This is a genomic window from Oceanivirga miroungae, assembly GCF_902505095.1.
GTDB lineage: Bacteria > Fusobacteriota > Fusobacteriia > Fusobacteriales > Leptotrichiaceae > Oceanivirga > Oceanivirga miroungae.
Genome location: NZ_CABWIB010000001.1, coordinates 1,268,771 through 1,326,441 on the forward strand (window position 1 = coordinate 1,268,771; position 57,671 = coordinate 1,326,441).

The 57,671-nt window shown below is 27.9% G+C and carries 48 protein-coding genes, 7 tRNA genes, 3 rRNA genes, 1 other RNA gene, 1 pseudogene and 1 CRISPR repeat array (2 of these 61 running past the window's edge); of the genes and pseudogenes, 4 read left to right on the top strand and 56 right to left on the bottom strand.

Going from position 1 to position 57,671, the window contains the following annotated elements; genetic code table 11:
- The 3 genes from OMES3154_RS05975 to OMES3154_RS05985 form a co-directional block, all read left to right on the top strand.
- Positions 1-1,137, top strand: the 3' portion of a protein-coding gene (locus OMES3154_RS05975; RefSeq protein WP_156683870.1) for an elongation factor G. It extends 834 nt beyond the left edge of the window; the window shows 1,137 of its 1,971 coding nt (coding positions 835-1,971); its start codon lies beyond the left edge, outside the window; its stop codon occupies positions 1,135-1,137.
- Between the two features lie 87 nt (positions 1,138-1,224).
- Positions 1,225-2,166: a DHH family phosphoesterase gene (locus tag OMES3154_RS05980; RefSeq protein ID WP_156683871.1), complete on the top strand. Its 942-nt coding sequence runs from the start codon at positions 1,225-1,227 to the stop codon at positions 2,164-2,166.
- The gene (locus OMES3154_RS05985) at positions 2,163-2,441 is read left to right on the top strand and encodes a hypothetical protein (RefSeq protein WP_156683872.1); all 279 of its coding nucleotides are present in this window, start codon (positions 2,163-2,165) and stop codon (positions 2,439-2,441) included. The genes OMES3154_RS05980 and OMES3154_RS05985 overlap by 4 nt, the downstream gene beginning before the upstream one ends.
- Positions 2,442-2,461: 20 nt before the next feature.
- Here OMES3154_RS05985 and OMES3154_RS05990 read toward each other — a convergent pair whose 3' ends face one another.
- The 52 genes from OMES3154_RS05990 to ffs form a co-directional block, all read right to left on the bottom strand.
- A complete protein-coding gene (locus OMES3154_RS05990; RefSeq protein WP_156683873.1) occupies positions 2,462-2,911 on the bottom strand; it encodes a thioredoxin family protein in 450 nt (149 codons plus the stop codon).
- 1 nt (position 2,912) lies between these two features.
- Complete coding sequence (locus OMES3154_RS05995) at positions 2,913-4,361, bottom strand: bifunctional metallophosphatase/5'-nucleotidase (protein WP_156683874.1); 1,449 nt, start codon at positions 4,359-4,361, stop codon at positions 2,913-2,915.
- A 1-nt stretch (position 4,362) separates the two neighbouring features.
- On the bottom strand, positions 4,363-5,178 hold the full coding sequence (phnE, locus tag OMES3154_RS06000; protein ID WP_156683875.1) for a phosphonate ABC transporter, permease protein PhnE: 816 nt from the start codon (positions 5,176-5,178) through the stop codon (positions 4,363-4,365).
- A gap of 9 nt (positions 5,179-5,187) precedes the next feature.
- A complete protein-coding gene (phnE, locus tag OMES3154_RS06005; RefSeq protein ID WP_156683876.1) occupies positions 5,188-6,009 on the bottom strand; it encodes a phosphonate ABC transporter, permease protein PhnE in 822 nt (273 codons plus the stop codon).
- The gene (gene phnC, locus OMES3154_RS06010; protein ID WP_156683877.1) at positions 6,009-6,761 is read right to left on the bottom strand and encodes a phosphonate ABC transporter ATP-binding protein; all 753 of its coding nucleotides are present in this window, start codon (positions 6,759-6,761) and stop codon (positions 6,009-6,011) included. The genes phnE (OMES3154_RS06005) and phnC overlap by 1 nt, the downstream gene beginning before the upstream one ends.
- 46 nt (positions 6,762-6,807) lie before the next feature.
- A complete protein-coding gene (locus OMES3154_RS06015; protein WP_156683878.1) occupies positions 6,808-7,851 on the bottom strand; it encodes a PhnD/SsuA/transferrin family substrate-binding protein in 1,044 nt (347 codons plus the stop codon).
- 193 nt (positions 7,852-8,044) lie between these two features.
- Positions 8,045-8,121 (bottom strand) — tRNA-Arg (locus OMES3154_RS06020).
- Between the two features lie 17 nt (positions 8,122-8,138).
- Positions 8,139-8,230: transfer RNA gene (locus OMES3154_RS06025), tRNA-Ser, on the bottom strand.
- Between the two features lie 3 nt (positions 8,231-8,233).
- Positions 8,234-8,323: transfer RNA gene (locus tag OMES3154_RS06030), tRNA-Ser, on the bottom strand.
- Between the two features lie 51 nt (positions 8,324-8,374).
- Positions 8,375-9,439 carry a D-alanyl-D-alanine carboxypeptidase family protein gene (locus OMES3154_RS06035; protein WP_197271531.1) on the bottom strand — a complete coding sequence of 355 codons (1,065 nt, stop codon included), beginning with the start codon at positions 9,437-9,439 and terminating at the stop codon, positions 8,375-8,377.
- Positions 9,436-10,056 carry an endonuclease III gene (nth, locus tag OMES3154_RS06040; protein WP_156683880.1) on the bottom strand — a complete coding sequence of 207 codons (621 nt, stop codon included), beginning with the start codon at positions 10,054-10,056 and terminating at the stop codon, positions 9,436-9,438. Before nth ends, OMES3154_RS06035 begins: the two co-directional genes overlap by 4 nt.
- Positions 10,057-10,098: 42 nt before the next feature.
- Positions 10,099-10,383 (bottom strand): 50S ribosomal protein L27, encoded by a 285-nt coding sequence (gene rpmA / locus OMES3154_RS06045; RefSeq protein ID WP_156683881.1) that lies wholly within the window; start codon positions 10,381-10,383, stop codon positions 10,099-10,101.
- Between the two features lie 4 nt (positions 10,384-10,387).
- A complete protein-coding gene (locus tag OMES3154_RS06050) occupies positions 10,388-10,705 on the bottom strand; it encodes a ribosomal-processing cysteine protease Prp (RefSeq protein ID WP_156683882.1) in 318 nt (105 codons plus the stop codon).
- Positions 10,706-10,707: 2 nt separating this feature from the next.
- On the bottom strand, positions 10,708-11,004 hold the full coding sequence (gene rplU, locus OMES3154_RS06055) for a 50S ribosomal protein L21 (protein ID WP_156683883.1): 297 nt from the start codon (positions 11,002-11,004) through the stop codon (positions 10,708-10,710).
- A 108-nt stretch (positions 11,005-11,112) separates the two neighbouring features.
- Complete coding sequence (gene map / locus OMES3154_RS06060; RefSeq protein ID WP_156683884.1) at positions 11,113-11,880, bottom strand: type I methionyl aminopeptidase; 768 nt, start codon at positions 11,878-11,880, stop codon at positions 11,113-11,115.
- A gap of 1 nt (position 11,881) precedes the next feature.
- Complete coding sequence (locus OMES3154_RS06065) at positions 11,882-12,496, bottom strand: adenylate kinase (protein ID WP_156683885.1); 615 nt, start codon at positions 12,494-12,496, stop codon at positions 11,882-11,884.
- A 15-nt stretch (positions 12,497-12,511) separates the two neighbouring features.
- Entirely contained in the window at positions 12,512-13,534 is a 1,023-nt protein-coding gene (gene ftsZ, locus OMES3154_RS06070) for a cell division protein FtsZ (protein ID WP_156683886.1), read from the bottom strand.
- Positions 13,535-13,611: 77 nt separating this feature from the next.
- A complete protein-coding gene (locus OMES3154_RS06075) occupies positions 13,612-14,277 on the bottom strand; it encodes a cell division protein FtsQ/DivIB (protein WP_156683887.1) in 666 nt (221 codons plus the stop codon).
- 14 nt (positions 14,278-14,291) lie between these two features.
- Positions 14,292-14,789, bottom strand: coding sequence for a DnaJ domain-containing protein (locus tag OMES3154_RS06080; protein WP_156683888.1), 498 nt, complete (start codon positions 14,787-14,789; stop codon positions 14,292-14,294).
- Positions 14,774-15,637 carry a UDP-N-acetylmuramate dehydrogenase gene (murB, locus tag OMES3154_RS06085; RefSeq protein WP_156683889.1) on the bottom strand — a complete coding sequence of 288 codons (864 nt, stop codon included), beginning with the start codon at positions 15,635-15,637 and terminating at the stop codon, positions 14,774-14,776. The genes OMES3154_RS06080 and murB overlap by 16 nt, the downstream gene beginning before the upstream one ends.
- Positions 15,638-15,639: 2 nt before the next feature.
- Positions 15,640-17,001 (bottom strand): UDP-N-acetylmuramate--L-alanine ligase, encoded by a 1,362-nt coding sequence (gene murC, locus OMES3154_RS06090; protein ID WP_156683890.1) that lies wholly within the window; start codon positions 16,999-17,001, stop codon positions 15,640-15,642.
- Positions 16,991-18,055 (bottom strand): undecaprenyldiphospho-muramoylpentapeptide beta-N-acetylglucosaminyltransferase, encoded by a 1,065-nt coding sequence (gene murG / locus OMES3154_RS06095; protein WP_156683891.1) that lies wholly within the window; start codon positions 18,053-18,055, stop codon positions 16,991-16,993. Before murG ends, murC begins: the two co-directional genes overlap by 11 nt.
- 81 nt (positions 18,056-18,136) lie before the next feature.
- Positions 18,137-18,220: transfer RNA gene (locus OMES3154_RS06100), tRNA-Leu, on the bottom strand.
- A 5-nt stretch (positions 18,221-18,225) separates the two neighbouring features.
- Positions 18,226-18,301, bottom strand: a tRNA-His gene (locus OMES3154_RS06105).
- Positions 18,302-18,304: 3 nt separating this feature from the next.
- Positions 18,305-18,380: transfer RNA gene (locus tag OMES3154_RS06110), tRNA-Gly, on the bottom strand.
- Between the two features lie 25 nt (positions 18,381-18,405).
- Positions 18,406-18,482 (bottom strand) — tRNA-Pro (locus OMES3154_RS06115).
- Positions 18,483-18,490: 8 nt separating this feature from the next.
- Positions 18,491-18,599: ribosomal RNA gene (rrf, locus tag OMES3154_RS06120) — 5S ribosomal RNA — on the bottom strand.
- A gap of 50 nt (positions 18,600-18,649) precedes the next feature.
- Positions 18,650-21,555: ribosomal RNA gene (locus OMES3154_RS06125) — 23S ribosomal RNA — on the bottom strand.
- A gap of 136 nt (positions 21,556-21,691) precedes the next feature.
- Positions 21,692-23,203 (bottom strand): 16S ribosomal RNA (locus OMES3154_RS06130).
- Together the 16S, 23S and 5S rRNA genes with 4 tRNA genes alongside form the textbook arrangement of a ribosomal RNA operon.
- A gap of 283 nt (positions 23,204-23,486) precedes the next feature.
- Positions 23,487-24,671 (bottom strand): elongation factor Tu, encoded by a 1,185-nt coding sequence (tuf, locus tag OMES3154_RS06135; RefSeq protein ID WP_156682907.1) that lies wholly within the window; start codon positions 24,669-24,671, stop codon positions 23,487-23,489.
- A gap of 121 nt (positions 24,672-24,792) precedes the next feature.
- Positions 24,793-24,972 (bottom strand): 50S ribosomal protein L32, encoded by a 180-nt coding sequence (gene rpmF, locus OMES3154_RS06140; protein WP_156683892.1) that lies wholly within the window; start codon positions 24,970-24,972, stop codon positions 24,793-24,795.
- An 89-nt stretch (positions 24,973-25,061) separates the two neighbouring features.
- Complete coding sequence (locus OMES3154_RS06145; RefSeq protein WP_197271532.1) at positions 25,062-26,594, bottom strand: S1 RNA-binding domain-containing protein; 1,533 nt, start codon at positions 26,592-26,594, stop codon at positions 25,062-25,064.
- 19 nt (positions 26,595-26,613) lie between these two features.
- Positions 26,614-26,898, bottom strand: a complete 285-nt coding sequence (locus OMES3154_RS06150) for an HPr family phosphocarrier protein (protein ID WP_156683894.1) — start codon at positions 26,896-26,898, stop codon at positions 26,614-26,616.
- Between the two features lie 95 nt (positions 26,899-26,993).
- On the bottom strand, positions 26,994-28,433 hold the full coding sequence (locus OMES3154_RS06155) for an alpha-amylase family glycosyl hydrolase (RefSeq protein ID WP_156683895.1): 1,440 nt from the start codon (positions 28,431-28,433) through the stop codon (positions 26,994-26,996).
- Positions 28,430-29,245 carry a Cof-type HAD-IIB family hydrolase gene (locus tag OMES3154_RS06160; RefSeq protein WP_156683896.1) on the bottom strand — a complete coding sequence of 272 codons (816 nt, stop codon included), beginning with the start codon at positions 29,243-29,245 and terminating at the stop codon, positions 28,430-28,432. Before OMES3154_RS06160 ends, OMES3154_RS06155 begins: the two co-directional genes overlap by 4 nt.
- A 64-nt stretch (positions 29,246-29,309) precedes the next feature.
- Positions 29,310-30,173 (bottom strand): aldose 1-epimerase family protein, encoded by an 864-nt coding sequence (locus OMES3154_RS06165; protein WP_156683897.1) that lies wholly within the window; start codon positions 30,171-30,173, stop codon positions 29,310-29,312.
- Positions 30,174-30,187: 14 nt separating this feature from the next.
- The gene (locus OMES3154_RS06170) at positions 30,188-30,664 is read right to left on the bottom strand and encodes a PTS transporter subunit EIIB (protein WP_156683898.1); all 477 of its coding nucleotides are present in this window, start codon (positions 30,662-30,664) and stop codon (positions 30,188-30,190) included.
- Positions 30,665-30,811: 147 nt separating this feature from the next.
- Positions 30,812-34,016: direct repeats of the CRISPR family, unit length 36 nt; unit sequence GTTTTAGACATATTAAATTTTACACAACTCTCAAAC.
- 106 nt (positions 34,017-34,122) lie between these two features.
- Positions 34,123-34,788: a type II-A CRISPR-associated protein Csn2 gene (gene csn2, locus OMES3154_RS06175; protein WP_156683899.1), complete on the bottom strand. Its 666-nt coding sequence runs from the start codon at positions 34,786-34,788 to the stop codon at positions 34,123-34,125.
- The gene (cas2, locus tag OMES3154_RS06180) at positions 34,785-35,090 is read right to left on the bottom strand and encodes a CRISPR-associated endonuclease Cas2 (protein ID WP_231679275.1); all 306 of its coding nucleotides are present in this window, start codon (positions 35,088-35,090) and stop codon (positions 34,785-34,787) included. The genes csn2 and cas2 overlap by 4 nt, the downstream gene beginning before the upstream one ends.
- A 4-nt stretch (positions 35,091-35,094) precedes the next feature.
- Positions 35,095-35,970, bottom strand: a complete 876-nt coding sequence (gene cas1 / locus OMES3154_RS06185) for a type II CRISPR-associated endonuclease Cas1 (RefSeq protein ID WP_156683901.1) — start codon at positions 35,968-35,970, stop codon at positions 35,095-35,097.
- Positions 35,971-35,978: 8 nt separating this feature from the next.
- Positions 35,979-40,082: a type II CRISPR RNA-guided endonuclease Cas9 gene (cas9, locus tag OMES3154_RS06190; protein WP_156683902.1), complete on the bottom strand. Its 4,104-nt coding sequence runs from the start codon at positions 40,080-40,082 to the stop codon at positions 35,979-35,981.
- Positions 40,083-40,097: 15 nt separating this feature from the next.
- Positions 40,098-41,783, bottom strand: a complete 1,686-nt coding sequence (locus OMES3154_RS06195; protein ID WP_156683903.1) for a vWA domain-containing protein — start codon at positions 41,781-41,783, stop codon at positions 40,098-40,100.
- A gap of 1 nt (position 41,784) precedes the next feature.
- The gene (locus OMES3154_RS06200; RefSeq protein WP_156683904.1) at positions 41,785-43,305 is read right to left on the bottom strand and encodes an AAA family ATPase; all 1,521 of its coding nucleotides are present in this window, start codon (positions 43,303-43,305) and stop codon (positions 41,785-41,787) included.
- A gap of 84 nt (positions 43,306-43,389) precedes the next feature.
- Positions 43,390-44,445: an HpaII family restriction endonuclease gene (locus OMES3154_RS06205; protein WP_156683905.1), complete on the bottom strand. Its 1,056-nt coding sequence runs from the start codon at positions 44,443-44,445 to the stop codon at positions 43,390-43,392.
- Entirely contained in the window at positions 44,432-45,547 is a 1,116-nt protein-coding gene (dcm, locus tag OMES3154_RS06210; RefSeq protein ID WP_156683906.1) for a DNA (cytosine-5-)-methyltransferase, read from the bottom strand. The genes OMES3154_RS06205 and dcm overlap by 14 nt, the downstream gene beginning before the upstream one ends.
- A gap of 346 nt (positions 45,548-45,893) precedes the next feature.
- Complete coding sequence (locus OMES3154_RS06215) at positions 45,894-46,112, bottom strand: helix-turn-helix domain-containing protein (protein ID WP_197271533.1); 219 nt, start codon at positions 46,110-46,112, stop codon at positions 45,894-45,896.
- Between the two features lie 110 nt (positions 46,113-46,222).
- Positions 46,223-48,109, bottom strand: coding sequence for a glycoside hydrolase family 31 protein (locus OMES3154_RS06220; protein ID WP_156683907.1), 1,887 nt, complete (start codon positions 48,107-48,109; stop codon positions 46,223-46,225).
- Positions 48,110-48,197: 88 nt separating this feature from the next.
- Entirely contained in the window at positions 48,198-48,746 is a 549-nt protein-coding gene (nrdG, locus tag OMES3154_RS06225; RefSeq protein ID WP_156683908.1) for an anaerobic ribonucleoside-triphosphate reductase activating protein, read from the bottom strand.
- The gene (gene nrdD / locus OMES3154_RS06230) at positions 48,746-50,872 is read right to left on the bottom strand and encodes an anaerobic ribonucleoside-triphosphate reductase (RefSeq protein ID WP_156683909.1); all 2,127 of its coding nucleotides are present in this window, start codon (positions 50,870-50,872) and stop codon (positions 48,746-48,748) included. The genes nrdG and nrdD overlap by 1 nt, the downstream gene beginning before the upstream one ends.
- A gap of 230 nt (positions 50,873-51,102) precedes the next feature.
- Positions 51,103-52,260: a class I SAM-dependent methyltransferase gene (locus OMES3154_RS06235; RefSeq protein ID WP_156683910.1), complete on the bottom strand. Its 1,158-nt coding sequence runs from the start codon at positions 52,258-52,260 to the stop codon at positions 51,103-51,105.
- Between the two features lie 3 nt (positions 52,261-52,263).
- Positions 52,264-52,845 carry a hypothetical protein gene (locus tag OMES3154_RS06240; RefSeq protein ID WP_156683911.1) on the bottom strand — a complete coding sequence of 194 codons (582 nt, stop codon included), beginning with the start codon at positions 52,843-52,845 and terminating at the stop codon, positions 52,264-52,266.
- 27 nt (positions 52,846-52,872) lie between these two features.
- Positions 52,873-53,136: signal recognition particle sRNA large type (ffs, locus tag OMES3154_RS06245), an RNA gene on the bottom strand.
- A gap of 100 nt (positions 53,137-53,236) precedes the next feature.
- On the opposite strand from ffs, the pseudogene ptsP reads away from it, so the two are divergent.
- Positions 53,237-54,943: pseudogene (ptsP, locus tag OMES3154_RS06250) on the top strand (phosphoenolpyruvate--protein phosphotransferase).
- A 103-nt stretch (positions 54,944-55,046) separates the two neighbouring features.
- On the opposite strand, the gene rpsT reads toward ptsP, so the two are convergent.
- The 4 genes from rpsT to pheT form a co-directional block, all read right to left on the bottom strand.
- On the bottom strand, positions 55,047-55,310 hold the full coding sequence (gene rpsT, locus OMES3154_RS06255) for a 30S ribosomal protein S20 (protein WP_156683912.1): 264 nt from the start codon (positions 55,308-55,310) through the stop codon (positions 55,047-55,049).
- Between the two features lie 250 nt (positions 55,311-55,560).
- Positions 55,561-55,947, bottom strand: coding sequence for a helix-turn-helix domain-containing protein (locus OMES3154_RS06260; protein ID WP_156683913.1), 387 nt, complete (start codon positions 55,945-55,947; stop codon positions 55,561-55,563).
- Positions 55,948-55,958: 11 nt separating this feature from the next.
- Complete coding sequence (locus OMES3154_RS06265; protein ID WP_156683914.1) at positions 55,959-56,714, bottom strand: HAD family hydrolase; 756 nt, start codon at positions 56,712-56,714, stop codon at positions 55,959-55,961.
- A gap of 6 nt (positions 56,715-56,720) precedes the next feature.
- Positions 56,721-57,671: the 3' portion of a phenylalanine--tRNA ligase subunit beta gene (gene pheT / locus OMES3154_RS06270; RefSeq protein ID WP_156683915.1), read on the bottom strand. The gene runs 1,422 nt beyond the window's last position; the window shows 951 of its 2,373 coding nt (coding positions 1,423-2,373); the start codon falls outside the window, past its right edge — the gene reads right to left on this strand; it ends in the stop codon at positions 56,721-56,723.

Genomic DNA, 57,671 nt, shown 5'->3' on the forward strand with positions numbered 1-57,671 from the left:
CAAGTATTTAAAACTACATTAGATCCATTCTTAGGAAAATTATCATATATAAAAGTAATATCATCGGAAATAACTCCTGATAATACTGTATATAATATAAACAAAGGAGAAAAAGAAAAGATAAATAAAATATATACTTGGGTACATGACAATTTAGTAGAACTTGATAAAGCAGTTGTTGGTGATATCGTTGTATTAAATAAACTTGAATATACTGAAAACTCTGATACTTTATCTGAAAATAAGGAAGCTAGTGCTATAGAAGATATTAACTTCCCTAAAGAACAAATGTTAGTTGCTATAGAAGTAAGTAATAAAGCTGATGAAGATAAATTAAGTTCAGCTTTACACAAATTAAAATTAGAAGATTCTACATTCTACTGGAGAAGAGTTTTAGAAACTAAACAAACTGTACTAGGTGTACAAGGTGAAATTCACGCAGAAGTATTACTTAATAAGTTAGATAAAAAATATAATGTGAAAGTAAATACAACAGAACTAAAAGTTCCTTATAAAGAAACTATAAAAGGTCGTTCAAATGTACAAGGTAAATACAAAAAACAATCTGGTGGTCATGGACAATATGGAGATGTTAGAATCATTTTTGAACCAAGTGATACTGAATTTGAATTTTATGAAACAATAGTAGGTGGAGCTATACCTAAAACATATATCCCTGCTATTGAAAAAGGTTTAATTGAAGGTATGCAAGAAGGTGTTTTAGCTAAATACCCAATAACAAATATTAAAGCCACTTTATATGACGGTACTTATCATGATGTAGACTCATCTGAAATGTCATTTAAAATAGCAGCAAATATGGCTTTAAAAAAAGGTATGCAAGAAGCTAATCCAATATTATTAGAACCTATCATGGAATTAAAAATAACTACACCTGAAGAATTTATGGGGGATATTTTAAGTGATATAAGTAAAAAAAGAGGTAAAATATTAGGAATAGAAGCCAAAAACAAAAAGCAAGTAATAAGTGCTACTGCACCTATGGCAGAAACATTTAAGTATATAAACGACTTAAAATCAATGACACAAGGTCGTGGTAAATTTGAAATGAATATTTCTAAATATGAAGAAGTTCCTAGCGAAATAACAAAAAAAATAATAGAAGAAAATAATTAGAATTTGCGCTTAATAGCGCATTTTCTTTTTTGAAAAAATAAGTACTTTATGATATAATTTACTTAAAATAAAGCTGGGAGATAAAACATGATTGATAAAATAGTAAAACTAATTAAAGAAAGTCAAAATATTGTCTTATCTGGTCATATAATGCCAGATGGGGACGCAATAGGAGCTAGTTTTTCTTTATACTATATGATAAAAAAATATGATGAAAACAAAAATGTAATGATTTGTTTTAATGATGATTTACCTAAGTATATGGAAAAATTTAATTTAGATATACCTGTTTATAGAAAAATAGATGATAATATAGATATAGATCTTTTAATAGCTGTTGATACAGCTAATATAGAAAGACTTGCTGTTAATGAAGAAGATATAAAAAGAGCTAAAAATAAGGCTATTATAGATCATCATATAAGTAATACTAAGTATTTTGATAACTATATTGTCGAGAACATGTCAAGTGCTAGTGAAATGACTTATAGATTTTTAGATAAATTAGGAGTTAGTTTAGATTATGATATTGCAAGATATATTTATCTTGGAATAGTTAATGACACTGGTAATTTTATGCATCCAAATGTAACATCTACAACATTTTATATAGCTTCAAAGTTACTTGAACAAAATATTAGTGCAATAACAGTTACTCGTTTAGTATATGAAAAATCAAGAAACAAAGCTAAGGTCTTTTCAAAAGCAATAATTGATGGAACATTTAATGAAAAAACAGGACTTTACTATTACTATTTATCAAAAAAACAAATATTAGAAAATAATTTTAGTAGAGATGACCTAGAAGGCGTTGCTGATTACATGTTATCAATAAGTGGTGTTGAAGCATCATTATTCATGTATGAATTAGAAGAGGATACTATTAAAGGTAGCTTTAGATCTAAAGGCAAATATGATGTAAATAACATTGCGCAAAACCTAAATGGTGGAGGTCATAGACTTGCTAGTGGGTTTAAAATTAAAATGAATATAGATAATATTATAAAGAAAGTTGAGAGTTTACTATGAAAAAAATAATAAAGCTTATTATTATAACTATATTTATAGCTTCGTGTAGCGCAACTAATATGAATATTTCAAGAGAAGAAGGTTATAAATTAAATAGAAAATATATTTTTGAAAATTATAAAAAATTTGTTAATGATAGTCAAGTAGGCTTTTACTTTACTAAGTCAACATATGAGTTTTTCTCTCTTATAGGAGATGATATTTATCACCTTGTACTAGATGTTGATGGTAATTTAATAAAAAAAGAATCATATGCTGCATATGATCCCAAATAAGTAGATTTTATCTACTTTTTTTATTTCATTATATTTATTAAACTTTCTACTATCATCTTATTGTATTTACCTATTCTATAGTCATGTACAATTTGCATTCTAGTAAATAAAGATTCTTCTAATTTTAACTTAAATGAAACTGGAAATTCCACAAATTTTGCCTTACCATCTATTACTATAGTTGGTATTCTAGCTTCATCACTATATGATTTTAATAAATCGTAATTATGTTCTCTTGTTACATATTTAATATTAATATTCTCATTTAAACTTTCAAATTTTTGTAGAACTGCAACTAATGCACGACAATCTGGGCAAAATGGTTCAGCAAAAACTAATAAATCTATCTTCTTTATATCTTTTATTTTTTTCTCATCACTATGTTCTATTTCTATTTTGTCCATTATTTTTTCTTGGTATGCGCCAAATTCTCCATTATTAAATGCTAAATATTCTTTATAGTTAGTCATACTAATTCTCCATTCTTTTTAAATACTCAATTATTATATCTGTCATCTCTGTATTTATTTCTTTTACTAATTTTAAATTCTTATACATATCAAATCCTGCTATTCCAGTTGCTCTATAGCTATTCATTACAATTTTTAATATTTCACTGTCATCTAATTTTATAGAATTTAAATAAATATTAGATACTTTTTTATCATTTGATTTTAAATCTATATCAAATGTGATTCCACCAAAAAAATCAAAGTTATACAACTCTAGTTTTGGATTTATAAATCTATCATTTATCTTAAATTCTCCATTTTCAAATACTACAAATTCATAATTATGCTCTATTGCTTTTTTTAAAGTTTTAACATCTATCTCAAACACCTTTAAAGTATTTGAAAACTTATATGTATTTAAAACCTCTCTCATTGTAACATCTTTACTAAATCCTGAAATCTCATTAGCAAATGATACTACAGAAACATCTGCTTTTGATGCATCTAGTTGTATTTGATTTATAAAATCAGCTAAACTAGATCCATTTATGGCCATAGATAATCTATCTTCTGGTAAATAGCTTTTATCTAAAGTTGTAATCTTTTTATCTAACTTTTCTTGAGTTTCACTTTCTAATTTTAACTCTTCTTCCCATTTATCTTCATAAATATCACTTGTAAAATCACAAACTTTAACATTAACATCTTTTGTATCTAAATCTATATCTAATTCCAAATATTTGCTAGCATGTGATCCTGGTTGAACCATAACTGTATTTTTATACTTTACATAAGGAATTAGTCTATGTTGGTGTCCTGTTAAAATTAAGTCTAAATCCATAATATCAGCCATTTTACCAGAAACATTTTCATCTGTTTTTTCTACAGTTTCAAATGTATTTATATCAAACTCCATACCCCCGTGATATATACATATTCTATAATCACAGTCCTTTATATTCTCATACGCTTTTTTTACAGATTCTAATACCTTATTTATTCTATAACCTTCTTTATTTTTTTCTTGTTCCCAGACATTAACCCAGTCTGTAACTGCTCCAACTATTCCTATTTTTTTACCTTCTACTTCTGTAATGTAGTATGGATAAACATTTTTAAGTTCACCTCTTAAATCTTCTAGGTTAGAACAAATAACCTTACCTGAAAAATTATTTACATAATTTTTAAGATAATCATATCCATAATTAAAATCATGGTTTCCCAAAGTTATATAATCATATGACAATTTACTTGCAATTATTCCTGCAGTTTTTGAATCATTATCTAGTTGTCTATAATATGCAAAAGGACTTCCTTGTAAGGTATCTCCTGCATCCATTAATAAAGTATTTTCATCTTTTAGTCTACCATGCTCCATAGCTAAAAGTCCTACTGCTTTTTTTTCTTTATCCATATAATCAGTTGGGAAATAATGTCCATGTGTATCTGATGTAAAATATATTTTCATTTTAATATCCTTTAACTAATCTATTTCTAAGTTTTGTTGAGAAGTACTCAATAAGTAATATTAGTACTATTAGACAAAGTAATATAGATCCTGCTTCATTCCATTTAAATCCATTTATTGAGAATATTAAAGGAGCTCCTATACCACCTGCACCAACTAAACCAAGTATTGTTGCATCTCTTAAATTTATATCAAATCTGTATATAACAGTTGATAAAAATATTGCTGATAATTGTGGAAGTATTCCATGCCAAATTTTTTCAAAAGTATTAAGTCCCATAGCATCTAGTGCTTCTAGTATATCTTTATCTATATCCATTATAGATTCAGAAAATAGCTTACTCATCATTCCAACTGATGTTACAGCCATTGTTAGTGCTCCTGCAAATGGACCTGGACCTACAATTCTAATAAATATTAACCCGTATACTATAGTGGGTATTGTTCTTACCATTACTAAAAATACCCTTATTATATACGCAATAAAACTTGGAACTATATTTAAGGAAGTTAAAAACCCAAAAGGCAGTGCTAGTATTGACCCTACAACTGTACCTACAAAAGCTATTGCCATTGTTTCTAATAATAGATAAGGGATTCCTTCTTTAGTTAAATTTATTAAATCCATATTTGGATTTATAAATCCTTTAAATATACCAGATACTATAGTAATTCCTCTTGAATTAAACCCTGTAGTTCTAAGTCCTGTTGTTGACCAAAATATTAATGCTACAACAATAACAAAATTTATTAACATTTTTATCTTATAGCTAGGTTCATTTTCTAATTTTTTTATTATTTTTTCATCTTTATTCATTTTATCCCCCTAACTAAGTTTCTTTCTAAAATATATACTTAAATTTTCTATTATTAAAACTGTAACAAAAACACAAATTAAAATTGTTCCTAAATTTTCATAAGATCTAAATCCTATATTATGTTTAATTAAAACTCCAACTCCTCCTGCTCCAACATATCCTAAAATTGAAGCATATCTAATATTTCCCTCAAAGTTATATAAAGCTGTTGTTAAAAATGTAGGTAGTATTTGTGGTATTATTGTTTTAATAAATGATACAAAGTTAGTTGCTCCCATAGACTGCAGTGCTTCATATGCTCCCATATCTGCATTTTCAATTTGTTCATATGTAAGTTTTCCTACATAAGAAAAAGAAAATATGAAAATCGCAATAATTCCCGCAACTGATCCTATACCAAATATGAAAGTTGCAATCAACGCATTAATTAATGTTGGTATTGTTCTTAAAATTGAAAATATTAGTTTTATAAAGCTACTTATTATTACATTTCTATTCATATTAGTTGCTGCTAGATATGCAAATGGTAATGATACAAATGCTCCTAAAAATGACCCTAATAAACTCATTTTTATTGTTTCAATTATTGGTCCAATTACAGCTGGAATATATTCTAAATTAGGATTAAATATTCTAGATAATATATCCCATAATTTATCTAATCTGTTAAAAAACATTAACCATTTTAAATCTACTACTCTTATAGCTAAAATCCATAGTACTAATATAATAGGTATAATAACTATAGCTTTTGATTTTTTTTCATATACTTTTTTCCCATTTGCCAATGTATATTCTTTTGGAGGGAAAATTTTATCAAAAATATCCATTATTCCCCCTTATTATATGCATCGCCATATATAAGTTCTAATACTTCACTATTAACTTCACTTGATGGACCATCATATACTACAATTCCATCTTTTATACCTATGCAACGCTCTGCATATTCAAGCCCTAAATCTATTTCATGTATATTTAATAAAATTGCTATATTATTTTCCTTATTTATCTTTTTTAAATATTCCATAACTTGTCTTGAAGTAACTGGGTCTAAACTAGCTGTTGGTTCATCAGCTAATATTATCTTAGGATCTTGTGCTATTGTTCTAGCTAATGCTACTCTTTGTTTTTGTCCTCCACTTAACTGATCAGCTCTACTATATGCTTGCTCTAATATATCAACTTCTTGTAATGCTTCTAGTGCTTTTAGTTTATATTTTTTAGGATACAGCCCTAATGTTGATTGGAATATATTTAAATCTGGTACAAATCCAGCTAATACATTATTTATAACGCTCATTCTATTTACTAAATTAAATTGTTGAAATATCATACCTATATTTCTTCTAAATTTTCTTAATTTTTTTCCTGTTAACTTACTCACATCAACACCTTCAACTAAAAGGCTTCCTGAATTAATATCTATCATTTTATTTATTGTTCTAATTAAAGTTGACTTCCCTGCTCCACTTCTTCCTATAATAGCTACAAATTCTCCCTCTTTTATTTCAAGGTTAATATCCGTTAATGCTTTATATCCATTTTTATATACCTTATCTACTTTTTCAAATTTAATCATTCTTACCCCTTAAAAATGGCTAGCATCAAGCTAGCCATCTATTTATTTAATTTCTTGGTTTCAATTCTTTTAAAACGTTTTGTGCTTGTTCTTCTTTATCGTAATCTGACATTTTAGCTTTCTTATATCCCTTATGGCTATATATTTTTATTACCTTTTTACCTTCATCTGTTTTAGCCATTTCTATGAATGAGTCTGCTAATGCTTCTTTTAATCCTTTATGAGAATTTATTGTTTCAGAATTAGTTGATACTGATACTGTATCATTATATATTCTATCTGTAACACCTATTACATTAGTTTCGCTAAAAATATCTTCTTTTCTACCAAATTGGCTTGTCCATAATTTTCCATAATCTTTTCTTGCATCAGCATATATAGTTATAACGTCAACTGTATCTGATGCTAATGCAGCAAATGCTGCCCCATAGTTGGCTTGTTCAACTACTGAATCTAAGTTTGTTATATTTTTTCCATAGTTATCTTGTAACCATATGTATGGATAAATATACCCTGAAGATGATGTTACTCCTCTAACTCCCCATTTTGCTGAGTTTAAATCTTCCCAAGTTAATTTTTCTCCTGCATTAACTTTTTTTGCAAGTTCTCTACCTTTTTTAGATGGTCCTGCTAATATTAATCCTCTATAAAATGTTACTTGTTCTTCTACATCAGTTGTAGGTTTATTTTTATTCCAATCAATTGCTTTTTCAGATTCAACTGAAACTCCATTTCTTGTAGCTGTTAATAATACTTCTGCCCCGTCTTTATATGTAACTAAAGTTCCTCCTGGTATTAGTCCTAAATCAACTGATCCTGCTGATAAAGCTTCTCCTACTGCTTCATATGTAGTTCCAACAGAAACTTCAATTTTATCTACTTCAAAACCTTTTTTAGATAATTCTTGTTTTAATAAGCCTTCTAATGGTTTTGTTGCTGTGATAATTTCACCTGGATCTCTTGATGGCACAAATTGAATTTTAATTGTGTCAACATTTTTATCATTAGTAGCTACTGTTTCATTACCACTACCACAAGACACAAGCATAATTGATGCTAAAAACCCTGTTAATAACATTTTTTTCTTCATAATTTCCTCCAATAAAAATAAATAAAATATTAAAAGTATTTTAAAAATTCCCTTTAAATTTTTCAATTATATTATACCCAAAATTATTATTTTTGTAAATAACAAAAAAAAGAGACAAGCTCTTTTCATCTATCACTTTTGTAGGTTATACTACATTTTATCCTTATTTTTAAAATTGTCAAATAAAAAAAAATGGCGTGCTTCACAAGAGTCGAACTCGTAACCTCCTGATCCGTAGTCAGGCGCTCTAATCCATTGAGCTAGAAGCACATATATAATAAAAAAAATGGCGGAGAAGGAGGGATTTGAACCCTCGGTCCGGTATTACCCGGACACTCCCTTAGCAGGGGAGCATATTCGGCCACTCTAACACTTCTCCAACTGGCGGGCAGACTGGGATTCGAACCCAGACGGCTGTTACACCTTCGCCGGTTTTCAAGACCGGTTCCTTAGCCAGTTCGGACATCTGCCCTTTGACAAATAATATATTAACATATTTTCTTTGTGCTTGTCAAATAATATTTTAGAATAAACCCTTTATTTTATCCCATGGTGATAAATTTGTTGCACCTGTCATTGCTAAAATATTTATAGTAGTTATTAATTTTTTATTCTCATTATATATTTTTAAAACTCCTACTTTATCTCCTTTTTTTATAGCACCTTTTAAGTCTTTCATTTCTACTTCTTCTTTTATATTTGATTTGTGATAATAAAAATCTTTTTCTAATTGCGTATTTATATTTTTTTCCTTTGATTCCTTAACAGGAATAGTACTAAAAATACTTTCTTTATCATGAATTTTTTTCATCATTTTCTTATAATTACCACTTATTTTAAGTTGAGAATCAAATCTTGCTTTTAAACTTAAATCTCCCATAGTAACAACGATTAAATCCATATTATTTATTTTATAAGTTCCTATCATATTAAAACCAGCACTTAAATGAAATCCTGTTTTTAAACCAAAGTTCCCATTTTTACCTAGAATTTGGTTTCTTGATTTATAATATCTACCCTTAATATTAACATATTTTTGGTTTGTAATAGTTATTATTCTCTTATCTTCTAGTGCCTTTTTTGCTAAAATATACTGATCTTTTGCAGTGGATGTATCTAATCTTTTATGGGTATTACTTGTAGGAAGCCCTGTTGGTGTATAATACATGGTATCTTTCATACCAAATTCTTTTGCTTTTTCATTCATTCTTTTAACAAAACTTCTAACATCACCCGATACATAAATAGCAAGCGCTGTTGCTGAATTATTAGCAGAGTATATTAGAGTTGATGCAAGCAAATCATAAACAGATATTCTATCGCCACCATTTAATGGAACAGAACTTTCTCCAACATTTACCGATTCATTTATTCTAACTAAATCATTTAATGTAATTTCTTTTTTATCAACTGCATCTAATACTACTATCGCAGTCATAAGTTTAGCTAAAGAGGCTACTGCTCTTTTTTTATCAGCTCTTTTAGATAAAACAACATCACCATTTTCAAGCCCTGCATAAGCTGTATAATAAGGTAATGTAATTAATGGTAAACTTATAAAAAGTAATATACTTAAAAACTTTCTCATTTTTTCTCCCTTATAAGGTCGCAGACATCGCATTCTAATTTTTTACTAATACAACGAAGCCTTCCATGTAATATCATATAATGTGATATTATACCCCAGTATTTTTTTGGCACTAATTTCATTAAATCTCTTTCTATAATTATTGGATTTGTAGATTTTGAAAACCCTAATAAGTTAGATAGTTTTTTCACATGTGTATCTACAACTATCCCCTCATCTATATTCCATAATTCATGTAATAATACATTGGCTGTTTTTCTACCTACTCCACCTAAAGATGTTAATTTTTCTATATCTTGCGGCAATATGCCATTGTAGTCTTCCACTAATGTCTTTGCTCCTAGTTTTAAATTTTTGGCTTTACTATGGTAAAATCCAGCACTTTTTATATATTCTTCTAACACTTTTATATCCATATTATGTATATCAATTGGATCTTTTACAACTTCAAATAATTTTTTTGTTATAATATTCACTCTTTTATCTGTACATTGAGCAGATAATACTACTGCTACCATTAGTTGATATTCTGTATTATAGTCTAATGATATTTTAGCATCAGGAAACCTTTTTTCAAAATTATTGATAACAAATAACATTTTTTCTTTTTTAGTCATAATACCTCTTTTAAAATAAAAAACGGGACATGGCCCGTATTTTTATTTTTCCTTATATATGCTTACTCTTTTTTTACCTTTACCAAATGATTCGAATTTAACATAACCATCTGTTAATGCAAATAAAGTATAGTCTTTTCCTAAGCCCATATTAGTTCCTGGATGGAATTTAGTTCCTCTTTGTCTAACTATTATATTCCCAGCTTTTACTATTTCACCGTCATATTTCTTTACCCCTAAATATTTAGGATTTGAATCTCTACCATTTCTTGTAGACCCTTGTCCTTTTTTTGAGGCAAATATTTGTAGGTTTAACTTTAATAACATTTTTTCATACCTCCATTACTTTTAATTTTAAATTTTTTGGATATTGTCTACTTAGTTCATCTAAATATAGATACATTGAGTGTAATAAGGTTTGAACTTTTTCATCCCTATTATCTTCCACACTAAATTCTATATATCCGTCATCTTGCTTGTATGGCAAATCATATTTTAAATATTCTAATATGCCATTTATTGTCATAACACTGATAGATGACACTGCCGCACATACAATATCTGTCCCATAAAAAGATAAATTACTATGTCCTTTTATTTCAAAATACAATATATGTTCTTTATTTCTTTTAAAAAGCACATTAATCATTTTTATCCTTTGATTTCTTTAATTTCAATTAAAGTATATTGTTGTCTATGACCTTTTTTTCTATAGTATGTCTTTTTGTTATATTTAAAGTTGATAACCTTTTTTAATTTACCGTGTTCTCTTACTGTTGCTATAACTTTTGCACCTTTTATTGATGGTGTTCCTATTTTACCATCTAACATTAATACTTCATTTATTTCAACATCTGAATTTACTTCAGCAGCTAATTTTTCAACTTTTAATACTGTTCCAACTTCTACTTTATATTGTTTTCCACCAGTTTTTATTACTGCAAACATCTTATGTTCACCTCCATAATACTTCATTTCGCTACTTAAAGGTTTAGCTATACCCTAAATATGCGCTATACCTATAATATCACAATCTTTGTGTCCTTGTCAAACAAATTACAATTCTGATAAAATTATAGGCTTCCCATCTATTATTGCTACACTATGTTCAAAGTGAGCAGATCTTTTTCTGTCTATAGTTTTAACTGTCCAACCATCTTTTGAAATTTTTACTTTGTGTGTACCCATATTTAACATAGGTTCTATTGCTATTACCAATCCATTTTCAATAAGCATTCCTGTATTTTTTTTACCATAATTCATAACATAAGGATCTTCATGTATTTCAAATCCTACTCCATGACCTGTAAAGTCTCTAACCACAGAAAATCCATTTTTTTCTGCATACGATTGAACAGCATAACCAATATCACCTAATCTATTTCCTGCTATAGCTTGTTCTATACCTAAATCTCTTGATTTTCTTGTTACATCAATTAGTTTTTTAGATCTTTCATCTATTCTACCAACTGGGAAAGTATATGCTGCATCTCCATAAAAGCCATCTAATTCTGTGACTATATCAAGACTTACTATATCTCCTTCTTTTAAGATTTTATCTTTTCTAGGTACTCCATGTACAACTTCTTCATTTACAGATATACAAGTTGCATGTTGATAAGGTGGATATGGCCAACCTATATCATAACCTTTAGTAGCACAATTAGCTCCTTGGCTTAAAATATAGTCTTCGCATATCTTATCTAATTCTAAAGTACTTATTCCTTCCTTTATATACTCAGGAATTATATCTCTAAATATTCTAGCTATTATTTTATTTGCTTTTTCAATCTTTTTTATATCGTCTAATGTTTTTAATTTCATCTTACTTTCCTAAAATTTCTATAAGTTCTTTAGTAATTTCTTCAGGTTTTCTTGTTCCATTTACTAAAACTGTTTTATTTTGTTTCTTATAGAATTCTAATACAGGTAATGTTTGTTTTTCATAATTTTCAAGTCTTTTTATTACAGCAACTTCAGTATCGTCATCTCTTTGAATTAAGTCTTCTTCTTTTTCATCTACAGGCGGATTGTATTTTATATGGTATATTTTACCTGTTTTTTTAGAAGTTCTTCTTCCTGTTATTCTTTCAACTATTTCACTCGCTGGAACATCTAATGCAATAACTTTATCTATATTAGTTATCTTATCTAAAAATTCAGCTTGTGCAACTGTTCTTGGGAATCCATCTAAAATATATCCATTTTTACAGTCATCTTTTTTCAATCTTTCATCTACTAATCCAACAACAACTTCATCAGGAACTAAATTTCCTGCATCCATATATTTTTTTGCTTCAAGACCTAATTTTGTTTCATTTGCTATTGCTTCTCTTAAAATATCTCCAGTTGATATTTGAGGTATATTAAATTTATTTATAAGCTCTTTTGCTTGTGTACCTTTTCCTGCTCCTGGAGGTCCAAATAATACTATATTCATCTCTACCTTCTTTCCTTAAAATACTGGGACAATATCGTCTGCACTGTTATCAAAGGCTCTTCCGTCATATGTTTCTGTAGTTAAACCTTGTTTATCATTAAATCCAGTAGCTATAACTGTTAATAAAACATTTGTTCTATCAGGCTCGTCTATCATACCGTATATTAAATTATCTACTCCATCTTCTTTTCCACTTGCTTTTAAGTTTATAATATCTAGAATTTCTTGAATATGATTCATTGTTATATTCTTACCAGCAGTGATATTTACTAATATCTTAGTTGCACCTTTTATATCTCTTTCTAATAAAGGATTTGTTATTGTTCTTTCTACTAATGATTCAACAGTTTCATTTTCTTCAGATTCTCCAAATCCAAATAAAGTAACTCCTGCTTCTTTCATTATTGCTTCAACATCAGCAAAATCTAGATTAATTAATCCTTGTTTAGTAATTAATTCAGTAATACCTCTTATGGCAAAACGAATTATTTCATTAGATTTTTTTAAGTGTTCTGAATAAGGTAAATTACCTGCTTCAGGGAAATCAAGTAATTTTTGATTAGGTATTACAATTAAAACATCCACATATTTTTTTAATTCTAATATACCATTTTCAGCATTTACTTTTCTTTTTTTACCTTCAAAGTCAAATGGTTTTGTAACTATGGCTACAGTCAAAATATTTTCATCTTTTGCAGCTCTAGCTATAATAGGAGAAGCTCCTGTTCCTGTTCCTCCACCCATTCCTGCAGTTATAAAAATCATATCATGGTCTTTGACAACGTCTTCTAATTGTCTTTTTTTCTCTTCAGCTGCATTTCTTGCAACTTCAGGATTAGCTCCTGCTCCTAAATGCCCTATTGAAATTTTTTCTTCTGCAAGTGATTTTTTTAAATCTTGTTCGTCTGTATTAATTGCTGTGTATTCTACATCTTCTATTCCAGAAGAAATTAAATCATTTATTACATTTCCTCCAGCTCCACCTACACCTATTATTTTAATTTTAGTTCCCTTTGTTTTAAACTCTTGACCTTCCATTAATTTCACCTCTTTATTTATACCCTTATTTTATTATTACTTTTCTAAATATTATACCATATTTTTCTTATTCTTGTCTATTTTATAATAATTTTTGAATTAAATCTTAAATCAATGTATTCTATATTTTTATCTTTAGTTTCTTTTTCGTACATTATATATGCATTATTTAATTTTTTTTCACTTATTTTTTGATCTAAATATACTCTAACCCCATCTTTTAATATTATTTGATAATATTTTTCGTATCTTTTTAATTCTGATGATAATTCATATAGTTTACTCTTTTCTAAAACCTTTAGTATTTTAGATAGGTTTTTTCTATCTATATCATCTATTGGGCTATCTACTATTACATAATCTTTACTAATTGTCTCACTAAAATATGCAAAAACATTAAGGTTATTATCGATAAGATAAAGTTTCCCTAGATTTATAAATGCAGATGGCTTTCTTTCATTTATTGTAACTATTAGTGTACTTGGATATTTTTTTCTAACATCTACATCCTGTACCCTTGCATCTTTTAGTATACTTGATTCTAGCATACTGCTATTTACATATGCTATTGGTTCATTTTTAAACTTTTCAATTTTTTCTATAATATCTTCTTTAACTATTTCATTATTTCCGTAAATTTCTATTTTTGTTAAGTAAAAAAGTGATGATTCTGATAAATAGAGAATAAAAAGGACGATAGATAAAATTGAAATGATTAATAAAAACGTTTTTTTTCTATTCATTTTCTCCTCAATTTCTAATTACTTTTCTCATACTTTTCTATTATATCCCAATACTTATTTATCTTTTGACTCATTTCTAATGCTTCAGTCGTTTTATTTATATCCGGGTGATATTTAAGCAATAACTTTTTATATATTTTCTTTTTCTCATCATATGACATTGATTTATCCATACCTAGTTCGTTACATGCTTTTTCGTATTCATCTTCTTTATATATATTTTGATTAAAATTAGAATAAGAATTGTATTCATTATGAGTATTATTAAAAAACTCATAAAATTCTTCTTCATTTATTCTTCTATTTGTTCTAAAATTAAATTCAAAATTACTACTTTTTCTATTGTTATATCTAATAAATGCTATTACAAAAAATATTATAGCAAAAAGTGGATTTTTAAACCAAAGTAACGATATTAAAGCTAGTACTAAATGAACCTCATATGGAAGTGATAATATTACTGATAAAACTAAAACAAAGCCTATAAAAAAGATAGCTAATAGTTGAAACATTTACCATCATCTCCTATAATTATTAGCTCTAATTCTAATTCTATATCATATTTATTTTTTATAACTTTTTTTACATGTTCTATTAGCTTCATAACATCACAAAATTTTGCATTTCCTTTATTCACTAAAAAATTAGGGTGTTTTTCAGATACTTCTATATCTCCTATTCTATACCCTTTTAAACTAGCTTCACTTATTAATCTAGCTGCAAAATCATTTTCAGGATTTTTAAAAGTTGAACCCAAGTTAGGATATTCTAGTGGATGATTATTTTTTCTTTTTTCTATTTTGTCATTAGATTTTTCTTCATCAAAACCTTCGTCTAATCTAAAATATGCTCCAATAACTATCCACCTATTATCTTTTATTAATGTTGATCTATATCTTAATCCTAGTTCCTCTTTTGAAATTTCAACTATACCCAAATCTTTTCTAAATAATCTAACCTTTTCTACCTTATCAAATATTGTTGTTCCGTAAGCCCCTGCATTCATATTAATAAGCCCACCAATACTTCCTGGAATTCCTGTGATATTTTCTAAGCCCCCTAGATTATTTTTTTTCATAAATTCTGTAAATTCTGTTAAATCTACGCCTGATTCAACATAAATATATTTATCTTCTTTTTTTTCGATCTTATTTAATTTTTTTAGAGAAATAAAAGAAATATCTAGCTTTGTATCATTTATTAAAGTATTAGTTCCATTCCCAAGTAAATAATACTTATCTACCATTTCAAAAACCTTATATAGCTCTTCTTCATTTTCTATGTATATTAGTTCTTTTGCAATACCACCTATTTTCATATTAGAAAATGGTTTCATGCAAATATCTTTTTCTATTTTCATTTTTAACCTTTCAATTTATCAGATATTGTATATGCTAATTTTGAAATAAGTCCTGCTCCCATAAATAGATATACTTCATCTTTTTTACTTTCACAACACATCTTTTCAATTAAAATATCTGGTAAAACTACTTCTACTTTTTTATTATTATCTAATAACTTTATTTTTTCTTTTAAATCAAATGAACTAATATTTTCTGTATTTTCCTCACTTGCTGCATATATTGGAAGTAATATTACTTCATTGGCTTCAACTAAAGCCTTTGCAAACTCATCCATAAAAAAGCTTGTTCTTGTATATCGATGTGGCTCAAATACTGCAATAATCTTCCCTTTTTCTATACTTCTAGCTGCTTTAATTGTCGCATTTATTTCTGTTGGATGATGAGCGTAATCATCTATTATCTTTATATCATTATCATATATAAGCTGGTATCTTCTTTTAGCACCAGTAAATTCTAATAAACTTTTTTTAATATCCTCTATACTAACACCTAATTCATTTGCAATATATATAGCTGCTAATGAATTTGATACATTATGAAGTCCTGGCACTTTTAACATAAATTCACCTATACTTTTATAATTTAAAATAACTTCATATTTAGTTAATCCATTTTCTACTCTGATATTTTTTGCATAAATATCACTTTCTTTATTTATGCTATATCTAACTATTCTATCTTCATACTTAGATAAATCTAAACTTTTAATATTTTCACAATCAGAAGATAGTATGATTTTTTTATCAGTTTGAGATATAAACTGAATAAATGAGTTTTTAATATTTTCTAAATTACCATGATGTTCCAAGTGATCACTTTCTATGTTAGTTATAACAGAATAATTAGGGTATAATTCTAAAAAAGAATTATCGCTTTCATCAGCTTCTACTATAAATAAATCAGAATTTCCTACTCTACTATTTGAGTTTATACCTGGTACTATACCACCTACAACCACATAAGGATCTTTTTTTAGTAAAGATGTTGATATCATGGAAGATGTAGTAGTTTTTCCATGTGTTCCTGCTACTGCTATTTTGCAATTAAATTTATTGAAAATATCAGCTAACATTTTTCCTCTTCTTCTAATGTCAGATACATTGTTTATCGCATAAATATACTCTTTATTATTTTTTTTAATAGCTGTTGAGTATACATAAATATCCGGATTAAAATCTTTAATATTTTCTTCTACTTGAGATATATTCACCTTTATCCCTATATCTTCTAAACTTTTAGTCATATTTGTATATGATAAGTCAGAACCACTAACATCATAGCCTTGTAACTTTAATATTTTAGCAATACCACTCATACCAATTCCATTTATACCACTAAAATATACCTTCTTATTTTTCATTTTCTTCTTCTTTCATTTCCTTTATAATATTTAAAACAGCATTCCCTGTATATATCTTATCTAAATTTTCTATCATAAATTTTAAAACTGACTCTTTATATGTAAGATTTATTGCCTCGTTTATTGCGTTTTTTGCTTTTTCATTTGTATAAACCTTACTTGCATTTATATACTCTAACATTAATGCGTTTTCTGATTGGCCGACAAAATCATAAGGTATTAAAATTGAAGGCTTTCTAAGCTCTATTATTTCAGAAATTGTAGAGGCTCCTGCTCTTGATACCAGTATATCAGCTGCAGCCATTATTTCATATACATTATCAAAGTAATCTTTTAATACTAAATTATCCTGATATCTTACTCTTGTTAGTACATCGGTATATAGTTTTTTACCTGTAGCCCAATATATTAATACATCATTTTTTTTATCTATTTCTTCACTTAAGTATATCATTGCATCATTAATATTTTTTGCACCTAAACTTCCACCAACAACTAATACAACTTTTTTATTAACATCAATTCCTAATTTTTCTCTGGCTTTTTCTTTTGAAATATTATAAAATTCTTCTCTTAATGGATTTCCAGTTACAATATACTTATCCTTATTTTTATCCTTTATATACTTTAATGACTCATCAAAAGCTAAAAATACTTTTTTAGCAAATCTTTTTAAAAATTTATTGGCTGAACCCATTAAAATATTTTGTTCTTGAATATATATATTAAGTTTTAGTAATCTTGCTGCTAATACTGTAGGTATTGAAATATAGTTACCAAAACCTATTACTGTATCTATATTATTTTCTTTTAATATTTTTCTAGATTTATAAACTGCTTTTAGCATTTTAAATATATTTTTCACTTTATTTAGAGGTAATATATCAAGTCCATAAAACTTATAATTTTTACTCGGAACTAAATCTTTTTCCATTCTATGTTCTGTTCCTATAAATATTACGTTATATCCTTTTTTTCTTAACTCTTCTAAAAGCGCTAAGGCTGGATATATATGGCCCCCTGTTCCTCCTGTTGTTATAGCTATATTTTTCATTTTAGCCCCCTTTTACACACTTAGTGTAACTTTTTTTTATATTTATGTCAATTAGCAAAAAAAAAAGACCTAAGTCTTTACTGGTGCACGAGGAGGGACTTGAACCCTCATGTCAAAGACGCTAGATCCTAAGTCTAGTGCGTATGCCAATTTCGCCACCCGTGCATTTATGGGGTGATCGACGAGACTTGAACTCGCGACAACCAGAACCACAATCTGGCGCTCTACCTGCTGAACTACGATCACCATTGGAGCGGGAAACGAGGGTCGAACTCGCGACATTCAGCTTGGAAGGCTGACACTCTACCAACTGAGTTATTCCCGCAACTCTTTTTTCTCTTTTCAAAAAATGGTCGGTGTGACAGGATTTGAACCTACGACCCCTTGTTCCCAAGACAAGTGCGCTACCTAACTGCGCTACACACCGACTTTTTAATTTGGCAACTACCTATTTTCCCGCTTACGAAGTATCTTCGGCGTACACGTGCTTAACTGCTAGGTTCGATATGTTACTAGGTGTATCCACGTGGCTATTATCACCAAATTTATTGTTCTAGGACAATTAGAAATAAATAGTAGTAGTAAAATATTACAGTAGTAAAGCTTTCGATATATTAGTACTAGTCAGCTAAATGTATTACTACACTTACACCCCTAGCCTATCTCCTCCTAGTCTCGAAGGTATCTTTGAATACTTATCTTGAAGTCGGCTTCTCACTTAGATGCTTTCAGCGATTATCCGTTCCAAACGTGACTACTCTGCCATGCCACTGGCGTGACAACAGATACATCAGCGGTTTGTCCATCCCGGTCCTCTCGTACTAAGGACAGATCTTCTCAATATTCTACGCCTGCAGTGGATAGGGACCGAACTGTCTCACGACGTTCTGAACCCAGCTCGCGTGCCTCTTTAATGGGCGAACAGCCCAACCCTTGGGACCTTCTCCAGCCCCAGGATGAGACGAGCCGACATCGAGGTGCCAAACACTTCCGTCGATATGGACTCTTGGGAAGTATCAGCCTGTTATCCCCGGGGTAGCTTTTATCCGTTGAGCGATGGCCTTTCCATTCAGTACCACCGGATCACTAAGTCCTACTTTCGTACCTGCTCGATCCGTCAATCTCGCAGTCAAGCTCCCTTTTGCCTTTACACTCTTTGGTTGATTTCCATCCAACCTGAGGGAACCTTTGAACACCTCCGTTACTCTTTTGGAGGTGACCGCCCCAGTCAAACTGCCCATCTAGCACTGTCTCATTTTATTGATTAGAATTTCAACAATATATGGTTGGTATTCCAACATTGACTCCATATTTACTAGCGTAATTACTTCTTAGTCTCCCAACTATCCTATACACACATTGCCAAAACCCAATGCCAAACTACAGTAAAGCTCCACGGGGTCTTTCCGTCCTACTGCAGGTAAGCGGTATCTTCACCGCTATTACAACTTCACCAGGTCTCCAGCCAAGACAGCTCCCAAATCATTGCACCATTCGTGCAGGTCAGAACTTACCTGACAAGGAATTTCGCTACCTTAGGACCGTTATAGTTACGGCCGCCGTTCACCGGGGCTTCAATTCGAATCTCTCAATCCTCCTCTTAACCTTCCGGCACTGGGCAGGTGTCAGCCCATATACGTCGCCTTCCGGCTTAGCATAGACCTGTGTTTTTGGTAAACAGTTGCTTGGGACTCTTCACTGCGGCCTATCTCAGCTTCGAAGTACTTATCTTCTCACTTACCATAGGCACCCCTTCTCCCGAAGTTACGGGGCTATTTTGCAGAGTTCCTTAGCTAGAGTTATCCTGTCGGCCTTAGGTTTCTCACCCTGTCCACCTGTGTCGGTTTACGGTACGGGCACTTAATCTCCTCAGTAGAAGTTTTTCTCGGCAGTGTAGGATCTGTGACTTACACTTATTGTGCTTACCCATCACCTTTCACGTTTAATTATACGGATTTGCCTATATAATCACGCTATTGGCTTAGAATAACTATTCCGTCAGTTATCTCACATACCTTCCTGCGTCACTCCATCCCTTCAATCGTTGATTTAGTGGTATAGGAATATTAACCTATTTTCCATTCGCTATGACATCCCTGTCTTCACTTAGGTCCCGACTCCCCCACGGCTGACAAACATTGCCGTGGAATCCTTGGACTTCCGGCCAGTATGATTCTCACATACTTTCTCGCTACTCATTCCTGCATTCTCACTTCTGATACCTCCAGATCGTCTTTCAACTCTCCTTCTACAGCTTACAGAACGCTCTCCTACCAACATATTTACATATGTTCCAAAGCTTCGGTTTATGTCTTAGCCCCGTTAAATCTTCGGCGCAGATACTCTCGACCAGTGAGCTGTTACGCACTCTTTCAAGGTATGGCTGCTTCTAAGCCAACCTCCTGGTTGTTTCTGAATATCCACCTCCTTTCCCACTTAGACATAATTTGGGACCTTAGCTGTTGGTCTGGGCTTTTCCCCTCTCGACCATGGACCTTATCATCCATAGTCTCACTCCTAATTATTAATATATGGTATTCGTAGTTTGCATGACTTCACTAAGCTATACGCCCGCTAGGTCAAACAGTGCTCTACCCCCACATATCTTCTATTAAGGCTGCACCTAAATGCATTTCGGAGAGAACGAGCTATCTCCTAGTTCGATTGGCTTTTCACCCCTATACCTAACTCATCTCCCATCATTTCAACGGCGGTGAGTTCAGTCCTCCACAAAGTCTTACCTTTGCTTCAACTTGGTCAGGCATAGATCACTAGGTTTCGCGTCTATAACATACGACTATCGCCCTTTTAAGACTCGGTTTCCCTTCGGCTCCGCTTTACTTAACCTCGCCATATATCATAACTCGCAGGATGATTAACCAAAATCCACGCAGTCACCCCTTAGGGCTCCTACCGCTTGTAAGCGTACGGTTTCAAATTCTATTTCACTCCCTTACTCAGGGTTCTTTTCACCTTTCCCTCACGGTACTCTCCACTATCGCTTAGTAAAAGTATTTAGCCTTATGTGATATGGTCCACACTGATTCACACCAAATTCCTCGTGCTTGATGCTACTCGGGTTATATATATACTCATATACTATTTACGCCCTACAGGACTATCACCTTCTTTGGTCTAACTTTCCAGTTATGTTCTGCTTCGTAGTATACTCATACTGTCTTATGGTAATTGACTAATATATACCCTCTACCCCATAATAGCAACGATACCCTCTTGGCACTACTATGGTTTAGGCTCTTTCCCGTTCGCTCGCCGCTACTTAGAAAATCGTTTTTACTTTCTTTTCCTCCTGTTACTTAGATGTTTCAGTTCACAGGCTTACCTCTTTCGTGTATATTCTTCTAATATACAGGTTCTCCCATTCGGATATCTTAGGATCTATGTCTATATGCGACTCCCCTAAGCTTTTCGCAGCTTATCACGTCCTTCTTCGGCTTTTACTAGCTAGGCATCCTCCGTACGCCCTTATTTAGCTTTCTCTTTCTCTTTTTAACTCTATCTATCTCTTTTGTTAAAGTTGTAATATTTTACCTACTATTCATTTCTCATTGTCCTATTTTTTTAATTTAAAGATAATTTGCAAACAAGATAAGAAGTCTTTTCATTTCTCCTTAGAAAGGAGGTGATCCATCCGCACCTTCCGGTACGGATACCTTGTTACGACTTCACCCCAATCACTATTCACACCTTAGGTACTTCCCTCTTTACAGTTAGGCCAGTAACTTCAGGTGCAAACAACTCTCGTGGTGTGACGGGCGGTGTGTACAAGGCCCGAGAACGTATTCACCGTGATATTGCTGATTCACGATTACTAGTGATTCCAACTTCATGGAGTCGAGTTGCAGACTCCAATCCGAACTAAGAGTAGCTTTTGAGTTTTGCTTAATGTCGCCATCTTGCTTCTCATTGTACTACCCATTGTAGCACGTGTGTAGCCCAGATCATAAGGGGCATGATGACTTGACGTCATCCCCACCTTCCTCTAGCTCTTCGCTAGCAGTTTCATTAGAGTCCCCAACTTAATGATGGCAACTAATGATAGGGGTTTCGCTCGTTGCGGGACTTAACCCAACATCTCACAACACGAGCTGTCGACAGCCATGCACCACCTGTCTTACGGTTCCTATAAGGCACAACAAAGTCTCCTTTGTCTTCCGTAGATGTCAAGATCTGGTAAGGTTCCTCGCGTAGCGTCGAATTAAACCACATGCTCCACCACTTGTGCGGGCCCCCGTCAATTCCTTTGAGTTTCATTCTTGCGAACGTACTCCCCAGGCGGATCACTTATCGCTTTTGCTTCGGCACAGAGATTTGACTCCCCACACCCAGTGATCATCGTTTACAGCTAGGACTACCAGGGTATCTAATCCTGTTTGCTCCCCTAGCTTTCGCACTTCAGCGTCAGTTTCTGTCCAGTGAGTTATCTTCATCATCGGCATTCCTACACATATCTACGAATTTCACCTCTACTCGTGTAGTTCCACCCACCTTTCCAGTACTCTAGCATTACAGTTTTGTAGGCAAGACTATGGTTGAGCCACAGCTTTTCACCTTCAACTTGTTTTGCCGCCTAGATGCCCTTTAAGCCCAATAATTCCGGATAACGCTAGCGACATACGTATTACCGCGGCTGCTGGCACGTATTTAGCCGTCGCTTCTTCTGTTGGTACCGTCATTTTTTTCTTCCCAACTAAAAGTGCTTTACAATCCGAAGACCGTCATCGCACACACAGAATTGCTGGATCAGAGTTACCTCCATTGTCCAATATTCCCCACTGCTGCCTCCCGTAGGAGTAAGGGCCGTATCTCAGTCCCCTTGTGGCCGTTCACCCTCTCAGGCCGGCTACCTATCATCGCCTTGGTAGGCCTTTACCCCACCAACTAGCTAATAGGACGCAAAGCTCTCCACTAGTAATCTCTTTTTCATTTGCAGTAGATGCCTACTACTAACTTATCCGGTTTTATCAGAAATTTCTCTCTGTTATCCCAGTCTAGTGGGTAAGTTCTTTACGCGTTACTCACCCGTCCGCCATGTGCCTTGTAAGCAAGCTTACTTAGCTCATCGACTTGCATGTGTTAAGCATTCTGTCAGCGTTTATCCTGAGCCAGGATCAAACTCTTCATTCAATTTATTTTTCCTTGTTTTTTTTCACCTTATTGTCTTTTATCTTAACTTGTTTGCATTTGTTTTTATTATCTTTTCATTGTTCTTATCAAGCTTTCTTTCCCGCTTGACAAGATATATACTAACAAATTTTTAGGTACCTTGTCAAGAAAATTTTGATTTTTTTTAAAAATTTTTTTCAAAAACCACTCCAGATTTTGTATTTATTAAGATTGTTTTAATGTAAAAAGATGAGAAATTATATACCTCTTTCTCATCTTTTCTGTTTTTGTTATTTTACTCTACTTATTTTCTTACTTCAGAAACTACTCCAGAAGCTACTGTTCTTCCACCTTCACGGATTGCGAATCTTAATCCTGGTTCCATTGCGATTGGGTGTATTAATTTAACTTCTACTTTTACGTTATCTCCAGGCATTACCATTTCTACACCTTCTGGTAATTGTACTTCTCCTGTTATGTCAGTTGTTCTGAAATAGAATTGTGGTTTGTATCCTGTAAAGAATGGAGTATGTCTTCCACCTTCTTCTTTTGTTAATACGTAGATTTCTCCCATGAATTCTGTATGAGGTTTGATTGATCCTATCTTAGCTAATACTTGTCCTCTTTCTACTTCTTCTTTCTTGATTCCTCTTAATAATGCTCCTATATTATCCCCTGCTTGTCCTTGGTCTAATAATTTTCTGAACATTTCTACTCCAGTTACTGTAGATTTTACTGTTGGTTTGATTCCTACTATTTCTACTTCTTCTCCAACTTTTACTAATCCTCTTTCTACTCTTCCTGTTACAACTGTTCCACGTCCTGTTATTGTCATTACGTCTTCAATTGGCATTAAGAATGGTAAGTTAATTGGTCTTTCTGGTGTTGGTATGTATTCATCTACTGCATCTATTAATTCTAAGATTTTTTCTTCCCATACTTTTTCTCCATTTAATGCTCCTAAGCTTGACCCTCTTATTACTGGTACGTCATCTCCTGGGAAATCATATTCGTTTAATAATTCTCTTACTTCCATTTCTACTAAGTCTAATAATTCTTCATCATCAACCATATCAGATTTGTTTAAGTATACTACTATGTAAGGTACTCCTACTTGTCTTGCTAATAGTATGTGTTCTCTTGTTTGTGGCATTGGTCCATCAGCTGCTGATACTACTAAGATAGCTCCATCCATTTGTGCTGCTCCTGTTATCATGTTTTTAACATAGTCAGCATGGCCTGGACAGTCTACGTGTGCGTAGTGTCTTTTTTCTGATTCATACTCAATGTGTGCTGTGTTGATTGTTATCCCTCTTTCTCTTTCTTCTGGAGCTTGGTCGATATTTTCAAAATCAACTTTTTGTGCTAATCCTCTTTCAGATAATACTTTTGAGATCGCTGCTGTTGTTGTTGTCTTACCGTGATCTACGTGTCCTATTGTTCCAACGTTAACGTGTTCTTTTACTCTTTCGAACTTTTGTTTTGCCATTTTTATTTTCCTCCTAATAATTATTACTCTTTTAGTCAATTATATCATTTTGATTTTTTAAAGTCAATTAAATAAAGCCTCTAGAATGCATAAAAAAAAAAGAAGTTATAACTTCTAATTTTTACTCTGCATCATCAGATATTATTTGTCTACCTCTATATAGCCCTGTTTCTAAGTTTAATCTATGAGGTCTTCTAACTGTTCCATCTGCTTCTTTAACGAAAACAGGTGCATTTATTGCATCATGTGCTCTTCTCATATTTCTTTTTGCTTTAGAGGTTCTCTTCTTTGGTACTGCCATTTCTTGAGCTCCTTTCAGTTTCGTAATTACAAGCCATTATATCAAATAAGATATTGCTTGTCAACATTAGGGGACATAGTCCCCTAAAATTAATTATTTACTCCGTATTTTTCCATCATTTCATCTAAGTCTTCTTTAGCTTCAACTTCATCTACTCTTTTTGGTGATAAGATGATTGAACCTTTTTGACCGTTAGAATCTATTACAACTACTTTTACTTTATCTCCTAATTTTAATTCTCCAGATACTTCTCTTTTTGGAATTAATCCTTTGAATCTTGGTGTTAATTCTGCTAAGTATGCATTTTCTAATTCATTTGTAACTACTACATCAGCAAAATCTCCTATAGCATATTTTTCATGTGCTTCTAACCATGGAGAAACTACTAATTCTTTAATTGAAGCTGCAATTTTTCTATTTTCTTTGTCTACTTCAATTATTACAACGTCTACTTCGTCTCCTTCATGTAATTCTGGAGTTTCTTCTTTTAACCATGCATATTCATTTTTTCTAACAAATGCTTCTAATTTATTTTCTAGTTCAACAAACATACCATAATCTTGCATAAATATTATTTTTGCTGTATTTTTGTCTCCTTCTTGAACTGTTTCATCTATATTTTCCCATTTTTCATCTAATATTTTCTTAGCACTTAATGAGATTCTTTGTTTTTCATCATTTATAGCTTCTACTACAAATTCTATTTTATCTCCAACAGTAAATGTTCTATCTAATTGGAAGAATTTTCTATATGATACATCTGATATATGCATAAATCCTTCATCATTTGTACCATCTATATCAATTACTAAACCAAAATCAAGTATTTCTTTTATAACTCCACTTAATTTTTGTCCTACTTCATATCTTTCTCTTGTTTTTACCCAAGGATCTTCAGTTAATTGTTTGATACTTAATTTTATTCTAGATTTTTCTTTATTTAATTCTATAACTTTAGCTTTAACCTTGTCTCCTACTTTGTAGATTGCTTTTATATCGCTTACTTGTTCCCAGCTTAATTCAGAAATATGTACAAGTCCTGTTAAAACTCCTAAATCTAGTATTAATCCAAAGTCTAATACTTCTTTAACTACACCTTCTAAAACATCATTTACAGAAATTTTATCTAAAAATTCCTTTGTTCCTTTTTTAAGGAAATCTACTCTTGATAAAGTAATTCCTTTTCTATTTTTGTCTTTAACAACAAATTCCATAGTTTTTGAAACAATATCATTTCCTCTTGTTCCTGATAATGAGAATGGTAAAAATGCATTATTAGATCCCATTTTAACTGTAAATCCACCTTTTACTTTTTTAGTAACTGTTCCTTCTACAACATCCTCGATAGCTATTTTATCTAATTCTTTTAATCTATCTAAAGCTATTTTTGATACTATAATAAAGTCTTCTTCAGGTCTCATAACTTGAACAGATATAGTATCCCCTATTTTTTTATCTTCTATTTCAAACGCTCTTACACGCCCCTCAAGTTTACCGTTAATATCTAAATAACCGTATTCTTGATCTACCCTTACTATAATTGCATCATCTATAACAGAACCAGATTTATGTTCACTTGGTTGGTACTCTGTTAATAGTTCTTCAAATTTTAAATCATTCATTTTTTTATTTTCTCCTTTTTTAGATTTCATCAAATTTCAAGACCTCAACCAAATACTTTAAATCATCTATTAGTTTTTGTTCACTTAAATCATCGTTTTCACTTGATTCTACTATTACAGTAAACTTTTCTCCTTTAGATAATGCTAAAAGCATTAGCCCCATTACATTTTTAGCGTCTATTATTTCATCATTAGCATAAACACTAACATCACCTTTAAACTGTTGAGTAATTTCTACGATTTTTGTAGATGGTCTTGCGTGAAGACCTTGTTCATTTTTTATAATCAAATCAACTTTCTTCATAACTTCACCTTTTGATTTACATTATACACCATAATTTAAAAAAAGTCTAATTTTTTTTATCAGTAAAAATTAAGTTTATTTTTACTAAAACTCTCTTATTTAACTATACTTTCATAAGGCTCTAATTCAATGATATTTTTATCTAAATTTATAGTTTTTTTCTTATCGCTTAAATTATGAATTATGTATTTCACCTTTCCTTTATATTTCATTTTATAACTAAACACTTCATTATCTTTTAAATCTAGTTTTTCATATTTACCATATTTTATTTCTCTATTATCTTTTCTTATTTTTATCCATTTTTTATAATGATTTAATAAAGATTTGGGATTATTTAGCTGCGTATAATAATCATTTGTTTCTATATTATCTCTATTATATACCCAATTAGTTTGGTAATTATCTCCCCATAAATATCCTTCTCTTATATGCTCATCTGGTTTATCACCTTTCATTCCAAGTTCTTCACCGTAATATATATATGGATTACCAGGTAATGTTAATAATATACTTGCTGCTAGCTTTAATCTTTTTAATTCATTTACACTACTAGCTATTCTTTTTTGGTCATGGTTTGTCAAAAATGGAGCGTCCATATATTCTTTATTAACACTTTCATTTTTTTCATATATTTTTTCTAATTCGTTAGATATTTTTTCGCTATTTTTAGATGCTAGTGTATAAGGAATTAATTTAGTTGATAAGGTAAAATTAAAATTTGAATCCAAAGATTTATAATACTTTGATATTCTTATGCTATCACTCCATACTTCACCTACAAAATATGCATCATTTTTAATACTTTTAACCGCATCTTTAAATTCTTTTAAAACTTTTATATTTTCAGAATCAAGATCTACAATATTTCTTTTTGACTCCTTATAAGCATATAAGTGCATAGCAGCATCTATTCTATAACCATCTATATCAAACTCTTTTACCCAGTATTTAGCATAGTCTATCATATTTTTTCTGACTTCTTTATTATCAAAATTAAGATCTGGCATACCACTATAAAAAAGGGCATAGTAAGCAGTATCTTTATCTAAATCATTCCAAGTTTTAGGCCCTAATATAGCTAAATCCTTTTTATATCTTTTGTCTTTTTTAGATGTAATTACATAATAGTCTTTATATTTTCCTAAATCTTTAAACCAAGGGTGATTTATACTAGTATGATTTAACGGAAAATCAAGTATTACTTTAATATTTAATTTATGTGCTTTTTTTACTAAGTTTTTCAAATCTTCTTTTGTGCCAAATTCCTTATCTACACTCATATAATCTTCTACATCATATTTATGACTACTACTTGATTTAAATATCGGGCTTAACCAAATCCCTTCAATCCCTAAATCACTTAGCTTCTCTAACTTAGCACTTATTCCATTCAAATCTCCTATACCATCAGAATTACTATCAGAAAAACTTCTTACAAAAATTTCATAGTATATCCTATTCTTATCTTCATCTTTTTTACTACAAGATACTAGAAAAATTGCTGTAATTACTAAAATTATCAATCTTCTCATATTTCAAAAATCCTAATTATTTCTTTTTCTACGCCACAGTTATTATTATCATATTTAGTTATATATTTAGCATTTTCAAGTAATACTTTATCTGAATTTATCATAGCATAACCAAATCCAACTTCATCCAGCATTTCTTTATCATTTTCACCATTCCCAAAGGCCAGTACATCAGATAATTCAATTTTTAATTTATCAGCTAAAATTTTTAAAGCACTTGCCTTATTAACTCCATTATTAGTAACTTCAACTAGTAAGTTAGTATTTCTTGCTTGACTTATATTTTCTTTATACTCGCTATTTTCTATTAGATTATATATATCATCAACTTCTTTTCCTGTTGCGAAAAACATAATTTTTAGCTTGTTTTCAGGAAACTCTGATATCTTAGATATATTAATTCCTTTTGTAAAATTAACATCATTTTCAAGGTCTACTCTTTTATCATAATTATATGTGTAAAGTTTTTCCCAATCATGTATAGCAATAGGATTTTTAAATCCATTAGATACGATAAGATTTATTATACCGTCTGCTATTTTATTATCTAATTTTTTATCGTATATTATTTTCCCATTTTTTACATCATATATTTCTGCACCATTATGTCCTATTACATAATTAACTCTATCTTTTATCCCAAGTCTTGATAAAAGCTCAACAATTCCAGCGGTTGCACGTCCACTTGCAAAAATTATTGGAATCCCTATACTAAATATTTTATCAATATATCTTAAATCTTTTTTAAAATGAGAATCATCTAAAAATGTTCCATCAAAATCTATAGCTATTAACCCTATTTTTTCTTTCAATTTTTACCCCTTTATTCTAAACTAAAACCAAGTAAAATAATAAAATATCTACTTGGTTTTTTACTTATTTTTCAAAAATATATACTACACTACTTGTGAAAGTCTTATCTTTTTCTAACTTAACTATCCCTTTTTTTGTTTCTAGCTTATGGTCTGTATCTGTAAAATCAGTTATTCCATACCATGGTTCAACACAAACAAATTGTGATCCTTGTGGTCTCCAGTAAGCGACATAATCAAATGGCTCATTGTGTATTACACTTACTTTTCTAGTTGAATTTTTGTCTATTATTTCTGTCTTATTTGAAATATTTCCATCAAATATGATAGCATCATTTTCAAATAATTTATCTGTTATTTCTAATATATCAGAATTTTCTTTTATTAAATTTTTAACATTAGGAGATACAAATGCTCCATCTATAGGTATATTTTCTAACTTAGTTTTTTTATCTAATTTTAAATAATAGTTTTCAAAATTTGTTGGTAAGAAAAATGCTGTATGATAACCTAATGAGAAATACATTTCTTCTTTCCCTGTATTATATACCTTATACTCCATTTTTATGCTATTTTCATTTAATATTTCATAGCTTAACACTAATTTAAAATCAAATGGATATACTTTTTTAGTTTCTTCATTTGATAAAAGTACATAACTTATTTTATTTTCTGTTTTTTCTAATAGTTCAAATTCTTTATCTCTTGCAAATCCATGTCTTGTATTTAAACTATATTCTTTTCCTTTGTATATATACTTTCCATCTAAAAGTCCACCTACAAACGGAAATAGAATAGGTGAAGATTTAGCCCAATGTTCTTTACCATTCCATATAAATTCTTCTCCATCCACAATAGCAGAGAATAACTCTGCCCCTTTTTTTCTAACTTTAATTTCTACATTAGCATATCTTAAGTTTTCTTCCATTTTTCTCTTCTTTCTTATTTAATTTTTTCTTCTATTTCTTTTCTGTATTCTTCAGCTTTTTTCCCGTATATAACTTGAACTCCACTACTTGCTCTTATTACACCTTTTGCTTCTAGGTTTTCTTCCCAATATGAATTATTAAACACCTTTGATTCATCTTTTACTATTACTCTTAACTTAGTACTACATGCATCTACTTTTTCTATATTTCCTTTACCACCTAGTGCCTCTATTATTTTATCTGATAACTCATCATCTAATTTTTCTTCTATTTCTTTTCTGTATTCTTCAGCTTTTTTCCCGTATATGACTTGAACTCCACTACTTGCTCTTATTACACCTTTTGCTTCTAGGTTTTCTTCCCAATATGAATTATTAAACACCTTTGATTCATCTTTTACTATTACTCTTAACTTAGTACTACATGCATCTACTTTTTCTATATTTTCTTTACCACCTAGTGCTTCTATTATTTTATTGATTTCTGTCATTTCTAGCCTCCCTATTTGTCCAATATTTACATAGTTATAAAATATTTTAACCTATTATTTAGTTTTTTTCAATTAGTTAAATATGTTCGTTTTTAACTATTTAATATTCTAAATTATATAAAATTACAAATTTAACTTTGAAATGTAATTTTAGACATATTGAATTCTACACAGCTCTTAAACCAAAAAGAAGATTTAATTGCAATGGAAGTAAGTTTTAGACATATTAAATTTTACACAACTCTCAAACAACTATTACTCATTTTAAAAGATAAACTTGGTTTTAGACATATTAAATTTTACACAACTCTCAAACATATAAGATATTATCTCCTAAAAATTATTTGTTTTAGACATATTAAATTTTACACAACTCTCAAACGAATATTTAATATTTTACAATATGAATATAGTTTTAGACATATTAAATTTTACACAACTCTCAAACAAGAAATCGTATTAACATCAGTTGAAAAAGGTTTTAGACATATTAAATTTTACACAACTCTCAAACTATATTTAGGGTTATGTTTTACAAATCTATGTTTTAGACATATTAAATTTTACACAACTCTCAAACTATCAGGTTGTCTTGTCTTATTTATATCAAGTTTTAGACATATTAAATTTTACACAACTCTCAAACCTTTCATTAAGCCTTGTACCGCTTGTTCAGGTTTTAGACATATTAAATTTTACACAACTCTCAAACAAGCGGATTATCAAATACTAATGCTGTACTGTTTTAGACATATTAAATTTTACACAACTCTCAAACATGCTAATCTGCAAAATTCTTAACATTGAAGTTTTAGACATATTAAATTTTACACAACTCTCAAACACTAGCAAAACTACTATTTCTATCAACTTTGTTTTAGACATATTAAATTTTACACAACTCTCAAACGGAAAATAGGAGATATATTAACATTATCTAGTTTTAGACATATTAAATTTTACACAACTCTCAAACTTGTAAGTACTTTTCACCTGAATTTTATAAGTTTTAGACATATTAAATTTTACACAACTCTCAAACTTGTAAGTACTTTTCACCTGAATTTTATAAGTTTTAGACATATTAAATTTTACACAACTCTCAAACATAAACCTAACAACTCAATAAGAATATCAGGTTTTAGACATATTAAATTTTACACAACTCTCAAACGGAACTGAATCTGTAATAAATGAAACAGCTGTTTTAGACATATTAAATTTTACACAACTCTCAAACGAATTACAAAAATTTTTTCAAAAAAATTAAGTTTTAGACATATTAAATTTTACACAACTCTCAAACTGTTACAAATCCTATTTATGCAGCAATGACGTTTTAGACATATTAAATTTTACACAACTCTCAAACGACCAGTATAACACATTTTTTCTATCTCCTGTTTTAGACATATTAAATTTTACACAACTCTCAAACTTTTGGAACAAAATGAACTATACCTAGCCAGTTTTAGACATATTAAATTTTACACAACTCTCAAACCCTCAAAATAATCAAGAAACTATAGATATAGTTTTAGACATATTAAATTTTACACAACTCTCAAACTAGCCCCCCTATAATAAATAAATGGAGTCAGTTTTAGACATATTAAATTTTACACAACTCTCAAACATTTTTATGGCTAATGAAATAGTAAAGTATGTTTTAGACATATTAAATTTTACACAACTCTCAAACAGACGCTATTGAGAACGAGTTAAAGACAGTGTTTTAGACATATTAAATTTTACACAACTCTCAAACTATGAAAAAGAAAATTAAAAATTTAAAAATGTTTTAGACATATTAAATTTTACACAACTCTCAAACGCCTTGACTATTCTTTTATTTATCTTTAATGTTTTAGACATATTAAATTTTACACAACTCTCAAACAGTACAGGACGTTGGCAAGCCGATTCAATGGTTTTAGACATATTAAATTTTACACAACTCTCAAACAGAGGCAATTCAATGGAGGACAAAATTCCTGTTTTAGACATATTAAATTTTACACAACTCTCAAACATATACATAGCTTATTTTGTTGATACATATGTTTTAGACATATTAAATTTTACACAACTCTCAAACGGACACAGTCAGAAACAGTGAATATTGGTAGTTTTAGACATATTAAATTTTACACAACTCTCAAACGCATGTGAGTGTCTAAAACAGTGTGTTGTAGTTTTAGACATATTAAATTTTACACAACTCTCAAACAATTAGAAAAGAAACAAGAATTAAAAGATAGTTTTAGACATATTAAATTTTACACAACTCTCAAACATAGACCAGGACAAGATAAAAAAGTATTAAGTTTTAGACATATTAAATTTTACACAACTCTCAAACTACAGTTCAATAAGGATTCTTGGGATGAAAGTTTTAGACATATTAAATTTTACACAACTCTCAAACATTACTTGTGGGTAAATATCAAAAAAGAGGGTTTTAGACATATTAAATTTTACACAACTCTCAAACATATACAGTTGTAGAAAAAAGAAACAAGGAGTTTTAGACATATTAAATTTTACACAACTCTCAAACTAATATTTAGTATAAATGATATAGGTAAACGTTTTAGACATATTAAATTTTACACAACTCTCAAACAGTATTTGTGTGTTTTTTTGTTTTGGGGGCGTTTTAGACATATTAAATTTTACACAACTCTCAAACCTACTAAAATTGAAAATTTTAGCCTTTATTGTTTTAGACATATTAAATTTTACACAACTCTCAAACACAACTACACAAGATAATTTTGGGAATGTAGTTTTAGACATATTAAATTTTACACAACTCTCAAACATTAAATTAAATAAGTATTCTAAATTTTCAGTTTTAGACATATTAAATTTTACACAACTCTCAAACGACGACAATATCACAGGAGAGGCAATCCGTGTTTTAGACATATTAAATTTTACACAACTCTCAAACTTATTTGTATTAACATCAAAGAATCCGTCAGTTTTAGACATATTAAATTTTACACAACTCTCAAACAGTATGGAAGACAAAATATTAAGAGTAGAAGTTTTAGACATATTAAATTTTACACAACTCTCAAACATTCGTATGTCCCTGTTGGGTAGTATAAGAGTTTTAGACATATTAAATTTTACACAACTCTCAAACTTAAAGAATGAATATATATGAAATAGCAAAGTTTTAGACATATTAAATTTTACACAACTCTCAAACATATCTTATTATGTTTTTTTAAGTTTGTTAGTTTTAGACATATTAAATTTTACACAACTCTCAAACATATCTTTAAATTCGTTAACTAATATTATAGTTTTAGACATATTAAATTTTACACAACTCTCAAACCTCAAATTCAAATTTTTGAGGCTTGTAGAAATATAAAATGTGATATGCCTTTTAGTTAATACTGTTTTTATAAAACTTTTAGGAATAACGACTTCCTTGTATTAACTTAAAATATTTCACATAGATCTTCATCTATCGATATAATTTTATCAATATAGTGGTTAGTAGTCAAATTATTTTCACTAGATATAATAATAATTTTAAATTTACTATATAATGAAAACTTATATAACTCATCTAATTCTTCCTTTGAAAAATATATTTCTGGATTTATAAGTACAAATATTTCTATAGATAATATTTCATTTATAAACTTCATATTTTCCATAATATTTAATAAAATATTTTCTTCATATTTTAACTTTAGTCCAACTAATTTAAATAATTCTAAATTAGTTATTTCATCAAACTCTAAGTCAAAATTTTCATCTAATACTATTTCTTTCACATAGTTATGTATACTCGTTTGTAAAATATTAAACCTTTCCAAATGCTCATACGACACTCTTTTATTTAAAACCTTATAATACTTTGTTAAATAATTTTTACTAATTTCTAAATCAAAAAAATCATTAAATACGTAGATATAGTTGCTTGGTTTTAATATTGAGTTAGATTCATAAAAAATAATATTACCCTCACTCTCATCTAAATTATATATAAAATCAAATATAATTTCCTTTAAAACCCTTTTATTTTCAATATTTAATTTTACTATATTAACATCATCAAAATTTATCTCAAACTCAAAACCTAAATACGATAATATCATAAAATCACTACTCTTTCTGAACTGTCTACATACTTCTCATTTTTACTTCCAAGTAAATAGACTATATTTTGAAACTGATTTTCAGTTACTTGCAATACCATAATAGATCCATCATAAGGCTTATTTTTCTCTAAATTATCTATAATAATTTTACTAGATGTCGCATTTAATGCTATTTTACTATAAACAGATTCTTGTAACATTATAAATCCACTAGATATTAGGTGTTTCCTAAATTTTCTATATTCTCTTAAATCTTTGGAACTTACTGATGGTAAGTCAAAAAAAACTACTATTCTCATAAATCTAAAACTCATCACACACCTTCAAAAATTCCAATTTATTCTCATCCAGCACTTTAAAAACACTCTTAACATAAATTTTTATTGCATCTACTAGATAAAAATTACCATTATCTATTTTAATTTTTTTCTTAAACATCTCTAAAACCTTATGTTTTTCATCTTTATCAAATTTTTCAAAATTAGCAAGATAACATATTTCATCTACCACAGGTCTAAATGGTTCCATTAAATCAGAACAGAGATTAAACTTATTGAATTGATTTTTATGGTGTATCCCTATTTGAGTTAAATATCCATTTTGAACTATTTCTTTACTAAATTGAGATAATAATATCTGGTAACCATAATTTAAACCAATATTTATACTACTTTCACTATTTCTAGTAAAATCCTTACCAAATAAGGCATTAAAATACACCTTAGCAGCGTGCCCTTCCCTATTTGTTGAATCATTATGTTCTACTTCTTGAATATATTTTTCCAATAATTTATACTCACTTTTATCATACTTTTTTAATATATTCATTTGATTTTTTATTTTTTCTTTAACAATTTCTGTCCATAATTTTTCTCTTGTTTCGTTACTCCATAAAAATTGTTTTTGTATTCTTGTTACACTATCATAAGAGTCATAATAAGGTGTGACTTCAAACAAAGGTAAATGTTTCTCATCACAGAAGATAACCTTTACCTTTTGTTTAACAAGTTCACACAGAAGAGCAGAAGTTATAGATATAGAAGTCGATTCTAAAATTAATGTGTCTATTTCGGATAAATTAACAAATTTTACATTATCATTACCTCTAACACAAATATTATTTATTTTTAAATCTAATTTACTTCTATTTTCTATAACAACAGTTCTCCATCTACTCATATCTTCTCCTAAATTTTATTTTTCTTTGTAAATAACCCAGTTATTGATTCATCAATTACGTAAAATTCATCTAATTTTAATTTATATACAATCTCAGCCTTTTTTATAACAAAATTTTCATGACTTTTAATTTCTACAGTCTTTCTCAATGAATCTTTACTAAATAATACCATAATTGTCTTTAATACAGTTGCTTTTTGTTCTATACTTAATTTATAAAATATTTCTTTTTGACTCCCTAAAACGTTTATGATTTTATCTTTTAGTAAATAATTTTCATAAACTTTTGTTTTTGCCTTTTCTAATAATGCATCATATAGTTTGATAAACTCTTCATTATATCTTATAACACATTCTTCATATGTTTCAGCAGGGTCATCTTCATTAACTCTTTTTAATTTTGATAATATTAACTCTTCTCCTTCTTTTACTTTTTTATTTTTTTCTACAAGTCTTGAAACATTTATTACAATTTTAGTTAATTCATTATTTAAAAATAATGGTTTTGCATTTTCCAGCACTGTTCTTCCATCCGAACTATAATAACTTGTAACTCTATAAGGATATCCATTATATTCTATAAGTTGCCCTTTTTTGATTTTAGCTATGAATTTAGGATTTTTATATTTTTCTTCAAAATATTTTTCTATATCGCTACTGTTTTTTATTTTATCTCTATCCATAACTAAAACTCTATCTATTAGCCTTTCTCTTTTTCCTTTTTTGGCATCAACTTCTAATACAACAAAATATGTAGCCTTCATTGATGAATAATATCCATATTTACTCGCATTTTCTACAGTATTTTCTACATCTATTGCTACCTTAAAATCCGAATCCGTTTTCCCTTTTTTCTTCATATTTGTATCAAATAATTTACCCTTACCTTCATATAACATATTAGTTATATTTGCTGTATTTTTATCATATGTTTCTAGTACTCTATCTAATATTTCTATAGTATTCCAAATGTTTTTGTTATTTACAACTAAAGGATGGTCAAATACTCTAAAGAAGTTAAACACTTCACTTTCTTTGCTGTATCTTGAGTTCTCAACGTATTTATAGTAATTCTTTGTAAATTTATTATCTAATACATTTCCTACAACTATATTTAAATATGCGTCTTTAGCATGATGTAAATCGTTTAAATCTCTTGATTTTATTAGTTCATATTTTGCTTTAAACATACTTACGTTATTTGCCTTAGAATAAACTATTTCTGTATTAGGGTATAGTAATTTTAAAATATTTGTTACCTCTTTAGTTGACTGTCTAACTGAAACTAGTTGTCTTTGAATAAAGCCAGCTATTTTACTATTACTAAATTCTTCTGTATCTACTAATCTATTATATTTTTCTAAAGACATAAAGCCTTTCATCTTCAATAGCTTCCAGAAATCTTTCATTTTTGCTTGTACTTCATAATTTATTGGGTATGTATTCTTTCTTGCATTGTTTATAACTTTTTTTGTTAATACCATATTGTCAAGACTATCGTCTTTAGTATAACTCTGAGGATATATGTGGTCAATGTCATACTTATTGTTATATAGTAAATCATTTAGATCTATTCTTTCACCACTGTAAATACATTTTCCTAATTGCATGAAGTATAGGAAGATTTTTTTAGATTTTAATTCATTATTATCTTTTCCTTTTAATTCTTCTTTTAAAAGGTCTAAATCATTATCTTTTGATTCTTTAAAGTCTTTATATAGCTTTTCTATTTTTTCTTTTCTTTTTTCTGTTATATTTGACTCTTGTTTTTCTCTTGCAACCTCAACAAATATCTTTTTAGGATCTTTTTTAGTAACACTTATTAATTCGTTTAGAATCTTTATAGTTTGAATAATACTTCTTTTAACATGTGGTGATACATATAGATCATCTACTATTTTTTTGAAATTTTCATCTTTTCTTAGTTCTTTATAATCCATTTCTATATTTGAGCTATCTAGGACTTTTAATTTATCACTTAAATCAAAGTTAGAAGATAATAATTCCATTAAATTATAGTTAGTTTCTCTTAAAGCTTGTAAAACTGATTTATAAATTTCTCCTGTTTCTTTATTTATAATTTCTATTTCTGTTAAGAATTTTTTTGAAAGTCTTCCAAATCCAGTAAATTTAAGCTTTAATATTTTTTTAAATGTTTCATCACTAAGCTCTAAATCTGTATATACTGATTTAAACTTATTAGCAAATATTTTTTTGTCATCTCCGTATAAACATTTCCATTTTATTATATTTTCTATAACTTCTTTATATAAATCTTTTTCAATATCATCACCAAATATATCTTTAAATTTTTTGTATGTTGCATAGTTTGAATTAAACTTAGCTTCTGATAACCCACTTATATCTTCTTTTTTTACATCATATTGTCTATTTTTTAAAAATTTAACAAGCTCAGTTATTGATACATTTGTTTTAGTTTTAAATAATTCATTAAATATTTTATTTTTTAATTCTTTGTTAATAAATACGCCATCTACTTTTACTTTATTTAATTCATTTAAAACTGAATATTCCTCATAAATTAAAGAGTTTTTAGGAATTACATATTCATTTTTTAAATAAGTTCCAGTATTTATCATTCTTTCAATAAAGTTTTCAGCACTTTTTTCTATATCCACTACTTCTTCAAAATTCCAAGGTGTAATTTTTTCATCTTTATGTTTTTCAATCCACGCAAATTTACTTTTTGAATTTAAAGGCCCTACATAATATGGTATTCTAAATTCAAATGTTTTAATTATTTTATCCTTATTTTCTTTTAAAAATTCATAGTATTTTGATTGATTTTCTAATATCATCATTAATTCATACTTATGTAGTTGATATGGTACAACTGAGTTATTGCTTGTTCTTAATTTAGCTAATATTTGATTTTCTTCTAGACTTATACTTAATTTATTGAACATATCCTTCTCATTATCAGATATCTTATCCTCTATATCTTTAAATAGTTTTTTAAAGTATGCAATTAATAGTTCTATTTCTGTTTTATTACTCTTTATCTCTTTTATTACTTTTTTAGAACCTCCAAATTTAGTACTGTTAATATAGTTAGAGTATAAAGAGTTTTCTTTTCTAAATACTTCATTATATTTTGATTTATCATATTTTTTTACAAAATATTTTAAATTATTTAATTCCTCATTATGTTTATTGTATAGATTAACCATACCTTTTGATATACTTTTTTCATTTTTTAGAATACCATTTAAAATTATATAGTCATTTATTTTTTTACAAAGGTCTATTAAAGCTATATCATCACCTAGTTTTTCAAAGTACTCATCTCTTTTTGTTTCTTCATAATTATTAAAGTTGTCTATCTTTTCACCTTTTAAACTTTCTTCATTAAAGATTTCATCTAGTTTCAAACTATTACCTAATACAAAGCTAAAAATTTTTGTATTAAAGTCATCTTCAAAAAACAACTCTTTTATTTTGTTTTTCTTATCTCTTTTAGTATCTTTACTACATAGAATTTCATTTAATTCATCTTTTTTATCACTAGATATATTCTTTTCAAATCTTTCATTTATATAGCTACTGTACTCATTAAAAAGATTATCAAAGTCTTTAATCTCATCAACACCTAGATTTTCGAATAAGAAGTGCCCTCTACTTTTAAATATGTGATGTAATGCTAGATACACTAATCTAATATCAACTTTTTCTTTACTATTAACTAACTCATTTCTTAAATGATATATTGTTTTATATTTCTTATAGAAATCAGTATCATTAAAGTCTTTATCATTAAACAAAGTGAATTTTATATTAGAATTTTTGTCTTCTAAGTATAAGTTACTTTCATCTAATCTCATTAAAAAAGTATTATCTATCTTATCTAATTCATCTTTAAAGAATAATTTTAAGATATCTAATCTCCATTTTTTTCTTTTTAAGGCTCTTCTACTACTTCTAAAAGCTCTTCTTTCATTAGCAGGACTTGCTTCATCAAATAATCTTGATCCCCACATATCTTTTTTATTAAATCTTAAAACTTTATAGTCTTCATCAGTCACTGCCCAACCTACAGAATTAGTCCCCATATCAAGTCCTACAAAATAATCATTTTTAAATTTTTGGATCATTGTTATTCTCCCTTCTTACTTTATCAATTTTTTATATATTACGCTAAACAAATTATTAATTAGCATATTTGGATTATCACATCTATATGATTTTCCATATAGTTTTTCTAAATCCTCATAACTAGTATTAAATGCTAAAGGATATGTTTTTATTCCATTTTTTTTCATATCTAATATACTGTCTTTTATATCATCTATAATATATGGTACAGAATATACTTTACCATTTTCTTTAACGTGTGATGGAAGCCCATCAGAAATTATAAATAAAAGTGGATTTCTAGAGTTTTGCTTTTCTAAAATATATTTATTTGCCCATCTTAAAACAATTCCATCTCTTGTCGAATTATTTGGCTCATACTCTAAAATATTTGAACTTTCTTTATTGTTTGAATTATAGTCCCAATATATATTTATATTAACATCATTTTCATAAAATATTGCATTGTGAGATACTATACTATGCTTTATATTGTATTTATAAAGTATATCGTGCAGGCAAAGTAGTATACCAATAATATCTTTAGAATAAGAATCCATACTTCCTGATCCATCTATTAATATCATAACTGAAAAATCTACTATATTAGTAATTTCATATTGGCTTTTCCAATATCTTTTTTTATGGTCCACTAAATTTCTAGAGTCTATCATTTGTCCTATTATTTTTTTATTTTCAATTTCATAATCATAATCTACCATTACATTTTTAAATTGTTCATATATTCTTTTATATTTTTTTCTAATCTCTTTTAAGAGTATGCTATATTTTTCTTTATTATTTATACTTTGTTCGTTATATCTTATTATATTTAGTTCTATATCATCATGATTAATATCAATTTCTGATTCCCTGTCTCTATCTACATCCTTAATAAACTTGTACGCTTCCCATCCAAAGTCTTCATTTTCACCATCTAAATCTTTAGTTTCAAAATTTTCTTCTGATAGATTAGAGCAACTATGTAACTTATTATTACCTACAGAAAACTCTTCTTTTTTTAAATTGCCTTTCAGAAGTTCATATATTTTATATGTATAATTATTTCTTTTATTTGCATTTTTATTTCTTATTGCTTTTTTTAATACTTTTTTTATCTTTTTATATACCTTATCTACTTCTTTTCTAGGTTTAGGTAGTGTATTACAATAATTAAATCTATTTTTTCTATTTATATAGTTAAATAGTTCTTCTAAGAGTGTCGGTTTATCATTATCTTTCCAAAATCTTTCATAAAAAACCGAGTTAAATATTATAAATGGTAAAAGACCTTCATATTTTTTTACAGCGTTTTTTTCAATAAAAATATCTTCTACCATATTGTGTATTATATTTAGTATTTCCTTTTCTTTTTCACCTAAATTATTAGCTTCTTTTATATACGGATTTGTATATATAGAATGCATACATTCATGTATATTTAATCCTCTTGATACTAGTTTTAATGCTTTTGTTTCTGTATATTCCATATGCTTAATATTGGAAATTTTTAAAGCTTCATTAAAAGTTCTTTTTGCTTGGTATATCCCTTCTGTTGCTGGATTTATTGTTATTTCACTTGTATAGTGATTATACATGGCTGTTGGTATATCTAATGATAAATTTAATCTAATTTTTTTATTATTAGTTAATTTAATAGAAAAATTCTCTTCTTTTTCTCTAAAATCACTAATTAAAAGATTTTTTAATGCAGTATACATCTTAAACCCACTTTTCTTTAAATATTAATTCTTTAAATATGGCTTTATAGTACTCATCTTCTTTTACAATAGGGATTATTGTAACATCTGCTGCTTTTATATAGCCCATATACTTAGCAAGTTTTGCCCAATTTTCTAAATTTCTTGGGGATATTATATATTCTAACTCTTCTTTTTTTATTATCATCTGGATTTTATAGTAAATATTTAGTATTGACTCTATATTTTGGCTACATTCTGGTACCTTTGTTTTTAACATATGAACTATTGAGCTTTTTTCTAATTTTTCAATTTCACATACTATATTAAATCTATTAAATAAGGCTTGATTTAATTCTCTTGTTCCATAATATCCAATATTCATAGTTGCAAAAAATCTAAAGTTTTTATGCCTTCTTATTATTTCTCCATTATCAAGTCTTACAAAACCATTTGTATCTAATAAAGAGTTTAAAAATGCTAAATGTTGTGGCTTAGAAAAGTTTATTTCTTCAAAAATTACAGCACCTCCATCTCTTATTGCCTTTGAAATTTCTGATTCTCTAAATACTATTTTATCGTCTATTGGTATATATTTTCCTAGTATAAACTCGTCTATATTTTCACTACAATTTATTACTGATAATATTGGTAATTTCATTTGTTGGCAGAGTAATTTACAAGCAATAGTTTTCCCTGTACCACTAGGCCCGTAAAATAGGGTAGATATTGCATCGCCATTTACAATAGCATTACCTAGAGGAACTATTTTAGGATCAATTATATATGTATCACTTAAATTAGGTATTAACATCTCATCAAAGCAGTCAAAACTAAGAATGTCATCTTTATTTATTTTAATTTCTGTTTTTTCTTTTCTAGAATATGTTTCTTTACCTAAATCTTCTATTATATTCTCATTATTTATATCTATTTTATCAACTGTATTTATATTAAATTCATTAAATTTATAGAATTGATAAAAATTTTCGTGTATTTTTACAAATAAGCTAGCTGTTGGATTAGTAGAAAACTCTATACTATCTTTTAATAAAAAGTCAGACATCTCATCATCAAATATATCAGTTGTTAAAATATGTCTAGTAAAAAGTGCTAGGTTTCCTAACATTACAGAGTAATATTCATCAAAAGATAATATTTTCTCATTGCTATCTAAAATATTTATTGATATATTATCTTTATTATCTATTTTAACTATTACCTTATCAAAATTATTTGGGAATATATCGTATAGCTTATATGTGTTTATTACATTAAAGTATAGTAATATTCCACCATCTTCTAATATGTATATATTCCCATACTCTTCATATTCAGCAAAATTAAAAAAGTTTATTATATCATAATGAAAGTTGATAGCCTCTCCTATTGCTTGTGCTAGTGTTGTTTTTAACTGAATTGACTGATTGTTTTTATGAATATAGTAATTGGTTGCATCAGATAAATGCATAAATCCAAATCCTTTATATATCTCTTTATTTTCTCTTCTAACCTTATACGCTCTTTTAGATAAGTTAACCATAATTTAATCCCTCTTTTTTTATCATTTTCTACTATTTTACCACATAATTTAAAAAAATCCCCATTAAAAAACAGGGATAATTTTTTATTTATATCTAACTTGTAAATTTAGCGTAAATACTATTTTTCCATTTTCTTTTCTTAAATTTAACATATCGTATCTTGTACTACTTGGACTATCAAGTTTAGTATTTTTCAAAAGATATTCTTTAACTTCTTTTTCATGATATACCAAATCAAGAACATAAACATTTCCATCATTAGAAACCACAATTATTCCACCATTAACCTTCTTTTCTCCATCCCAATTTTCACTTGGATTCATATTAAAACTAATTGCTAATAAAAAGTCTTCTAGTTTCTTTTTATATATTTTTTTTGAATATATTGTTGACATTGAAAATAGCTTTTCTAAATCTTTTGTACCATATATATATGAGTTCAATAGTGCTTCTGCTAATGCACTAGGTAATTTTGTATCTACTAATTCTAGGTTATTATTAAATTTGTCACTTACAACTTCACTAAACTCAATGCTTCCTCCTAGTTCATATATCTTATTAACTCTATCAAATAGTTTTTTAGGTGTATTTATTGCATTTATTTCATCAATATATTTATCATCTATTCCATTAACAATGTATTTAAAATCTGTTTGTTTGCTCGAATTTAAAATTGTAGCAGGCTTACCTAATTGTGACTTTATACTATATCCTAATAATACTTCATTATTTTTGAGATTATCAAAATTCAATAGCGTTATATCTTCTTTACTTTTATTATCTGCTTTTATGTTAGATGTAATTCCTTTTTCAAGTAACCATTTTTTTATTTTTGGAATACCAAATGACCCTTTTGATTTAGGAGCTTTTTGAATACTATTAAGTAATTCTTCCTTTTGACTAGATATATCTTTTTTATTTATGCTTATTTCTACATCATCAAATGTTAATAAGATATCATTTTCTAGAATTTTAAACTTTAAGATATTACTTTTTTTATTATTTGATATTATTTCTTTAATCTTGAAAATATTATCTCTTTTTACATCAAAATCTGAATTCACAATTTTTAGCTTTTCATCTAATAATAGGTATAAAATTGCATATAGTTCGGACCATTCTCCTCTATTTTGCGCCATAGATTTCCTCCAGTCTTGCACTCATGTATTCTGCCATACTTTCTACAACAGGTATACATACTGAATTCCCGAATAATTTATATCTTTGTGTATTACTAATATCATCTGGTAAATTAAATTCATCAATATTATTTTTAATAAATCCATAATTAACAAAGCCTTGAAGTTTGCCCCATTCATTAGGTGTCATATATCTAATTCCTTCTAAATTTAATCTTCCTTTTTTCCCACCAATATTTTCTAAACCGTCAAATTCTTTTTTATACTGTCTTATTAAATTTCTTTCTTTACCTGATCCTCCTGTTGCCATAATAGTATTTGCAACTGGATTCTTTTCGTCATTAACAACTATATATCCAAACCCAGATTTTTTAGACTCATGTCTTTTTTTATGTCTATTTAGAGTATTTAAATATTGTTGGGATAAGTAAAATTTAGCATCTACATTATTATCTATTAAATCATTTAAGTCCTTATATAGATTTAAATTTCTTCCTTTAGGTAAATTTGGGAAGCTATAGTCTTTGGGTAAATCTTCTCTTCTAAAACCCATTATAAATATTCTTGCTCTTCTTTGTGGAATCCCAAAATTAACTGGAGTTCTTACAACAGTTTCACTTGTAGCATTAAATTTTATTTTATCTTCATGTATAATTTTATCTACACCAACTATATCATAACCTAATTCATAAAGCGTTTGAGCTATTACTTGAAAAGTTTTTCCTTTATCATGCTTTAATAATCCTTCTACATTTTCTAAAAGAAAGGCTTTTGGATTAGTAATTTTAATTATTTGTGCTATGTCAAAAAATAGTGTACCTCTTATTTTATCTTCAAACCCTTCTTTAAGTCCTGCTATACTAAATGATTGACAAGGAAAACCTGCCAATAAGACATCGTAATCTATATTTGCCATTTTTTCTTTAAACTCTTTACTTGCTACATCATTGTAGGGATTTTCACCATAAATATGTTCATATGCTTTACATGCATACTTATCAATCTCAGCAGAGAGTACATTTTTAAATTTATTTGTTTTTTCAAATCCTCGTCTTATTCCACCAATTCCAGCGAATAAGTCAACTGTTTTATATTTTTCCATTATATTTCCTCTCTATAATTTCCATAACTTTAGCTTATAATATTTTTAAAAAGAAAAAGGTTTAATTCGTTTTTATTATCACATTTAATTATACCACTATAGATTGCTATTAACAATAATATATTTAATAAAATAGAACATGCCCTAACTCTTTATATTTTAGTAGTTCATGTCCTTATTTTTATTATTTTATCAAATATCCATCAATAACTTTTTTAAAATTAAAATAGTACTCCATTATTTTTATTTTGTCTTTATCTAACCTATCTATATGGATTTTATATTTATCTTCACCTTCTGTTAGACCACCACAACCACAGAATAAATCTAGTACAGTGTATTTTTATCATTTTTCATATTTATCATCTACACATTCTACTACTTCACTTATTTCACAATTTAAATAATTACAAATCTTTTCTAAAGTATTTGTACTTACATTTTCATTATTTTTTATTTTATAATAACTACTTTTTGATATATTTGCATTGTTTATTAAATCTTTCACCTTGATATTCATTTTCACCATTTTTATCTTTAATGGATCATAACTTATTCTTCTCATAAAATTACCCTTTTTTATTTTTATTATATCATTTTCATATAAAAATTTCCAAAAAAAAAGTACCTTAAAAGGTATTTTAATACCATTTTAAAGCACTTTAATATTTTATTCTAAAATTCCCTGAAAATACTGCTATCCATACTATCAACACTTTGTCCACCATTTTTAAGTGTAAAAGTTTTCCCTTTTCTGACAAATATTAAAAACTCATCTAAATTAACTTCTATGTAGTGGTGTCCTTTTTTTAATACTTCTTCTTTAATATCATTTTTTGATTTAACTTTTAACATTTTCATATCTTCTGGCAAGTATACATATCTTCCCTTTTTATTTTGCTCATATATTGGAGCTATCATTATTGAATCCCCTACTAATATTTGGTCTGTTATTTCCCTTGTTAATAAGTCTTTTTCATAATCAAATGCTAATGGTCTTAAATACATTGTATTATTTTCAACCGCTTTTTTAGTTTCATCATATATATAGTCTAATATTGAGTATCTAAACTCTATAATATCTCTTAACTTTTCCATATTAGAAAATTCATAAACTTCCTGTCTTCTTGTACCTAGAGCACTATGATTTCTCATCAGTGGTGTAAATATACCAAATTGTAGCCATCTTTGCATAAGATCTGGTGTACAATTAGAACCAAATCCCCCTAAATCTGCACCATTAAATATAAAGCCTATCATATTTAGATTAACACTCATATCCATATTCAATTTTAAATGACTCCACCATGATGAATTATCTCCTTGCCAAATACCGCCATATCTATGAGCTCCTATATATGACGATCTACTAAACATTAATATTTCTTTATTTATTTTATTAAAATATTCTCCTGCAGCTTTTGTCATGTTATACCCATATAAGTTATGAACTATATCATGTCTATATCTTTTGCCTAAATAATTGTGATACATCAACTTATAATCTTCATTATTATTAGACAAAGTTAATACTCTATCTTTAAATTCAAAAAATTTATGTATATCTAGATTAGTTCCCTTGTACTCTGTTATTTTATCTAACACTTCATTTAATCTGTCTTTTGTATAAAATATAGCTGGTTCATTCATATCATTCCAGAAACCTTCTATCCCTTTATCTATTAAAAATTGATATTTTTTACCAAACCACTCTCTTACATTTTCATTTAAAAAATCAGGAAAGTGTACATCTCCTGGCCATACACCGCATACTATATTATCCCCATTTTCTTTTGTTAAAAAGTAGCTATTTTTAACTCCTTCTTCATATACATCATAGCCTTTTTCTATTTTTACTCCTGCATCTATGATTGGAATTAATCTAATATTTTCTTTTTTCATTTCCTTAACAAAACTTTCAAAGTCAGAAAATTTTTCATTATCTATAGTGAAATCTTTATAATCTTTCATATAGTCTATATCAAGGTAAACCATATCTAGTGGTATATTATTTTCTCTATGTTTTTTAACAACTTCTTTTACTTCTTCTTTGTTAAAATAACTCCATCTACTTTGACCATAACCAAAGGCCCATTTAGGTGGAAGATAACTTTTACCTATTAGTTCTCTAAACTCTTTTAATATATCAACTAATGAGCTAGCTTCAATTAAATATAGGTCATAGTCATTGTACTCAAAACTTATTTCTATTTTATTTATATCTGTATATCCTAAATCAAAAGTTACTTTACTTGGAGTATCAATAAAGATACCAAATTTTTTAAAAGAATCTATCATTATATAGTTATGAGCTGCGTATAAAGAGCCTTTATCTTCTGTATGTACTGGATCATCTGATGTATTTGATATATACTTATACCCTCTTTTATTTATTCCCCTTACAGCCTGACCTAATCCATAAACTATATCAGAATCATTTAATGATATATTTATTTTATTATCTACAATCTTAATATATTCAGGTAATTCTTTTTCAATTTTTAATTCTTTTAAAACTGCAAATGTTTCTATTGGATTTCCAATTCTATATTTTTTTATCATAATATTGCTCCATTCTTTTGTAATTTTATACAATTATATCACTAAAAAAAAAGTATATCTAGAATATTTTTTTCTTTGATATACTTTTCTATACTTTTATATATTTATCTTCTTCTTCTTTTGATAATGCCCAGACTATCTTTTTTTCTTCTTCTGTTTTTCTTAAATCAATTACTCTTTGATTAGCAGATCCTCTAAATTGTAATTTTAAATCTAATAATTCTAGTATAAATTTACCATCAACTAAAACATCACAGTAGGATAAAAGTTCTTTAGTATATGGTAATTTTTTATACATATGCTCTGTAATATATTCATAGGTAAAGCCTGAATAACACCATATTGTCTTATTAGGTAATACTTCTCTTACTTTTCTTACTAACTTGCATACCCACTCTTGATTTTTTGGATCTAGTGGTTCACCACCCAATAAAGTAAGCCCTCTAATAAATTCTCTATCAAGTGATTTTACTATTTCATCTATTGTATCATCTGTAAATTCAGCTCCAATATCAAATGACCAAATTTCTTCATTAAAACAACCTTTACAAGCATGTCTACAACCACTTACAAATAAAGAAACTCTAATTCCTGGCCCATTTGCTACATCAAAGTGTTTTATAACTGAGTATTTCATTATAGGTGTAATACCCTTTTAGAGATTTCTTTTGTTTTCCCTTCATTCCAGAAGTTTTCTCCTAAATATCCACAAGTACGACGAGTAACATTCATCTTACCATGGTCTTTATTGTGACATTGAGGGCATTCCCATTCACCATCTTCATTTATTATTATTTCTCCGTCAAATGAACAAATGTAGCAATAATCTGATTTTGTATTAAATTCAGCATATTGTATATGATCATACATAAATTTAACAACTTCCTCTATTGCTTCTAAATTCTTAGTTAAGTTTGGTATTTCAACATAAGATATAGCTCCACCAGTACTTAAACTTTGAAATTGTGATTCAAATTCAAATTTACTCATAGCATCTATATTTTCTCTAACATCAACATGATATGAGTTTGTATAGTAACCTTTGTCTGTAATATCTTTTATACTTCCAAATCTATTTTTATCTATTCTTGCAAATCTATAACATAGACTTTCTGCTGGTGTTCCATATAGACCAAATCCTATACCTGTTTCTTTTTTCCATCTTTCACAAGTTTCACTTAATTTTTTCATTACTTTTAATGCAAATTCAGTTCCAATTTTATCAGTATGAGATACACCTTTAACTAATTTTGTTGCCTCGTATAGCCCAATATATCCTAATGATATTGTTGAATAACCACCTTTTAAGTATTTATCAATCTTTTCACCTTTTTTAAGTCTTGCTATTGCTCCATATTGCCAATGTATTGGACTTACATCTGAACTTGTTCCTAATAATCTATTATGTCTTGCCATTAAAGCTTCAAAAGCTAAATCAAGTCTTTCATCTAAAATTCTGAAGTATTCTTCTTCATTTTGACCGCTTAAAATTCCTATTTGTGGTAAATTTAAACTTACAACACCTTGATTAAATCTTCCTTCAAACTTATATTCTCCCTTTTCATCTTTCCATGGTGATAAAAAGCTTCTACATCCCATAGGTGAGAATGTATTTCCTTCATAATTTTCTGCCATTTTTTTAGCACTTATATAGTCTGGATACATTCTTTTACTAGAACATTTAATAGCTAATCTTGTTAAATAGTCATATTCTCCACCTTTTAGAGAATTAAATTCATCTAAAACGTATACTAATTTAGGAAAGGCTGGTGTGATAAATACTCCTTTTTCATTTTTTATTCCTTCATATCTTTGTTTTAAGATTTCTTCAATAATGAGAGCTGTTTCTTTCATGTATGGATCATTTTCTTTCATTCTTAAAAATAGAGTAACAAAAGGCGATTGTCCATTTGTTGTCATAAGTGTATTTATTTGATATTGTATAGTTTGAACACCTGATTTTAACTCATCTTTAACTCTACTATCAACTATTTTTTCTATCATTTCATCACTTAATGTATCCGAAAACTCTTCTTTTGCAGCTTTTAAATATTTATCTTTTGTTCTTTTTAAATATTTAGCTAAGTGTCTTACTTCAACAGATTGTCCCCCATATTGACTAGAAGCAACTGCTGCTATTATTTGAGTTAATATTGTACAAGCAACTTGGAAACTCTTAGGACTTTCTATTAGTTTACCATTCATTACTGTTCCATTTTCTAACATATCTTCTATATCTATTAAGCAACAATTAAATATTGGTTGTAAGAAATAGTCCATATCATGAAAATGTAATACTCCATCATCATGTGCTTTTCTTAATTTTTCTGGAAGTAGTATTCTTCTACTTAAATCTTTACTAACTTCTCCAGCTATTAAATCTCTTTGTGTTGATGCTATAGTAGCATTTTTATTAGAATTTTCTTCTGCAACATCTTTATTAGAATTATCTATTAAACTTAGTATTGAGTCATCAGTAGTGTTAGATTTTCTAACTAACATTCTATTATATCTATAGATTATATATTTTTTTGCAAGTTCAAATTTATCGTCTTCCATAAGTTTAAATTCAATAAAATCTTGTATTTCTTCTACACCCATTTTTTCTTTATTAGAAGATTCAATTTCATTTAAAATTTCTAAGATTTTTTCATTACTAACTCTCTTATGGCTTTCTACCTCGTTATTAGCTTTTGTTATAGCATTTACAATTTTATCTCTATTATATTCTACTAATTCTCCATTTCTTTTTATTACTTGCATATTTACTCCCAACCTTTAAATTTATTAATAAACACAATATTTTGTGTTTTTTTATTTATTTTATCACAACATCTTCTATATAAGTGTATCATATATATATATAAATTCAAGTAAATTTTTAAAAATTTTCACTCAAAATTTTACAAAGCTAACAAAAATAGGGGCTAAAAAGAGAAAAAAATTAAAAAAAAAATTCACTTTTTCACTTAGTGAATTTTTTATAAGCTAATTTATTTTTTCATATATTTTTTTGCTATATTTTCTAGTATTGGCGTGTAATTTATTTTTTCTTTTATTGACAAATACTCTTTTTCTATTTTTTTATAGTCTACTTTTTTACTATTTTTTATAGATTTAATTAGTAAGTTTTTAGGCGTAAATTCTTCGTTTATAAATTCTTCAATTAAAACATCATATCCACAAAGCTCTAAAAATTTAGCTCTATATGTATCTGTTAATAAACTTGAAAACTTTTCAAATATAATGGGATTTTTTTTCATAAAATTCATATCATCTGCTATTTTTATATTTTTATAAAATTCATTGTGGCAACAAGGAACTGCTAAAAATGCTTTTGTATCAAGTTCTAGTGCTTTTAAAATAGAATAATCTGTGGCATTATTACAAGCATGCAAACTAAATACTAAATCAATATCTTCTCCTAAAAAATCTTTTATATCCTCATTTAAAAATACCATTTTACCGTATTCTAATTTTTCAGCTAAATTAGTACAATTTTTTATAACATCGGTCTTTAAATCTAAGCCTATTATACTAAAATCTAAATTTGGCCTATACTTTTCTAAATAATAGTAAGTAGCAAAACTTAAATACGACTTACCACAAGCAAAATCTACGATATTTATTTTAGTTTTAATTAAATTATCCTCTAGCATTTTAGAAATAGTGTTATCAATTATTTCTAAATACTTATTTATCTGCCTAAATTTATTATACCCTTTTTTTAAAATCTCATTTTTTTCATTCATTATTCCTAGTTCTTTTAAAAATGGTATATTATCCCCTTGATTTAAAAAGTATTTTTTTTCTTTATTATGAGTTTCTACCTTAGAATCATTATTATTTTCATTCACCTTTAATTTATATGAATTTTTTTTAAGATTTAATATATATTCTTTTTCTTTTGTTCTTATTAAGATTTGTTTGAATTTATATAAGTAATTCTTTACATATTCTACTACTTTTTCTTTTTCTAAGTTTTTGTGATATGCCTTATTATTTTCTATATATTCTAACTGATAAAGTATATCTTGCTTTATAACAAGCTTTCTTATACTTATTTTTTTAATATTACATAGTGAATCCGACATTACTATTTTAATTATGTCGTTATTTAATAATAAGTCTTTTATTTTGACTTCGTCCATTTTTTATCTTTTCTTTCTTTTTTTAGTTTTTTTAGAATGTTCTTCAATAAATACCTTTATTTTTTCTATTTTATCTTTTCTAAAAGTACTTATTAAAACAGGATCTTTTTTTGTATAATAAATATCTAATTTATTTATCATCAATGTTTTTTTACTTTCTATCATTTTTATTCCATCTAAATCAACTTTTCTATTAGAGTAAATTATTTTTTCTTTATCGTAGTAAATTGTATTTACATCATAATTAGTAAGACAGATGAAATAAAACATTACAAGCACAACTATAACATTAGGTGCATCTACTTTTAGATAAAGCAAGTATAATAAGCTAATATCTGTTATTATAGCCCCAACAAATGCTATATAATACATATAATCAGAATGTGATTCTAATTTATACTCTGATAAACCTTTTTTTAAGTCTTCTCTTTTAAACTTATCATAAACATATAGAGAGAAAAATACTAAGTATACAGCTAAAAATACCTTATCTAAAAGGACTGCTGTTTTTAATATATACACAAGTATTAAACCTATTGAAACTAAATCCACTAAAAAAGAAGAATATAATATGCTTTTTTTCATAATTAAGCCTCCTTATATATAAAAAAACCATACGCTAATAAATCGAATAAATTCTACCACTCGTTTCATTATACTTTGACTCAAGTTTAGCTACCCCATAAACCTAGATATCTAGACTTAATGCTGCTTTGTTCCCAACCTGACATGGTTCACCTAATATCTACAATATAGGACTAAACTCTCAACACCATTGCATAAGGCGTCATACTAAAATCACCCTCAAAATTAACATAATCTCCACTAAAGCGGTTTGTGGATTACAAGGCACCGCTAGCTCCCCGATTTGTATGGTACAAATATCTTAACATTTTTTTACATTTTTTTCAAATTTTTTTGGTAAATTTTCTAAATTTATAGTATAATATATTATAAAGTATTAGGAGGAAAAAACATGATTAGATTAACAGGGATTCCTGCATCAGAAGGTATAGGATTAGGTAAAGTTTTAATTTATGATACAGAAAAAGTAGATATAGAAAGCTATAAAGTATCTAATTTACCAGCTGAAGCAGAAATGCTAAAACTTGAAGAAGGAATTGTTAAAACAAAGGCTCAAATCATTACAATTAGAGAAAAAGTTGCAAAAGAAATGGGAGAAAGTAAAGCAGAAATTTTTGATGCTCATTTAGAATTATTAGAAGATGACGATTTACTAGATGAAATCAAAGAAAAAATAACTACTGATGACTACACTGCAGCATATGCTGTTAATGAATGAATAGATGAATACTGCACATTATTATCTCAATTAGAAGACCCTTATTTAAGAGAAAGAGCAGCTGATTTAAAAGATGTTGGAAACCGTTGGGTAAAAAATATATTAGGTATAAAAATAAGTGATTTATCTAATTTAGAACCAAATACAGTAGTAGTTACTTATGATTTAACACCATCAGATACTGCGCAATTAGATCTTAAAAACTGTGCTGGATTTATAACAGAAGTTGGAGGAAAAACAGCCCACTCTGCTATTATGGCAAGATCATTAGAAATTCCTGCAATAGTTGGGGTTAAAGGTATCTTATCTACAGCTAAAGACTCAGAAGAAATAGCGTTTGATGGAGAAGCTGGTGTATTATACTTATCACCAAGCGATGAAATTAAAACTACTTATGCAAAACAAAGAGAAATATTCTTAAAAGAAAAAGAAGAACTTAAAAAATTAAAAGATTTACCTGCTATAACAAAAGATAATCACTTAGTTCATGTTATGGGTAACATAGGTAAACCAGAAGATGTAGATGCTGTATTAGAAGCTGGTGGAGAAGGTATAGGATTATATAGAACAGAATTTCTATTCATGGACTCTGATCATATGCCAACTGAAGAAGAACAATATAGAGCATATAGAGTAGTTGCTGAAAAAATGCATGGAAAACCAGTAACAATAAGAACTATGGATATTGGTGGAGATAAAGAATTACCTTATTTAGACCTTCCAAAAGAAATGAACCCATTCTTAGGATTCCGTGCTATAAGAATATCATTAACACACAAGGATATGTTTAAAACTCAATTAAGAGCTATCTTACGTGCTAGTGCTTATGGACAAATCAAAATAATGTATCCTATGGTTTCATCAATAAACGAAATCAGAAAATCTAATCAAATTTTAGAAGAATGTAAAAAAGAATTAGACGCTATTGGTAAATTATATGATAGAAATATTAAAGTAGGTATCATGGTTGAAACTCCTTCAACTGCAATAGTGGCTTATAAATTTGCAAAAGAAGTTGACTTCTTCTCAATAGGTACTAATGACTTAACACAATACTTCTTAGCAGTAGATAGAGGAAATGAAAAAGTTTCTGCTTTATATAACTCATATAACCCTGCTGTATTAGAAGCAATACAATTAGTAATTGATGCTGCACATGACAGAGGAATTTCTGTTAGTATGTGTGGAGAATTTGCAGGAGACAAACATGCAACTGAAATATTATTAGGTATGGGATTAGATACTTATTCAATGAGTGCAAGCTCAATTCTTGGTATAAAGAAAAATATAATAAATTCAAATTATGAAGAAGCTAAAAAATACAGAGATTTAATTTTAAGTAAAGATACACCAGAAGAAGTATTAGAAGCTTTAAAATAAATAGATAAAACTACTCATTTGAGTAGTTTTTTTATATAAAAAAAGCAACAGAATGGGTTTAAATCCGTTGCGTATAAATTCTTATAAAAATTTATATAAATTATTATCCTAATGCTTTAACTTTAAGAGCTAATCTTGATTTAGTTCTTGAAACTGTATTTGCTTTTAATACACCTTTAGTTACTGCTTTATCTAATTCTTTATATACTGCAGATAATGCTGTTTTTGCTTCGTCGACGTTATTAGCTTCCACAGCTGCTAGTACTTTTTTAACAAAAGTTTTTGTTCTACTCTTTATTGCTTGGTTTCTTAATCTATTTCTTTCACCAGTTACAATTCTTTTTTTAGATGATTTATTGTGTGCCATTTTTCCCTCCTTTTATCCGTTTTTTTTGATACCTAAATATAATAGCATTTTTTTTAATAAAAATCAAATAATTCTATATTCTTTTGAATAATTAGCTACCTAATCAACAAGTCTAACTATCTCTTTTTCTTCACTTAATCTATATAAAATAGACTTAACAGTATTCTTTCATTATAGTTTTTATTTTTTTGTAATTGAATCCGTATACACCGTCTCCAGCACCCAAAAATATATAGTTTTGGGTGTAACTCTAAGCTTTAAATCCCTTTAAATTCTTTATAGTTGTCTTTAATATATCTTCTAAAAATCTAAGTTCTCTATCATTTAAACTATTTATATCATCTGAAATACTACTTAATTTTTCATTAGTTCCTAGTAGTTTTTGATAGCCTCCTATATTTTCTTTAATATATTTTTCTCCAATACCATACATAAGCCAGTCAAAAGAAACATTAAAGTATTTTGAATAACACTTTAATGCTTCTAATGTTATTTTTTGCTTTTTATTTTCCCATTTTGAAATGCTTGATTTATCAAAACCCATATTAAATTCTTTTGTAAAAATATATGCAAGATTATCTAGGGTATAGTTTTGTTCTTTTCTTAATTCTTTAAGTCTGTCTTCTAAACCTATCATATTTTCCCACCTTATATTATATGGCTAAAATATTTAATATTATCTACTAAATCAAATACCTTTGTATTTTTTCTAGGATTTATTATCATTCCATACTCTATATCAAATGATCTTAACATTTGATAATCCCCATCAGAATCTCCAGCTATCAATAATGGCGGATATCCATATCCCAATGATTTTATGGCATCAACTTTCCCTATTCCTCTGGTTATCAGTCCGCATTCATAGCCAGATAAAATATTATCCTCCATTAGTTTATTATTACAAGCTAATACATTTTCTCTTTTTAAATTATATAAATCAGCAGCAACATAAACTTCATATATTATTGAAGCTGAGCATATATATATTTCTATATTATTTTCTTTAAATAAATTAAAAAGCTTTTCTATATATTCCCTTTTTGAAAAATCTTCTTTGTAATAAGTTATAGCTTTTTTTGTTAAGTTATACACTTCATCTTCTGTATAATAACTAAGTAAAAATCCTGTAATATCATCTCTATATTCTCTATAAATTTCATTTACTAAACTAGAAAAATCCCTTTTAATATTTAAATTTTCAATTTTATCTTTAAATTTATCATATTTTTTAAGTCTATTTTTCATTTCATCTAAACCTATTCTAAACTCTTCAAATTCTAATTGATATTTTAAAGTTAATCTTTCTACATCACCTTTTATTATTGTTTCATCACAATCAAAAACAACATAGTTTTTTCTAGTTTTATCCATATTTGATATTATTTTTCTTATTCTTTCCATAACATCCTATCTTATTTTTGCTAAATAATCCTTTTCTAGCTTTTTAACTATCTTATCCATAACAGCATTTATTTCTTTTTCTTCTAGTGTCTTATTATCATCTCTCATTAGAATATTTATTGCAAAACTTTTCTTACCTGATTCTATTCCTTCACCTTCGTAAATATCAAATAGTTCAACTTTTTTAACTAATTTATCTATTCTTTCTACTTGTTTTACAACATCTCCAACTAATACACCTTTATTTACAACGACTGCTAGGTCTCTATTTACTGATTGATATTTGCTTATCTTGTTATATACAAATTTATTTTTCATATATTTTTTTGCTTTATCTAAATCAAATTCAAAATAAAGAATTGATTTCCCTTCAAGATTAAAGTTTTCTAGTAAATCAGGATGAACTTCACCTAAACTAGCTATAACATCTTTTCCCATCAATACATCAATAGATCTACCAGGGTGGAAACTCATATTTTCACTTCTTAATATTCTATATGAATTTAGAGATAATTTTTCCGCTACTTCTTCCATAATACCTTTTATATCATAAAAATCATAAGATGTTTCTTTATTATGTATAGTTTTTTCTTTTGCTCCTGCTAATATTACTCCTAATTTTTTAGTTTCATTATTATTACCATTTTCATTATTAAATACTTTACTTAGTTCAAAAAATCTAATATCTTTAAAACTTCTATTGAAATTATCTTTTGCATTTTTAAGTAAACTATACATTAAAGTATCTCTCATAACTGCAAAATCTTCAGTTATTGGATTAGATATTTCAATTATATTTTTATATTCTCTTTTTATCATTTCATAAGCGTTTTTAGGAATGAAGCTGTAGTTTATAACCTCATTTAGACCAAGAGAATAACAAATGTTTTTAACAAAATAATCTAGCTTGGTTGTATCTACTATTTCTTCTTTTTTAATATCTAATTTAGGTAATAC

Bases quoted from the DNA above. Each gene is read 5' to 3' on its own strand.
- OMES3154_RS05980 (WP_156683871.1), top strand. From the start codon at position 1,225: ATGATTGATAAAATAGTAAAACTAATTAAAGAAAGTCAAAATATTGTC.
- OMES3154_RS05985 (WP_156683872.1), top strand. From the start codon at position 2,163: ATGAAAAAAATAATAAAGCTTATTATTATAACTATATTTATAGCTTCG.
- OMES3154_RS05990 (WP_156683873.1), bottom strand. From the start codon at position 2,911: ATGACTAACTATAAAGAATATTTAGCATTTAATAATGGAGAATTTGGC.
- OMES3154_RS05995 (WP_156683874.1), bottom strand. From the start codon at position 4,361: ATGAAAATATATTTTACATCAGATACACATGGACATTATTTCCCAACT.
- phnE (WP_156683875.1), bottom strand. From the start codon at position 5,178: ATGAATAAAGATGAAAAAATAATAAAAAAATTAGAAAATGAACCTAGC.
- phnE (WP_156683876.1), bottom strand. From the start codon at position 6,009: ATGGATATTTTTGATAAAATTTTCCCTCCAAAAGAATATACATTGGCA.
- phnC (WP_156683877.1), bottom strand. From the start codon at position 6,761: ATGATTAAATTTGAAAAAGTAGATAAGGTATATAAAAATGGATATAAA.
- OMES3154_RS06015 (WP_156683878.1), bottom strand. From the start codon at position 7,851: ATGAAGAAAAAAATGTTATTAACAGGGTTTTTAGCATCAATTATGCTT.
- OMES3154_RS06035 (WP_197271531.1), bottom strand. From the start codon at position 9,439: ATGAGAAAGTTTTTAAGTATATTACTTTTTATAAGTTTACCATTAATT.
- nth (WP_156683880.1), bottom strand. From the start codon at position 10,056: ATGACTAAAAAAGAAAAAATGTTATTTGTTATCAATAATTTTGAAAAA.
- rpmA (WP_156683881.1), bottom strand. From the start codon at position 10,383: ATGTTATTAAAGTTAAACCTACAAATATTTGCCTCAAAAAAAGGACAA.
- OMES3154_RS06050 (WP_156683882.1), bottom strand. From the start codon at position 10,705: ATGATTAATGTGCTTTTTAAAAGAAATAAAGAACATATATTGTATTTT.
- rplU (WP_156683883.1), bottom strand. From the start codon at position 11,004: ATGTTTGCAGTAATAAAAACTGGTGGAAAACAATATAAAGTAGAAGTT.
- map (WP_156683884.1), bottom strand. From the start codon at position 11,880: ATGAAATTAAAAACATTAGACGATATAAAAAAGATTGAAAAAGCAAAT.
- OMES3154_RS06065 (WP_156683885.1), bottom strand. From the start codon at position 12,496: ATGAATATAGTATTATTTGGACCTCCAGGAGCAGGAAAAGGTACACAA.
- ftsZ (WP_156683886.1), bottom strand. From the start codon at position 13,534: ATGGAAGGTCAAGAGTTTAAAACAAAGGGAACTAAAATTAAAATAATA.
- OMES3154_RS06075 (WP_156683887.1), bottom strand. From the start codon at position 14,277: ATGAATAGAAAAAAAACGTTTTTATTAATCATTTCAATTTTATCTATC.
- OMES3154_RS06080 (WP_156683888.1), bottom strand. From the start codon at position 14,789: ATGTTTCAACTATTAGCTATCTTTTTTATAGGCTTTGTTTTAGTTTTA.
- murB (WP_156683889.1), bottom strand. From the start codon at position 15,637: ATGAAAATAGAAAAAGATATTTGCATGAAACCATTTTCTAATATGAAA.
- murC (WP_156683890.1), bottom strand. From the start codon at position 17,001: ATGAAAAATAAGAAGGTATATTTTAGTGGTATAAATGGAATTGGTATG.
- murG (WP_156683891.1), bottom strand. From the start codon at position 18,055: ATGAAAAATATAGCTATAACAACAGGAGGAACAGGGGGCCATATATAT.
- tuf (WP_156682907.1), bottom strand. From the start codon at position 24,671: ATGGCAAAACAAAAGTTCGAAAGAGTAAAAGAACACGTTAACGTTGGA.
- rpmF (WP_156683892.1), bottom strand. From the start codon at position 24,972: ATGGCAGTACCAAAGAAGAGAACCTCTAAAGCAAAAAGAAATATGAGA.
- OMES3154_RS06145 (WP_197271532.1), bottom strand. From the start codon at position 26,594: ATGAATGATTTAAAATTTGAAGAACTATTAACAGAGTACCAACCAAGT.
- OMES3154_RS06150 (WP_156683894.1), bottom strand. From the start codon at position 26,898: ATGAAGAAAGTTGATTTGATTATAAAAAATGAACAAGGTCTTCACGCA.
- OMES3154_RS06155 (WP_156683895.1), bottom strand. From the start codon at position 28,433: ATGAGAAGATTGATAATTTTAGTAATTACAGCAATTTTTCTAGTATCT.
- OMES3154_RS06165 (WP_156683897.1), bottom strand. From the start codon at position 30,173: ATGGAAGAAAACTTAAGATATGCTAATGTAGAAATTAAAGTTAGAAAA.
- OMES3154_RS06170 (WP_156683898.1), bottom strand. From the start codon at position 30,664: ATGACAGAAATCAATAAAATAATAGAAGCACTAGGTGGTAAAGAAAAT.
- csn2 (WP_156683899.1), bottom strand. From the start codon at position 34,788: ATGATATTATCGTATTTAGGTTTTGAGTTTGAGATAAATTTTGATGAT.
- cas2 (WP_231679275.1), bottom strand. From the start codon at position 35,090: ATGAGAATAGTAGTTTTTTTTGACTTACCATCAGTAAGTTCCAAAGAT.
- cas1 (WP_156683901.1), bottom strand. From the start codon at position 35,970: ATGAGTAGATGGAGAACTGTTGTTATAGAAAATAGAAGTAAATTAGAT.
- cas9 (WP_156683902.1), bottom strand. From the start codon at position 40,082: ATGATCCAAAAATTTAAAAATGATTATTTTGTAGGACTTGATATGGGG.
- OMES3154_RS06195 (WP_156683903.1), bottom strand. From the start codon at position 41,783: ATGTATACTGCATTAAAAAATCTTTTAATTAGTGATTTTAGAGAAAAA.
- OMES3154_RS06200 (WP_156683904.1), bottom strand. From the start codon at position 43,305: ATGGTTAACTTATCTAAAAGAGCGTATAAGGTTAGAAGAGAAAATAAA.
- OMES3154_RS06205 (WP_156683905.1), bottom strand. From the start codon at position 44,445: ATGGCGCAAAATAGAGGAGAATGGTCCGAACTATATGCAATTTTATAC.
- dcm (WP_156683906.1), bottom strand. From the start codon at position 45,547: ATGGAAAAATATAAAACAGTTGACTTATTCGCTGGAATTGGTGGAATA.
- OMES3154_RS06215 (WP_197271533.1), bottom strand. From the start codon at position 46,112: ATGAGAAGAATAAGTTATGATCCATTAAAGATAAAAATGGTGAAAATG.
- OMES3154_RS06220 (WP_156683907.1), bottom strand. From the start codon at position 48,109: ATGATAAAAAAATATAGAATTGGAAATCCAATAGAAACATTTGCAGTT.
- nrdG (WP_156683908.1), bottom strand. From the start codon at position 48,746: ATGAAATACTCAGTTATAAAACACTTTGATGTAGCAAATGGGCCAGGA.
- nrdD (WP_156683909.1), bottom strand. From the start codon at position 50,872: ATGCAAGTAATAAAAAGAAATGGAGAATTAGTAGAATATAATAGAGAT.
- OMES3154_RS06235 (WP_156683910.1), bottom strand. From the start codon at position 52,260: ATGGACGAAGTCAAAATAAAAGACTTATTATTAAATAACGACATAATT.
- OMES3154_RS06240 (WP_156683911.1), bottom strand. From the start codon at position 52,845: ATGAAAAAAAGCATATTATATTCTTCTTTTTTAGTGGATTTAGTTTCA.
- rpsT (WP_156683912.1), bottom strand. From the start codon at position 55,310: ATGGCACACAATAAATCATCTAAAAAAAGAATTGTAACTGGTGAAAGA.
- OMES3154_RS06260 (WP_156683913.1), bottom strand. From the start codon at position 55,947: ATGATAGGTTTAGAAGACAGACTTAAAGAATTAAGAAAAGAACAAAAC.
- OMES3154_RS06265 (WP_156683914.1), bottom strand. From the start codon at position 56,714: ATGGAAAGAATAAGAAAAATAATATCAAATATGGATAAAACTAGAAAA.